This window comes from Gordonia sp. McavH-238-E (assembly GCF_022348225.1).
GTDB classification, from domain to species: Bacteria; Actinomycetota; Actinomycetes; order Mycobacteriales; family Mycobacteriaceae; genus Gordonia; species Gordonia terrae.
Genome location: NZ_JAKRFE010000008.1, coordinates 57,672 through 113,703 on the forward strand (window position 1 = coordinate 57,672; position 56,032 = coordinate 113,703).

Sequence of the window (56,032 nt, forward strand, 5' to 3'; positions counted from 1 at the left end):
CCGGGACGAGGACCTCTTCGAACTCCCGGAACACCCTGGTGGCGACGTATCCCGCCGCGACCAGGAGCAGCAACCGCCACGCCCATTCCGCCGCCGCCCGTACCTGGGGGTGCACCTTGGCCCGGTCGATGGACGCAAGGTCGCGGACATCGCGCGGCCGCTCGGCTCGTTCGGCTTCGGTCACGACAGTCACACTAGACAGTGCAGGTGGCCGACGGGGGTCGTCATCGACACCGGGCCCCCTACCCTAGGGTGGCACGTATGTCGTCGGAGGATGTTGGCTCGCCGGGGGGCGCGGCAGCCCCGGCCACCCGTCCTCGGTTCTGGTGGGTGCGCTGGGTCCTGCTCGCCGTCGTCCTCGTCATCCTCGCCGTCGAAGTCGTCCTCATCTGGCCCGAGCTCAAGGGCGCCTGGTTCCGCATCGGCGAGATCCAGTGGCACTGGGTGGCGGCCTGTCTGGTCGCCGCGATGCTGTCGATGGACAGCTTCGCGCAGGTCCAGCGCGCGCTCTTGCGGTCCGCGGGCCTGCGCGTCACGCAATGGAAGTCACTGTCGGTCATCCTGGCGGCCAACTCGCTGAGCCAGACGATGCCGGGCGGCCAGGTGCTCGCCCCGGCGTTCACCTACCGCGAGACCCGCAAGTGGGGTGCGACGCCGGTCATCGCGTCGTGGCAGGTCGTGATGTCGGGCCTGCTCGCCGGTATCGGTCTCGCCGTCCTCGGATTCGGCGGCGCCCTGCTGGCCGGCGCGAAGACCAGCCCGTTCTCGGTCGTCTTCTCCGTCGCCGGGTTCCTCGCGGTCGCGGTGGTGCTGCAGTATCTGGCCAGCCACCCGGAGTCGTTGAAGAGCACCGGGATTCGTGTCCTCGGCTGGGTGAATCAGCTCCGCAACAAGCCGGAGGACCACGGGACCGAGCGACTCTTCGAGACCCTCGAACAGCTCCGGGCGGTGCAACTCACCAAGCGCGACACCTCGGTGGCCTTCGGCTGGAGCCTGTTCAACTGGGTCGCCGATGTGGCCTGCCTGATGTTCGCCTGCTGGGCGGTCGACGCGCACCCGAGCATCTCGGGCCTGATGGTCGCCTACGCGGCGGGCAAGGCCGTCGGTTCGGCCATCCCCCTGCTGCCGGGCGGTATCGGTGTCGTCGACGCGGTGCTGGTGCCCGCACTCACCAGCGCCGGGATGCCCGCGGCCGACGCGATCACCGCGGTCCTCATCTACCGTCTGATCAGCTACGTCATCGTCTCGGCGATCGGCTGGGTGGTCATCGGCCTGATGTTCCGCAACCGCATCAAGCGCGACGACACGTTCATCGACGAGGTGGAGCGCGACGCCGAGGTACTCGAACGCGCGGCCGACGAGCCGTCGCCGACGATGCCCGACAGCCCCGCCCGTCCCGACCCCCCGCCTTCCGACGGCATCGGCCCCGACACCACGGGCAGGTCGCCCGCCGACGAGTCCGACGGCCGGTTTCCCGGGGACTCCGGCCGAACGTCCGACACCGATCCGCCGTCGGACCCGGTACGGTAGTCCACCATGCTGAGCTCGAAGACGGATCGGGGCTCCGACACGGCGGAGACGGGGACCTCGCCTGCGCGCGGAACGGCGACGGCTCCCGTCGCAGCCCTGTTCGACGCCGTGGCGATCGCGGTCTTCGTCCTGATCGGCCGGGCCAGCCACGAAGAGGGGTATGTGCTGACCTCGGTGCTGCACACGCTGTGGCCGTTCCTGGCGGGTTGCGCGGCCGGTTGGTCGATCACCTACGTCTATGCGCACGTGCGGTCGAGCGATTTCTTCGGGCACGACTACCGTCCGGACCGGGTCGTCCCGGTCGGCCTCGTCGTCTGGTTCTGCACGGTGACCGTCGCGATGATCCTGCGGTTCATCCTCAGCCAGGGGGTGGCGGTCAGTTTCGTGATCGTCGCGGCCGTGGTGCTCGCCGCCTTCCTGCTCGGCTGGCGAGCCGTCTTCGCCGTGCTGGGTCGGCGCGCCGCCGCCTGACCGACCCCTGACCTGGCGGGGAGCTACTTGATCGTGAAGTACTTCTGCGCGACCTGGAGCGCGGCGGTCCCCGACTTCGGTCCCTCGGTGTAGATCACGACGACCTGGCCGCCCTGCAGACCCACGAACCATCCCGGCCCCTCCGGACCGTTGGTGCCCACCAGGGCGCGCAGTCCCGGGGCCCGGGTCAGGTCACTGGCATCACCGGTGGCGGCCGTCGAGGTCATCGCCTGGAGAACCGGCCGGACGACGGCCGGGTCGAGGCCGCCGAGGTCGCCTCCGGAGACCTTCGTGGGCACGTTCTTCAGTACGAACGGCGGTACCGAGGACGTCTGGCCGGCGGCGCTGCGCGCCATGGCGACACCGAAGGCGGCCATGTTCGTCATCGACATCATGCTCTGACCGGGCCGGAAGTCGATGGTCGCGATACCGGGACGATCCGGGGTGGGAACGCTTGCGCCCGGCACCGTGAACTGGACGCCGAGTCCGAGCCGATCGAGGAGTTCGTCGCCGCGCTCGTGCTGCGGCCCCGCGGCTCGCCCGATCGCGTCGAAGACCGGGTTGAGCGTCGTACCGACCGGATACGGGCGGTCGATGTCGACACCGCTGTCGATCGCGTACGAGTTCTGCGCCATCCCGAGGATCGCGCCGGTCTGCGCGTCGAGGGTCAGGATGGTCGCCGGCTGGCCCACCTCGACGGCCGCATCGCCCAGGGTCAGCTGGATGCCCTGATCGACGGTCGTCGGCACGTCCGGCCCGGGCGGCCCCTGCTCGCCCGCCAGTTTGCGGGGTGCCGCCCCCGGACCCAGCATCTCGACCTGCCACCCGGCGGTGGCATCGCGGATGGCCTGCCAGTAGTTGGTCAGTCCGTACTCGAGGGGCGAGGAGAGCCGCCGGTCGGCCATCACGAGCTGGTCGGACCGATTGACCGTGACGCCGGGTACGCGCCGCGGGTCACCCGCGAGGACCTCCATGTCGGAGTCACGCAGTCCGACCGCGGTGATCGCCTTGCCGGGGGTCGCGTCGAGCTTCTCGCGGATCACCTGCCCGGTGATCATCGGGGCGATGGGTGCGATCACCCCGGCCAGCGCCCGCACCGAGGCGTTCAGATCGGCGGTGCGGGTGGGGTCGAGGACGATCTCGTTGACCGGCTGGGCGTACATGAAGACCTTGCCGGAACGGCTGCGCACGGTCGGCGCCGGCTTCGCATCGGTGCGGATCTCGCGGAGGGTGCCACCGGCGGTGAGTCCGGCATGCAGGATCGCGGGGTCCCAGGTGACCTTCCAGCCCGATGAGAGTTTGCGCGCGGTGCCGCCGCTGGTCGACTCGTACTCGCGGCCCTTGTCCCAGTTCCAGGTGGTGGTGACCGAGAACGTGGCCGTCCCGTCGCTGTATTCGACGGGGTTCTCGACGTCGACGTCGACCCGCTGAGCGGACATCTGTTTCAAAGTGGTGGTGAGACTGTCACCGGCCTGTCCCGGCGCGGTGGTGAACGTCGCGGCCCCGCCGGCGTCCTGACGGCTCAGTGCGGCGGCGAATGCATCGATGGCGGCAGCGGCACCCGTGTCCGACGAACCGGCGAATCCACAGGAACTCACCATGACCGCGCACGTGACCGCGGCGCAAGCGGCTGACGTCGCGCGCTTGACCCAGATCTTCATGACACCAATTTTCACTCGTGTAACACTCGAAATCGACGCCGCGAGCTTCCATTCGGGGATCAAGCCGGTCACGAACTCATCTCGTCGCCGGGACCTTTGACACTTCGCGAACGTGCGAGATCGTCGTCCGGCTTCGGCATCGACACCGCCGGACCCGGTCGTCCCCGACCGTCCTCAGCTTGCCGGACTGCGACAATGAATACATGGTTTTCACCGTGTTCCGCAGTGACGATCGTGCCGTCACCGCCACCGACTGGCTGACCTCGCGGCACTGCTTCTCGTTCGGCGACAACTACGACCCGTCGAACACCCATTTCGGCGCATTGCTGGCGGTCAACGACGAGGTCGTCGCGCCGGGCGCGGGCTTCGACCTGCACTCCCATCAGGAGAGCGAGATCGTGACCTGGGTGGTCTCGGGGACGCTGGTCCACCGCGACTCGGCGGGGCACTCCGGGGTCCTCTACCCCGGCCTGGTCCAACGGATGAGCGCGGGTACCGGGGTGGAGCACTCCGAGCGCAACGACGCCTGGCCCGATCTCGCCGGTTCCGGCAGCGAGCCCGTCCGGTACGTCCAGATGTGGTTGATGCCCGACCGCCACGGCCTCGCTCCCTCGTATGAGCAGGCCGACGTCCGCGAGCGTCTCGCCGCCGGTGGTCTCGTACCGATCGCGTCCGGCGACCCGGGCCGCAACCCGGCGATCTCCGTCGCCAACTCGGGCGCCACCCTGTACGCGGCTCGACTCCGGTCGGGCGAGACCGTCGAGGTGCCCGGTTGCCGGTTCACCCATCTGTTCGTCGTGGACGGACAGGTCGGCATCGACGAGATCGGTGTACTCGGTCCGGGTGACGCCGTGCGGGGCGCCGACGCGGAGCCGTTCTCGATCACCGCCGACACCGACGCCGAGGTGCTGATGTGGTCGATGGCTGCCGGGTTGGGCGGTGGCTAGCGCCGGCTGATCAGCTCGACCCGCCGCCGAGCCGGCGCGCCATCTGCGCGTACCCCTCCCACACCGAGTGATAGTGCGGCTGCCATCCACCGGCTGACCGAAACCGCTTGTTGGACACCCGGAGCGATCGGGTCAGCGACGTGGTGCGCTCGCCGAGCAGCAGTGCAGCACGACCGGGTCCGGTCACCACGGGATGCCTGCCGACCGCGCCGGCCAGGGCAGCCGTGTGGTTCCGCTTGGTGACCGGTAGATCGTCGACGATGTTGTAGGTGCCGGAATCGACGTGGAGCGCAGACACCACGGCTGCGGCCGCATCGGCGAGATGGATCGAGGAGACGTAGGCATCGGGCCGGCCCGCCGGAAGCCGACCCGACGCCGCGCGAGCGACATCAGTTGTTCGCTGTGAGCGGCGCCGGCACCGTAGAACAGTCCGAACCGGAGCACGACGCCGGAGCCACCGGAATCGGTGAAGCGATGGGCCGACGCCTCGGCGGCATGATTGCCGGTCGCGATCGGATAGTGATCGACGGGCGATTCCTCGTCGATCCACCGGTCCCCGGAACCGGTGTACACCATGACAACCGACTCCTGCAGCACTCGCGGCACGCCGGCGGCGATGGCCGCATCGACCACCGCTGCCGATCCCTCCCGTCGGATGCGGTGGCAGTCCGTCCAGGCCGACAGCCGGACGAACGACGCCGTACCCGGGAGCGCCGAAGCGAGATTGACCACCGCGGCGCAGTGGTCGAAGCTCTCGGCGAGGCCGTCACGATCGAACAACGACACCCGAACCGGGGTGGCGCCGTGAGCACGCAATGCGGACGCGGCGGCATCCGTTCGCACGAGGGCGCGCACGTCGTGTCCGGCGGCGATCATTGCGGGCGCCGCGTATCCCCCGATGGCCCCCGTACCGCCGGTCACGAATACCCGCATGCGCGAAAGTCTCCCGGATCAGGTTGCGCTTTGTCCCGGTTACCGGGACAAAACGCAACCTGACGGAGTTCCCCGGTCAGTCCCCCGACTGCGTCAGCGCATGTAGATCTTTTGCGGTGGGGGACTTCTCGACCGTCTCGGGGTCGGGATAGGTGTGCAACAACCGGTCCGCGGTGCCTGCCGTGGTGACCGCGAACCAGTAGTGTTCGTTGCGGTAGTGGTGGAAGCGATGATTCCGCCACAGCCGGCGATAGTAGGCGTGGCGCGGCCGGTAGTCGGAGTGGATCAGATAGTGCGTCCATTCATAGACCAGTCCGATCGCCGCGAGCGTCACCATGAACGTGAGACCCCGTTCTGCACTGGCGAATACGACGAGCCCCACCGCGACAGCCGCGAGGACGACCGTGACCAGCACCTGCCACGGAATGAACACCAGCGGGATGTTCCGGGGGTTCGCGTGATGTTCCCGATGCTTCCGCGCGACCAGGGGATCGATGGTGATGGGACCCCACCGCTTCGGCCGCCAGTGCAACACGAAGACGTGGATCAGCCATTCCGCCAGCGGGAAGGTCGCGATCATCACGACGGGGACCAGTAGGTCGGCAATACCCCAGCCGCTCAACCACAACCGCGCCGCGAGCGAGGTCAGGAAGAATGCGGCGATCATCCAGGGCGATGGGTGTCGCAGGAACTCGGCGAATGCGCCGCGCAGGGTCGTCGATTTGCGGGACCGCATGCGTCGTTCTTCGGCGGCGACCTGCCTGCGGGCGGTGGCGTCGATGTCGTCGGCAGACATCAGCTCTCCTCTCCGGGAACGGATTCGGCGTCTTCGAGCGCCCGGCAGAGGTCGAGTAGGGACGCCGTCGCGGGAGCGAGCAGTTCACGAGCGGCGGTCGCCGCGCGTTCGGGATCGTGTGTACCGACCGCATCGACGACCGCTCGATAGCCCTCGATGTTCCCCACCTCCGGCTCCAGCATCGATGCGAGCGCGGGAACCGCAGGCTCGTACGCGGCGCGGAGCGAGTTGTACATGAGACGGAAGGCGATGGAGTCGGCCGCGTCGACGACCGTGCTCCAGAATTCGAGTGCGACGACCTGTTGGGCGACCGGGTCCGGTTCGACGGCGAGGTCGGCGAGCACCGACGACAGCCTCTCGATGTGGTCGCTTGTCGCCCGCTTCGCGGCGAGACCCGCGACGTCCGGCCCCACCGCCGCGCGCGCCTCGACGATCGAGCGCGCAACGCTCGGCACAAGCGCACCGCCCCGGATGAGCAAGCGCGGCAACAGATCGAGACCGCCCGTGCGTGCGATGTCCTGGACCCGTGCGCCATCGCCCTGGCGGATGGAGACCAGGCCTGCGGCTGCCACCCGCTTCAACGCTTCCCGCACGGTGGGCCGCGACACACCGAGGATGCGCGCCAACTCGCGTTCGCTGGGCAGAGCCTCACCCGCCGGCAGATCACCGGACAGGACACCTTCGACGATCTGGTCGAAGACGATCTCGGGGGCGCTCTGCTGGGACACGGGCTCGAACGGCATGCGCCGACCGTAGACCGCCGCAGGCCTGGTGGTCAAGTGGTCAGACCAATGCCCTCGCGGGCATGGAATGATCGGCCGCCGCGCGGGTTGTACCGACCACGAGCGACACCACTGCGATCTCCTCGGACACCCTCGGCACCGACGACCTCGAGTTCCTGGCCCGCCCCCTCCTCGGCTTCTTCTCGACGGCCACCGGCCCGACTCCCCCGCAGCCCCGCCCCGTCTGGTTCGAGGCGACATCAGAGGGCGAGGTCCAGCTCTTCACCGGTCCCGATTCGCTCAAGGTCCGCCGACTCGCCTCCGACCCGCGCGCCTCGATCGTGGTCGCCACACCGGCCGACGAGCGCGAACGCTGGATCGCCATAGCCGGTCCGGCGCGGGTCGAGACCGACGGCGACGCCGCACGCGACCTCGCGACCCGACTCGCCGAGCGCTACTGGGACCTCGACGACCCCACCCGCGCCCAGGATCTCGCCGAGATCCTCGCCGATGACTGGGTGCGGATCGTCATCCGGCCGGACAAGATCCGGCGACTGAGCTTCTGACCCGCGGATCGGGCCCCGGCCTCAGCCCACCGGGCCGCGGTTCATCGCAGCTGATCGAGCAGCCGCAGCCACACCTCACTGATCGTCGGATACGACGGGACCGCGTGCCACAGCCGCGACAGCGGGACCTCACCGACGATCGCCACGGTCGCCGAATGCACGAGTTCCGCTGTCTGCGGCCCCACGAACGTCGCCCCCACGAGGACGTCGCGGCTCGCGTCGACGACGAGACGGGCGTGGCCCGAGTACTCCGGATCGGTCAGATACGACCCCGCGACCGAGATGTCCCCGTCGGCGACCCGCACGTCGACCCCGGCATCCTTCGCCTGTCTCTCGGTCAGGCCGACCGCTGCGATCTCCGGCCGGGTGAACACCACCTGCGGAACCGCGCCATGGTCCGAGGCCGCGGCGAACCGTGGGCCGTCGAGGCCGCGGCCCTCCGCGCGCGCGGCGATCACGTCGCCGGCCACCCGCGCCTGGTACTTGCCCATGTGCGTCAACGCATTACGGCCGTTCACATCTCCCACCGCGTAGAGCCACGGATGGTCCGCCACCGTCAGGTGGTCGTCGACGCGGAGCGGGCCGCCCGCCTCGAGACCCACCGACTCTAGACCCAGATCCCGCGTCGCGGGCGAGCGTCCCGCGGCCACCAGGATCTCGTCGACGACGATCCTGCCGGCCCCGTCCCCGGCCAGGTCGACGGTCGCGGGCCCGCCGTGGATGCGTCCGTAGCCCGTGTCGGCGACGTCGGGCCGATCGACGGACTGGATCGTCGTGCCGAACCGGATGTCGACGCCGCGACGGGTGAACGACTCCGCGATCAGCTGCGGGACGAACGACTCCATCTTGGGCAGCAGCCGGTCACCCCGGATGGCCATCACGACCTCACGCACCCCGAGATCGAGCAACCAGGTCACCGCCTCGCAGGCCACCACGCCGCCGCCGAGGACCAGGACGCGATCCGGTACGTCGACGAGATTCGTCGCGTCGCGGGACGTCCAGGGGAGCGCGTCCGCCAGACCCGGCGTCGGCGGGATCGACGCCGTGCTGCCGGTTGCGACGACCACTGCCTCGCGCGCCGTCAACACCGTGTCACCGACGGTCACCTGGCGCTCCCCCGTGATCCGCCCGTGTCCGCGGATCACGTCGATACCCGCACCTTCCGCCCACCGCACCTGACCGGAGTCGTCGTGCGTGTCACCGGGTCCCTCCCGGCGCCCGGTCACGGTGTCGCGCCACCCGAGGACGCCGGCGGCATCGGGCAGTTCCCCGCTCACACGTTCACGCGCGCCCGCCAGGGCACGAGCCTCCTCGAGCGCCGACCCCGGACCCAGCAGCGCCTTGCTCGGCATACACGCCCAGTACGAGCACTCACCGCCCATGAGTTCGTGCTCGATGACGACAGCGGTTCGATCACTGCCCCGGATCGCGTAGTCGGCGACGTTCTCGCCCACCGGACCGCCACCGATCACGACGACGTCGAAGGTTGACTCCATGGGTTCAGCGTAGGCGGATTCGTACCCGCGATCGCCGAGTCTGCGGAGACGACGCCGGCGGGTTTCGCCCACGGCGGAGGCGGCTGACGAATCGCCGATCCGGTGACAGGATGGAGCGCGTGACTGCATCGAATACTGACCTCAACTCCGGACTCGACCTCGAGTGGGTCGACGATTCCGTCCGCATCCAGGACGATCTGTTCGCCCATGTGAACGGTAAGTGGCTCGAGTCGCATGTCATCCCCGAGGACCGTTCGGTCGACGGCGCCTTCCACGTCCTCCGCGACAACTCCGAAGAGCACGTGCGCGACATCATCACCGAGTGCGCCGCGTCGAGCCCCGAGAGCGGCTCCGACGCGCAGAAGATCGGCGATCTGTACGCCTCGTTCATGGACACCGACCACATCGAGGCCCTCGGGATCGGCCCGATCACCGGCGAACTCGAGAAGATCGCCGCCATCGACTCCATCGAGGCACTCGCCCGGCGGATCGGCCGGCTCCAGCGGCACGGCACGGGTGGTCTGTTCGGCTACTACGTGGACACCGACGCGAAGCAGTCCGACCGTTACCTCGTGCACCTGACACAGTCCGGTCTCGGACTTCCCGACGAGTCCTATTACCGGGAGGACAAGCACGCCGAGACCAGGACGGCGTATGTCGCGCACGTCGAGCGCATGTTCGCGCTGGCCGGGTTCGACGACGCGGCCGCTCGGGCAGCAGTGATCCTCGACCTCGAGACAGCCATCGCCGGCCGGCACTGGGATGTGGTTCGACGCCGCGATGCCGAGCTGACCTACAACCTCATGTCGCTGAACGAATTGGCGTCCACCGCAGATGGATTCCCCTTCTCCGAGTGGTTCGGCGGGCTGGGCACCAGCGGCGATGCCACCTTTGCCGAGGTCGTCGTCGCGCAGCCGTCCTTCGTGTCGGGCGTCGGCGAGCTCGTCACCAGCCGCCCGCTGGACGAGTGGAAGACCTGGCTGACGTGGCGCCTGCTGCGCTCGGCGGCGCCGTACCTGTCGTCGCCGTTCGTCGACGAGAACTTCGACTTCTACGGCCGCACCCTCACCGGTGCGGAGACGAACCGGGACCGGTGGAAGCGCGGTGTCGGCTTCGTCGAGGGCGCGATGGGCTTTGCGGTCGGCAAACTCTATGTGGCCAAGCACTTCCCGCCCGAGGCCAAGGCTCGGATGGACGAACTGATCGCCAACCTGGTGGAGGCCTACCGCCGCAACATCTCCGACCTGCCGTGGATGACCCCGGAGACCCGGGAGAAGGCCCTCGTCAAACTCGGCAAGTTCAACCCGAAGATCGGCTACCCGGCCAAGTGGCGGGACTACAGCTCGCTCAGCGTGGACCGTGGTGACCTCATCGGGAACGTGGCGCGCGCCTCGTCGTTCGAGCAGGATCGCGAGTTCGCCAAGATCGGTTCGCCGGTCGACCGCGACGAATGGTTCATGACTCCGCAGACGGTCAACGCGTACTACAACCCCGGCATGAACGAGATCGTGTTCCCCGCCGCGATCCTCCAGCCGCCCTTCTTCGACCCCGACGCCGACGACGCGGTCAACTACGGGGGCATCGGTGCGGTCATCGGTCACGAGATCGGACACGGGTTCGACGATCAGGGCGCCAAGTACGACGGCGACGGCAACCTCGTCGACTGGTGGACCGACACCGACCGATCCGAGTTCTCCTCGCGGACACGTAAACTCATCGATCAGTACAGCGAGTTCACCCCTACCGGACTCGACCCCGAACACAAGGTCAACGGCGACTTCACCATCGGTGAGAACATCGGCGACCTCGGCGGGTTGTCGATCGCTCTCGTCGCGTACCAGATCGCGACCGAGGGCGCCGGGAGCGAAGCGAGCGGGCCCGATGGCTCCGGCGCCGGCTCCGAGCCACCGGTCATCGACGGCCTGACCGGGACGCAGCGCGTGTTCTACAGCTGGGCGCAGATCTGGCGGACCAAGACCCGCGACGCCGAGGCGATCCGACGCCTGTCCATCGACCCGCACTCGCCGCCGGAGTTCCGGTGCAACGGCGTCATCCGCAACATGGACGCGTTCCACGATGCCTTCGACGTCGAACCCGGAGACGCTCTGTATCTGGACCCGGCCGAGCGCGTGCGGATCTGGTGAGCGAGGTGCCCGGCGGCGCCGGTCCGCGCGAGGAGAAGCCGCCGGGTACCGCTGCGTCACTCGGTCTGGTCCGGGGACGCGACCTCACCATCGCCCTGCTGCGACCGATCGGCGCGGCCATCGTCCTTCTGGCGGGGTACTTCCTGCTACCCATCAACAAGGACAGTGACATCAACTCGCTCGGCCTGGTGGTCGGCGCCCTGCTGTTGATGTCGTTCTGTGTCTGGGAGGTTCGCCGGTTCAGTCACTCGGACCGGCCGGTCGCGACCGCCATGGAGATGCTCGTGGCATTGGCGAGCTTCTACATCGTCGCCTTTGCCACGACCTATTTCCTGTTCTCCGAGTACGACACCGGGAGTTTCAACGAGTCCCTGACCCGCATCGACGCCCTGTACTTCTGTCTCACGGTGTTCACCACGACGGGATTCGGGGACATCGCACCGGATTCGCAGGGGGCCCGGGTTGCGGTGTCGATCCAGATGGCGAGCACGCTGGTGCTGCTCGGGTTGGGACTGCGGTTCCTCAACCTGCTGATCAACGCGCGACGTCAGGCCACCGGACGGTGACCTGACGTCGCGCGTGAACCGAGGACGGGCCTCGAAGGCCGCTCGGCCTGGTGATCGATAAGACTCAGTAGTCGTCGTCGCCGTAGACGATCATGCCGCGGATGTTGTTGCCCGCCAGCATGTCGTCGTACGCCTCGTTGATCTGATCGAGACGGTAGGTCTTGGTCACCAGATCGTCGAGATTGAGCTTGCCGGCGCGGTATTCGTTGAGCAGCGCCGGAACCTGGGTGCGGGGGCTCGCTCCGCCGAAGATCGCACCCTGCACGCGCTTCTGCATGAGGGTGAGGTCGAAGAGGTTCATCTGGGCGTCCATCGACTGGAAGTTGCCCATACCGACCACGACGACCTGCCCGGCCTTACCTGTGAGGGCGAGGGCGGGAGCGATCATCGAACCGTCGATCTCGCCCACGGTGAGGATCGTGGTGTTGGCCATCTTGCCCCACGTGATGTCGCCGATCGCCTCGAGCGCGGCCTCCATCGACGGGAACGTGTGTGTCGCACCCAGCTTTTCGGCCATCTGCAACTTGAACGGCACCGGATCGACGGCGATGACGTTGCGTGCGCCGGCGGCGGCCGCACCCTGGATCGAGTTGATGCCGACACCACCGATGCCGACGACCACCACGGTGTCACCGGCGTGGGTGCCACCGATCTCGACGGCCGAACCCCAACCGGTAGCGACACCGCAACCGAGCAGCGCGGCCGCCTGCAGCGGGATGTCGTCTTCGATCTTGACCAGCGACGCCTGATTGACAGTGATGTAGGGCGCGAATGTCCCGAGCATGCACATCTGCACGAGGGGTACCCCGTCGTGCGTGTACGCGCGGTTGGTGTCGTCGGCGATGGACAGACCGGTCAGCAGGCGAGCACCCTCGTCGCAGATGTTCTGCTGACCGCGCGAGCACGGCTCGCATGTTCCGCAGGCCGGGATGAACGCGGTGACGACGTGGTCGCCCTCCTTGAGGCGGGTGACACCGGGACCCACCTTGGTCACGACTCCGGCGCCCTCGTGACCGCCGAGTACCGGCATCGGCGCCGGGCTGTCGCCGGTCCGCAGGTGGTGATCCGAGTGGCACAAACCCGAGCTGACGAGTTTGACCTGGACTTCGCCCGCCACCGGATCGCCGAGCTCGAACTCCTCGATCTTCCACTCTTCGCCCGGATTGCGCAGAACTGCACCTTTGGTCTTCATTCGTGCTCCTCGCTCGTGCTGCCCCGGCACCGGGGCGTCAGATATCGCCGTCTGCTTATGCGACGTAGGTCACATGGTGGTCCACCGCCGACACTCTCGCAGGCGTTTCACGCGATCCCTGGCACAGGATTGCGGTGACGTTCCAGGCCGGGTTCGGGCGGTCGTCGACCCAAGCTCCGGACAGTCTCGATTACGACCGCACACCCGACGAGCCAGGCCGCACGGTCGACGGCGTCGGCCGCCCAGCCGACGCCACCGGGTTCGACGATGACGGCATCGCCCACCGATCGGCGTCAGGCCGGAACCCAGTCCGCGACAACAGAGTTGGTCGATCTCGTATCTCCGGATCGAGGAAGGGGTTAGCGTCGGGGTACTCCACTTCCGAAGTGTCTGGCTGGTGATCTCATGACTCTCATCGAACACAAAGCGGAGGGCCGGGCCGACTTCTCGTCATTGCGACAGGGCGGTCTCAACTGGGACTCGTTTCCGTTGCGGCTCTTCGTGAAAGGCAATGCTCGGTTCTGGGATCCGATCGCCATCGACTTCTCGCAGGACGCACAGGACTGGGCCGAGCTCACCGACGAGCAGCGCCGGAGCGCCACCTACCTGGTGAGTCAGTTCATCGCCGGCGAGGAGGCGGTCACCCAGGACATCCAGCCGTTCATGAAGGCGATGGCGACCGAGGGCCGGTTCGGCGACGAGATGTACCTGTCGCAGTTCTGCTTCGAAGAGGCCAAGCACACCCAAGTGTTCCGGCGGTGGATGGACGCGGTCGGCCTCACCGGCGACCTCCAGAGCTTCGTCAGCGCGAATCCCTACTATCGCCAGCTGTTCTACGAAGAGCTGCCCGCGTCCCTGCACGTCCTCGACCACGACCCGTCGCCCCGGAACCAGATCCGCGCCAGCGTCACCTACAACCACGTGATCGAGGGCAGCCTGGCGCTGACCGGCTACCACGCGTGGCAGAAGGTGTGCACCAGGCACGGGATCTTCCCGGGGATGCAGAAGCTGATCCGGTTCATCGGCGACGACGAGCGGCGGCACATGGCGTGGGGAACCTTCACGTGTCGCCGGCACGTCGCGGCCGACGACTCGCTGTGGGACGCCGTCGGCGAACGCATGAACGAACTGCTGCCGCTCGCGCTGGGCATGATCGAGTGGGTCAACCAGCAGTTCGAGGTCCAACCCTTCGGCCTCGACAACGACGAGTTCCTCGCCTATGCGGCCGACCGCGCCCAGCGTCGGCTCTCGGCCATCGAGTCCGCCCGGGGACGCCCGGTCGCCGAGATCGACCTCGACTACTCCCCCGAGGTGCTGGAAGACCAGTTCGGCGAGGACGACGCCGTCCGCCTGCAGATGTGACGGGGCATCACCCCTCCGCTGGTTGACACCACTCACCGAGTGGCCTCGACGGACGCGGCGTCCTCGCTACGCTCGGTCGACGCTGCTCGACCAGCAGAATCCCCGTCCACCGAGCGAAGCGACGCCCCTCCGCTGGTTGAGCCGGCACCGAGCGCAGCGACGCCCCTCCGCTGGTTGAGCCGGCACCGAGCGCAGCCGCCGGGCCGAGCAAGCGACGAAGGAGCGCGTCGAGGTCGAGGCGCCGAGTCGAAGCCACTCGGCGACCCGAACAGCGGCCGCAACCGTCAGCACCGGTCGAGGTCGATGACGTCCCGGCTGCGCGATTCCACCAGCCGTCGGTCGTGGCTCACCAGCAGCAGGCCCGCCCCGTCGGCGACGAGGTCGTCGAGCAGCGACGTCACGGCCCGAGACGCGACCGGATCCAGCATCGCGGTCGGTTCGTCGCACAGCACGACCCGCGGCTGCTGCACCACGAGCCTGCCGAGGCACGCGCGCTGGAGTTGACCGTCGCTCACCTGTGACGGATAGCGATCCAGCAAGGCCGGATCGAGGCCGACGCGATCCGCGGCTCGTTCGACGTCACAGTCTCGTCTCGCGATCGTCGCGGGTTCGGCGACGATCCGGCGCAGCGTCCACCGTGGGTTGGCGACGAGGCGCGGATGCTGGGCGAGGAGGGCGATGTCGCCGGGGCGACGCCCGCCCGGCCACGCGACTCTTCCGGCAGCCGGCGCGGCGAACCCCGCGAGGACGCGCAGCAGCGTCGTCTTGCCGCTCCCCGACCGCCCGACCACTCCGGTGACCGTTCCGGCGCCGACACCGACGTCGAGGCCCTCGAACACGAGGGTGTCGCCGAAGCGGGCCGACAGGCCCGTGCCGACGAGCAGGTCACCGACGGTCACGGCACTCTTTCGAAGAACCCGGCGACATAGGCGTCGTCGGAGGCAACGATCTCATCGAGCCGACGATGATCGACGATCCGTCCCGCGCGCATGACCGCCACCGAATCGCACCCGCGCCGCATCGTCTCGACGTCGTGGGTGATCACGAGCACCGCCGCGCCGGCACTCGCGGCTTCGGCGAGGAGCTCCCAGATGTCGGCTGCGAGTTCGGCGTCGAGCGCCGAGGTCGGCTCGTCGGCGACGATCGTGTCCGGATCACCGGCCAGGGCTGCGGCGATCGCGGCGCGCTGCGCCATCCCGCCGGACAGCTCGTGCGGATACAACCGGAGTGCGGCGGGGTCGAGGTGCACGCGTCGGCACAGCTCGACGGCATCCCGGGACCCGTCGAGAATGCCGATCACCTCGTCCAGCTGCGCGCCGACACTGCGCACAGGCGTGAACGAGGTCGACGCCGACTGGGGAACGGAGCCGATGCGGCGCCCGCGGAGTCCTCGCCACCGGCGGTCCGCGCCGGCGAGTTCACGATCGGTGAACACCTCGCCGCCGATCCGCAGTCGACCCGTCGGCACGGACCCCGGCGGGAGCAGACCGGACAGGACCGACGCGACCATCGACTTACCGCAGCCGGACTCACCCACCAGTGCGGTCATCGACCCGGCCGGCAAGGGCAGCGTCACATCGTCGAGCACTCGGACTGCTGCCCGGTTCCACCGATTCCGGGCCACGATCTCCACTGTCACCCCGTCGAGCCCGGCGTTCATCGCCACACCTCACCGGCGGGCGGCGACGTGGCACGACGCAGCGACGACGCCGCGGCCGCACACGCGAGCGCGGTGACCATCAGGGCGACACCGGGCACGACCAGCGTCCACCACGCGCCGGTGAGGATGTCACCGCGCGCCTGCCCGAGCAGCGTGCCGAGACTCGCGGCGTCCGGGGAGAGCCCGACACCCAGGAACGACAGCGTCGTCTCGTGCCAGACCGCGTGCGGCAGCAACACGGTCATCGCCACCAGCACCTGCCCGCTCACTGCGGGCAGCAGATGGCGGACGGCGACGAAGGTGCGGGACGCACCGGCCAAGCGGGCGGATTCGACCCACCCCGACGACGTCGCCTCGAGTAGTTCGGCGCGCACCACCCGCGCGACGGACGGCCAGTGGGTCAGCGCGATCGACGCGATGATCGCGACCGGCTCACCGCGCCACATCGCGGCGATGACCACTCCGACGACGAGGTGCGGCAAGGCGTTGACCCCGTCGACGACGCGCATCACCACCGCGTCGAACCACCCGCCCATCGTCACCGCACCGATTCCGACGAGGACGCCGAGGGCCGTCGCCAGGACCGCGCACGCCGCGGCGATCAGCAGCGAGATCCGCAGTCCGGCAGCAGTTCTGACACCGAGGTCGTACCCCGAGTGGTCGGTCCCGAGTGCCGCCCCGGAACCCGGAGGCAGCAGTGAACGCGCGAAGTCGGCGGTCTGTTCGCCTGCGAGAACGGGCCACCCGACCGCCATGACGACCATGACCGTCAGCACGACCCACGGTGTGACGAGGGCGGCGCGGTGACCGATCGCGGCCCGACGGCTCACGACCCCGACGCCCGTCGTGTCACCGATGGTCGTCATGCGGTCAGTCCGATCCGCGGATCGATCCACACGGCCGCCGCATCGGACAGGGCCGACCCGAGCAGCACGAGTACGGCCGATCCGACCGCGAGCGCGGCCAGCAACGAGAAGTCCAGTGCCACGGCCGAATCCACGAGCGCTGCGGCGAGGCCGGGCCAGCCGAAGACGGTCTCGACGATGGCGGCGCCGGCGATGATCTCGGGCAGGCGGGTGCCGAGGAGCGCGAGGGTGGGCAGTACCGACACCGGCACCACGTGCCCGCGCACGAGCGCCCACCCGTCGACACCGCGGGTCCGGGCGGCCCGGACCGCATCGGAGGCGGTGGCGTCGACGACGGCCGCGCGCATGGTCAGCAGCAACCACGGGATCATCGACACGGTCAGGGCCAGGTACGGCAACACGGCGTGGGTGAGCAGACCGTCGAGGGAGTAGTCGTCGCCGGGGCGTCGAGCACCGGAGGTCGGAAACCACCCCAGCGTCACCGCGAAGATGCTGACCAGCACCAGTGACACCACGAAGGGCGGGGTCGCGGCCAGCATGGCCGCCAACGCCGTACACGCCCGGTCGACCAGCCCGCCCCGCCGCATACCGATGACGGCCCCTCCGACGACGGCGAGCAACGCAGCGGAGATCAATGCAGCCGTCGACATGCCGAGGGTGAACGGAAGACGTTGCGAGATCACTTCGTCGACCGCGCGGCCCTGGGTCGAGGACCAACCCAGATCACCGTGGAGCAGCGCACCCCACCAGTTCCACCAGGCGCTCAGCCAGTACTGGTCCACGTCATAGGCGGCCGCGGTCGCCGCCCGCTGGGCGGGGGTGGCCGACTGGTAGTTGTCACCGAGATGAGCGGTGAGCGGTTCGAACGGCGACGCGGCGGCGACGGCGAAGATCCCGAGCGACACCAGGATCGTCGTCGGGATCATCAGGAGGACGCGCCGGAGCAGGAGTCGTCCGGCTCGCCGCGTGCGCGAGTCCGGCCGCCTCGTGCGCCGGCGCCGCGGGTGCCGCCTGTCGGTCCGATCGTCGGCGTCGGTGCCGGCCGGCCGGATCGACCGCACCGACGAGGCGAGGGAGGTCATGAGATCGGTTGCCACGACGGCACGTTCCACCACGGGCCCCAGGTGACGCCGTGCGAATGCGGTTCGAGGATCGGGTCGTCGTGCCGCCAACCCTCGCCCCGAGAGGCGTAGGTGTGGTGCAGGAACGCCAGGAAGACGTACGACGGCGCAGCCGCGTAGATCTGCTGGATGCGCTGATACCGCTGGTCATTCGCCGGCCCGGGCGCGCTCGCACGTGCCTCGTCGAGAAGGGCGTCGAGCCCGGGGGCGGTGAGGTCGCCCGGGTTGGAGTACGGCGACGAGTTCGCGACGCGCGTGTGCAGGGTGTCGTAGACCTGCGAGTCGATGCTGTACGGCGTCGCGCCGCCACCCAGAAGCACCGCTGCCGAGGTCAATTCGGAATCGATCTCGTCCCAGCTGGTGCCGCGGGTGAGGACCTCCACACCGATCCGTTTCATCGACGCCGCGAACGCCACCGCCAGATCACGGCGAAGAGTGTCCTCGGCGTTGTAGAGGAGGGCGAACGACGCCCGGTCGGCCCCGCGGGCCCGGATACCGTCGGGAGCCGTCCGCCACCCGGCGGCGTCGAGTGTCGCCCGTGCACGATCGGCGTCGAAGCCGAACTGCGTCTGCTCGTCGTAGACGTCAGCCCCGTATACCGAGGCGATCGGCGTGCTGGCGGGTTCACCGTCGCCGGTCAGCACGTCGTCGACGACGGCCTGCCGGTCGATGCCGAGGTTCATCGCGAGGCGAGCGGCCGGGTCGGCGGTGAACGGGTTCGTGCTCGGCAGTGAGATGCCGCGCCAGTCAGCGGATTTCACCGACACCACGTCGATGCCGTCACGCCCGTCCAGGCTCTCGGCGAGCCTCGGTGGCAGGTTCGCGCCGTCGATCTCACCGGCCGCGATCCGTTGCGCGCGGGTGTTGTCGTCGGGAACGTGGGTGTAGACGATGCGTTGTACCGCCGGCTGGTTTCCCCAATAGTTCTCGCGCGCAACGAGAACGGCCTGGTCCGGCTCGAGCGAATCGAGCCGGTACGCCCCGGTGCCCACGGGCTCGGTGTTCAGGGCCCACTCCGCCGCCGGCGCATCCTCCACCCGCTCGGCGGGCACGACACCCACGAGCAGGTACGGCGACGGGTCCGCGTCGGTGTTCATCCGAACGGTCACCGCCCCGGGCCCGTCGGCCTCGACCGAGACGATCGGCTCGAAGTCGGTCGAGATCTGCGACGCGACCCGTGGATCGACGACGGCCCGGTAGGTCGCGACGACGTCGGCGGCGTCGAAGGCGGTGCCGTCGGAGAACGTGACGCCACTCTTGAGCGGCACCCGCCACGTCCGCGGCGCGACACGCTCGGGGCGGGACGCGGCGAGCGCCGGGACGAGGTCCGGAACGCGGTCGTCGCCGTCGGCGGCCGGGATGAGGAGGCCGTCGTAGATGGGCGAGACGCCGAGCCGTGCATAACCGAGCATCGGGTTGAAGTCACCGAGGTCCTGTCCCTCGCCGAGGACGATCTGATCGGTCGCCGTTGCCTGATCCGACACCGAGCAACCCGCGAGGGCGACCATCGCGAGAAGAACGGCGGCTCCGACCGTGGCGACTCCGCGAACAGCCGACGACGCTCCCTCAACACGTGTGTGCACAAACATATGTTCTCTCAGACACACATTTGCCGCCACCGGGGCCGTGAGGAACGATGAGCTGGTGTCCATCGACGAAGTGACGAGGAGGGGCCGGTGACCGACTTCGACCCACACTCATTTCACGCGGACACGTTCGACGCGGACTCCTGGGCCGCACGTTTCATGCTCCTGAGCGACCCCAACCGCCTCCGACTCGTCGCGGAGATGCATGCGCGGCCGGGTTCCACGGTCGCCGAACTGGCCACCCGTATCGGCATCACCGAGAACGCCGCCTCCCAGTCGATCCGCAAGCTGCGCGACCAGGGGTGGGTCCGTTCGGAGAAGGTCGGCCGGATGGTCCACTACGAGGTCGTCGGCGACGCGATAGTGCATCGCATCCTGCACGACATCATCGGTGTCGGGCACCTCACCTCCGCAGATCGGTCGGATCACGCCCACCCGGTGACAACGGATTAGAACACGTTCTAGTCTGGTCGACGTGGATGTCACCTTCGATGCGACCAAACGGGAACTGACGACCGATCAGGGCACACTGCGCTATCACGAGGCCGGCGACGCCGACGCACCGCCGCTGATCCTCTTGCACGGATCCGGGCCCGGCGTGACCGGCTGGCGCAACTACCGCGGGAACCTCGGGCGCTTCGCGCAGACACACCACTGCTTCGTCATCGAATTCCCCGGCTTCGGGGTGAGCGACGCCGTCGAGGGCCACCCGGTTCTCACGGCCGGCGGCTCGGTGCTCCGGTTCATGGATGCACTCGGCATCGACAAGGCCGCGATGATCGGCAATTCGATGGGTGGGGTCGTCGGCGTCAACCTGGCGATCAAGAAGCCCGAGCGCGTCGAGAAGCTCGTCACCATCGGCGGTATCGGCCCGAATGTGTTCAGCCCCAGCCCCAGTGAGGGCCTGCGCCTCCTCCAGGAGTTCACCGACGCCCCGGACAAGGACAAGCTGGTCCGCTGGCTCACGTCGATGGTCTTCGACCGCTCGCTGGTGACCGAGGAACTCATCGAGGAACGGTGGCAGGCCGCCATCAACCCAGACGCGCAGAAGACGGCGCAGATGATGTACGGCTCAGCGGCTTTCGAGATGCAGCAGCAATTCATGGCCGCGTCGGACAACCCGCCGTACTGGGCGTCGATGCACAAGGTCGCCTGCCCGACGCTGCTGACCTGGGGCCGCGACGATCGAGTCAGCCCACCCGACATGGCGATGGTCCCGATGCGCCTCATCCCCGACGCGGAGCTCCACATCTTCCCGAAGTGCGGGCACTGGGTGATGATCGAGGCCAAGGCCGCCTTCGAGGCGACGGTGGGGGCCTTCCTCGCGCGATGATCCACTAACCTCGCCACCATGGATGGTGTCGACGTCATCGTGTCCCACTGGGCCGTCGCCCGGCCCGAGCTCGACGTCTCGGCGCTCAAGGTGTTCGGCCGGCTCCACCGCAGCTTCCTCGTCTACAAGGCGCGTATCGCCTCGACCTTCGACGAGCACAACATCACCGACTCCGGCTTCGACGTCCTCGCGTGTCTGCGCCGAGCCGTCCCCGACCATCGCCTGACGGCAGGCGAACTCGCCGAGCAGACACTTGTCACCACCGGCGGTCTGTCCCTGCGCGTCAAACGCCTCGAGGACGCCGGGTTCGTCACGCGCACCCGAGATCGGGCCGACGCACGAGTGGTCTACGTCGAGCTGACCCCCGAGGGCGCGGCACTCGTCGACCGCATCGCCGACGAGCACTTCGCGAAGCTCCGCGTGATGCTCGCCGAACTCTCCGAGGACGAGGCAGCCGACCTCGCCCGGCTCCTGGGCGCGCTCGAGCACTCCGCTCGTTTCGCGGTGCTCGGCGATGGCCTCGATCCCGGCGAAGCGGACCCCATCGCCGCGGTCTGACGCTGCGATCGAAACTTTTTCCGCGACGGTCGTGATGGCCGACACACCGTGTGTGACCTGCATCTCTTCCATTTCGGACGCGTAAATCCCACGTAACGAGGTCCTGTAGTGGGGTTCTTCGAGGTTGACCTCTTAGCGCTAAGGCTTTACAACTGTCTTAGCGCAAAGATATTTGGTTCGGCCCTCGGCCATCACCTCCGAACGGATTCACATGACCCTCGTGACGAGCACCTCCACCCATCCCGGGATCGACGCCCGTGACCTCGACGACCGCATCTTCGTCGGCGGTCACTGGGAGGTCGGCGCCGGAGATCTGATCGAGTCCGTGAACCCGGCGACGGGTCGGGTCTTCGCGACCCTGCACGGGGCCACTCCCGCCGACGTCGACACCGCGGTCCGCACCGGGCTCCGCGCCGCCCACGAGAGCGGCTGGGCGAGTGCGCTTCCCCACGAGCGCGCGGCAGTCCTGCACCGGATCGGCGACGGTATCGACGCTGCGCGAGATCGCATCGCGCGGCTGCAGACCCTCGACACCGGCAAGACCCTCGGCGAGACATCGGCTTTGGCGGCGAGTGCGGCGAACACCTTCCGGTACATGGCGGCGGCGGCGGAGACCTCCGACGGCACGCTCACGACCCCGCGCGGCCCGTGGCTCACGATGTCCACGCACCGCCCGATGGGTGTCGTCGGTGCCATCACCCCGTGGAACTCGCCGATCGCCTCCGACGCGCAGAAGTTGGCCCCCGCGCTGGCCGCGGGCAACGCGGTGGTCAGCAAGCCGCCGGTGTGGGCGCCCTGGGTGACCTTGCTCCTGGCCCGCATCTGCGAAGAGGCCGGCCTGCCCCGCGGTGTCCTGTCCGTCCTCCCGGGCCCGGGCCGGACCGTCGGCGAGGCCCTGGTCCGCCACCCCGACGTCGCGAAGGTGACCTTCACCGGCGGGACGAGCACCGGGCGTCACCTCGGCCGGATCGCCGCCGACAAGCTCATGCCGATCACCCTGGAGCTGGGCGGCAAGTCACCGACCATCGTCTTCGCCGACGCCGACCTCGAACGCGCCGTACAGGGCGTGCTGTACGGGATCTTCTCCTCCAGCGGCCAGAGCTGCATCGCCGGATCACGAGTGTTCGTGCAGCGCAGCGTATTCGATGCTTTCACGGACGATCTGGTGGCACGCGCCGGCCGGTTGCGGATGGGTCCCGGCACCAACCCGGACACCGACGTCGCCCCGATGATCTCGGCCGCGCACCGCGACTCGGTGGCCGACACGGTAGCCCGAGCGGTGCCCGACGGTGCCCGAGTGCGGTGCGGTGGCGCGGTTCCCGTCGACGGTGCGCTGGCCGACGGCTGGTACTACCCGCCGACCGTACTGACCGGCGTCGCCAACACCGACCGGATCAGCCAGGAGGAGATCTTCGGGCCGGTCGCGGTGGTCATCCCGTTCGACGACGAGGCCGACGTCATCGCGCAGGCCAACGACACCGTCTACGGCCTGGCCTGCGGCGTGTGGACCGAGGACTACCGGCGTGCGCTGCGGATCGGTGACGCCGTGGACGCCGGAACCGTCTGGGTCAACACCTACAAGCAGTTCTCCATCTCGACCCCGTTCACCGGGCTCCGCGACAGCGGGCTGGGCACCGAGAAGGGCCGTGAGGCGATCCGCCAGTACTCCGACCAGAAGAGCATCTACCTCGACCGCAGCGACGAGCCGATCGCGTGGGGTCGCCATCCGTGACCGGCCGGACCGTGCACGCGCCCACTTCGACGAAAGGAACCACATCCATGACCGCAACTGCCGCAACCGACTTCGCCGCACAAGACCAGAGCACCGCGCACCCGTACAGTCCCGCATTCGCCGTCGCCGGTTTCGGCTTCGTCTCCGGCGCACTGTCGGTGGATGAGAACGGGGTGGCCGTACCGGGTGTCGACGCCGCCCTCGACGCGGCGATGGCCCGGCTCGGCGAGCGCCTGGCCACGATCGACATGAGGCTCGCCGATGTCGTCAAGACCACCTACTTCGTCACCGACGTCTCGCTGCGCGACGCCGCGAACCGGCACTACGAGAGCGTCTTCGCCACGCCTCGTCCGGCCCGCTCGTTCGTCGAGGTCGCCGCGCTGCCCTACGGCGCGACCGTCGAGATCGAAGCCATCGCCCACACGTCCTGACCGCACGCCCGCCACCCCACGAACCCGCCAGAACACCGAGAGGAACCGCCATCATGACCGCACCAGAGAAGACCAACGCCGATCTCGAGCAGCAGATCGACTCCTGCATCGCCAGCCGCGAGACCCGGCACGAGGACTGGGACACACTGGGTTTCCAGGCCGCCGCCGGCGGCGATCGCTTCAAGCGTGCCCAGATCCGCTACATCGGCTCGGGCGCCACCGGCAACCACGAGAACGACAGCCGGACTCTTCCGTCGGATCACTTCACGTTCTCCAACATGCGTCTGCCCGCCGGTGCCGTCGGTCCCGAGCACACCCACCACGACGTGGAAGAGGTGTTCTTCGTCCTCGAGGGCGAGCTCGAGGTCGCCGTCCATGACGTGGAGGACGGCACCAAGAAGGCCGTTCGTCGCCTCGGCTACCGCGACCTGATCCGGGTGCCCGCAGGCGTCCCCCGCAGCCTCGCCAACGTCGGCGACACCGACGCGCTGTTCTGCGTGATCATCGGCGCCGAGAAGCCGCAGCTGCCCACCTACCCGCCGAGCTCGGAGATGTTCGGCGTCACCCGCTGAACCTCGTTCCACCCGAACCGAACCCGAGAGGTGTCCACCATGTCCGCAGACACGACGAGAGTCCTTCGCGTGCACCAGAAGACCTGGGAGGCCGACGGCGTCACGAGCATCACCCTCGTGGATCCGTCCGGCGCCGAACTCCCGCGCTGGGAACCGGGATCGCATGTCGCGCTTCGTCTGCCGGACGGACTCGTTCGGGAGTACTCGCTGTGCTCGGCGCCGGAGGACTCGTCACGGTGGTCTGTGGCGGTCCTCCGGGCCGAGAAGTCGCGCGGCGGTAGCAGCTACGTGCACGATCGGCTGTCCATCGGCGCCGAGATCGAGGTCGACGGCCCGCGCAATGCCTTTTCGATCGACCCCGACGCCGCGCACCACATCCTGATCGCCGGCGGCGTCGGTATCACCCCCATCGTCGCGATGATGCGCCGGCTGGAGTCCGAGGGCCGATCGTGGCAGATGCTGTACGCGGGCCGGTCCCGACGGTCGATGGCCTTCGTCGACGAGGTGTCCGCGCACTCGACGTCCGTCATCCACGCCGACGACGAGCGAGGCGGGTTGCCCGATCTGTCGGCGCTGTTCGCGGGAGCGCCATCCGGGTCGGTGGCGTACTGCTGCGGCCCGGCCGCCCTCCTCGACGCCGTCGCCGGCGTCGTCCCGCCGGAGATCCCGCTGCGCAGCGAACGTTTCGCCGCACCCGTCGTGGAGGTGGACCCCGGCGGGGACACCGCATTCGACGTCGTCCTCGAACGGACCGGACAGCGCATCGCAGTACCGGCCGACATGTCCGTGCTCGACGCCCTGGCCGACGCCGGCGTCGACGTGCCCAGCTCCTGCACGGAGGGCATCTGCGGCACCTGCGAGATCGGGGTCGTCAAGGGCGATCTCGACCACCGCGACTTCGTCCTCACCGACACCGAACACGCGAGCGGTCAGACGATGCTTCCCTGCGTCTCGCGTTGCCGCTCAGCCGAACTCGTACTCGACCTCTAGGGGAACCCCGTGCTCTACTCCCAGCTTCCCGTACTCACCGAGCAACCGGTGTGCCGTCTGCGCAGCCTGCGCTCGGTCACGCTGAGCGTGCCCGATCCCCTGGCCTCCCGGGACTTCTATCACGAGGTGTGGGGACTGACCACCGTCGAGGAGGACGGTGACCGGTTCTGGCTGCGCGCCACCGGCACCGAACACCATGTCCTCGATCTCCGCCCCGGTGACGCGAATGCCCTGGGCGGCTTCAGCTTCGCACTGGGGACGCCGCGGGAGGTCGACGATGCCGCCCGGGCACTCGAGCGGATCGGCGTGCCGCTGCTCCGTGAACCCGGACCGCTCGACGACGCCGGGGGCGGATACGGCCTGACCCTCGTCGACCCGGAGGGGCGCACCGTCGAATTGTCGGCGGACGTGCACGCGGTGTCGTCGCAGGAACCCGCGGGTCGTCGTGCCATCCCTCGCAAGATCGCGCACGTCGTCCTGAACACCACCGACATCGAGCGGATCACGGCGTTCTACACCCAGGTCCTCGGGATGCGGGTGTCGGACTGGTCCGAGCGCCAGATGTCGTTCCTGCGCTGCAACTCCGAACATCACGTCATCGCGCTGAACCAGGCGCCCTGGCCGGCCCTGAACCACGTCGCCTACGAGATGACCTCCATCGACCACTTCATGCGCGGCATCGGCAACCTGCGCTCCCACGGGATCAGCCCGCAGTGGGGACCGGGCCGCCACGGTCCCGGCGACAACACCTTCTCGTACTTCACCGATCCGGCGGGTCTGGTCTGCGAGTACACCTCCGAGGTCGCCCAGATCGACGAAGACGCCTGGCTGTGCCGGACCTGGCGCCGCACACCCGAACTGTCCGATCAGTGGGGTACCGCGGGCCCGCCGACGACCACCGTCCGCTCGGCCATGGCCGGCATCCCCGACCACGGCGCGAGCTCCCTGGTGACCCCGCGCGACCCGGACTACTTCATCCATCTGCCCCAGACGGTGGGCGTGGCATGACCACCACCGTCACCGTGCTCGACCGCGTGCACGTCGTCGCGCACCCGTCGAGCCGCGAGATCCGGAGCCGGCACAGCGTGGTGCTGCTCCACGGGATCGGCGGCGGCGCCACGTCGTGTGGCCCTCTGGCCGCACGGCTGGCCGCCGCCGGTCTCGACTGCTGGTGCCCCGACGCCCCCGGTTACGGGCGTTCGGCCGATCCCCGGCCGGGCATCGGCCCCGTCGAGGAGATGGCCGAACTGATCGAAGCGCTCACCCCCGGACAGCCCGTTGTTCTCCTCGGCACGTCCTGGGGCGGTGTGATCGCCATGGATCTGGCGCTGCACCGGCCCGATCTCGTCGCCGCGCTCGTCATCGCCGACAGCACCCGCGGTTCCGGGGTCACCGCCGAGCGGGCCGCGGGCATGCTCGCCCGCATCCCCGACCTCGTCGACCGGGGTGCCGCCGCAGTCGCTGCCGACCGCGCCGACGCGCTCACGGCACCCGACTGCGACCCGGCGGTCACCGCCGAGGTCCGCGCCACCATGGCGGAGGTCCGCGAGCCCGGCTTCGCCGCCGCGGCCCGGTTTATGGCCACGACCGATCTCGGACCCGACCTCGCCCGACTCGCCCGCCCGGCCCTCGTTCTCGTCGGTGAGCGCGACACCATCACCGGCGTCGACGAATCACGACTCCTCGCCGACCAGATCCCCGGCGCGCAGCTGCGGATCGTCCCCGATGCCGGCCACGCCGCGATCCAGGAACAACCCGACGTCGTCGCCGGCCACGTCCTGGACTTCGTCGGGATGCTGTCATGAGCGCCGGGACGATGGTGGTGACCGGCGGCGGCCGCGGACTGGGCCGTGCCATCGCCGAACGTCTCGGCGCCGACGGGCACCGACTGGTGATCGCCGAACGGGATCCGGAGACCGCGTTCGCGGCCGAGGCCGCATTGCGCGACGCCGGTCACGACGCCCGCGCGATCGTCACCGACATCGCCGACGTCGACGCCGTCCGCGCACTCGCCGACCGTCTCGACGCTGACGGCGATCACGTGATCGGCCTCGTCAACAACGCGGCGATCGCCGACGGCGTGGGCGGCGCGACGTTCTTCGAGCTCGCCGACGACGAGTTCGGGCGGCTGACCGATGTCAACGTCCGCGGCACCTGGTCGGTCACGAAGTACCTGTGGCCGTTGCTGTCCCGCTCGCGGGGCGCCGTGGTCAACATCGCCTCCGATGTCGCGATGTACGGGTCGCCGCGACTCGTGCACTACGTGTCGTCCAAGGCGGCGGTCATCGGGATGACGCGCTCGATGGCCCGCGATGCCGGGCCGCACGGAGTTCGCGTGAATGCCGTTGCGCCGGGCCTGATCCGGGTCGAGGCCACCGAAGGCGTTCCCGAAGACCGGTACCGCACCTACGCCGCGGGGCGCGCACTCGACCGCGAACAGACGCCGCAGGACGTCGCCGGAGTGGTCCGCTTCCTACTGTCCGAGGACGCCGCCTTCGTCACCGGGCAGACCATCGTCGTCGACGGCGGATTCATCTTCCGCTGAGCGACGCATCCACTTCGACTCCAGCCCCCCATCCCCCCAGTCCGCAGCCCCCAGCCCCACCGCATACCAGCCCCGAGGAGTACCCATGGACCTGCAGCTCGCCGGTCGCCGAGTGTTGATCACCGGCGCGAGCTCCGGGATCGGCCTCGCCACCGCCCGGTTGCTCGCCGAGGAAGGCGCCCGCCTGGCGCTCTGTGCCCGTGACGAGGACCGTCTTCGTTCCGCGACAGCCGATCTCGCCGCGATCACCGACGTGGTCACCGCGTCATGCGATGTCACCAGCCGCGCGTCCGTCGATGCCTTCGTCGCCACCGCCGTCGACCGGCTCGGTGGTCTCGACGGCGTGGTCTGCAACGCGGGGCGGTCGCTCATGCGCACCCTCGACGAGACCACCGACGAGGAGATCCGCGACGAGTTCGACCTGAAGATCTTCGGTGCGCTGCACGTCATACGCGCCACCCGCGCCGCGCTCGCGGCGTCGGACCGCGGTGCCGTGGTGATCGTCAACGCCATCCTGTCCCGGCAACCCGAAACCCGCCTGGCCGTCACGTCGGCGGCCCGGGCGGGCCTGCTGAACCTGTCGAGCTCGCTCGCCGAGGAGCTCGCGACCGACGGGACACGGGTCAACTCGGTGCTGCTCGGCCTCATCGACACCGGACAGTGGCAGCGCCGGTTCGTCGAGAGCGGCGCCGACGACTTCGCGGCCTGGAGTGCCGAGATCGCCGACGACCGGGGAATCGCACTGGGCCGCTTCGGTTCCGCCGACGAACTCGCATTCCCCATCACCACCCTGCTCTCGCCGCGGAACAGCTACACGACCGGCGCCACGCTCGAGGTCGGCGGCGGGGTGCACCGCTATGTCTGACCCCGGCAGAGCCCGACCAACCCAGCCCAGCAACAGGAGAACCAGCCGATGACCGAACACACCGGAAGCCGCCGCCGACCGACCGGCGGTGACGTCCTCGTCGATGTGCTCCGCCGGCACGGCGTCACCACCGTCTTCGGGGTGATCAGTATCCACAACCTTCCGCTCGTCGAGGCCGTCGACCGCGACCTGACGTTCGTGGAGATGCGGCACGAGGCGGCCGCGGTCAACGCCGCCGACGGATTCGCCCGCGCGTCCGGCGGTCTCGGCGTTGCGCTGACCAGTACCGGTACCGGAGCAGGTAACGCTGCCGGTTCGATGGTGGAGGCCCTGACCGCGGGCAGTCGCGTCCTGCACATCACCGGCCAGATCGAGAGCGAGTTCCTCGCCCCCGGGCGTCCGGCCGCGAGTCGCGGTGTCATCCATGAGTTCCCGGGTCAGCCGCAGATGCTCGACGCGATCTCGGCGTACTCCACGACGATCACCGAGGCCAAGGACGTCGAGGCCGAACTCGAGTCCGCGATCGCGCATGTCCTCGCCGCACCCACGGGACCGGCCAGCGTCGAATGGCCCACGGACCTCCAGTATCTCGCCTCCCCGGACGCCCAGCGACCGGCGCCGTCGGTCACGGTGACGACGCCCGTCGCCGACGCGGAGTCCGTCGCCCGCGCCGCCGATCTGCTCCGCACCGCCGAGCGGCCCCTGTTGTGGCTGGGCGGCGGTGCGGCCGGCGCCGGTGAGCAGATCGCCGAGTTCGCTCGATTCCTCGGCGCGGGCATCGTCACCAGCAACTCCGGGCGCGGAATCGTCGCCGAGGACGTCCCCCTCGTCATCGGCAACTTCGCGACCACCCCCGCGGTGCGGGCACTGCTCGACGACGCCGACGTGCTCCTCGCCGTCGGTACCCACTTCCGATCGAACGAGACCGCGTCCTACTCACTCTCGCTGCCGGAGAACATCATCCAGATCGACGTCGAACCCACGACGATCGGGCGCGTCTACCCAGCCGCGGTCGGGCTCGTCGGAGACGCCGCACCGACGATCACTGCGCTGCTGGCCGAGCTGGACGCGGTCGCGACCGCCGACGAGTGGCCGCGCCGCGTAACCGCCGTGCGCGAGGAGGTCCGCGACGATCTCACGACCTACATCGGTGGCTATGCCGAGGTCTGCACGGCGATCCGCGATGCGCTACCGCGTCGCTCGGTGATCGCCCGCGACGTGACGATCCCGTCGAGCCAGTGGGGCAACCGCCTGCTGCCGATCTACGAGCGCGGCACCAACATCTTTCCCCTCGGCGGCGGGATCGGACAGGGACTCGCGATGGGGATCGGTGCGGCGCACGCCCGGCCCGACGCCCCGACCCTCGTCGTCGCCGGCGACGGTGGATTGTCGGTGCACCTCGGCGAGCTCGCCTCCCTGGCCGGCTCGGGTGCGCACGTCATCGTGCTGGTGTTCAACGACGGCGGGTACGGGGTACTGCGGAACATGCAGCAGAAGAACGGTTTCCGACGCTCCGGCGTCGACCTGCACACGCCGCGCTTCGACCTGCTCGCGGCAGCGATGGACATCCCCTACCGGCTCGTGCGCGGCCCGGGCGTCATCGCCGACGCCCTCGAGGCCGCGGTCAACCGCGGCGGCCCGTCGTTCATCGAGGTGGATGTCGAGGCGGTCGACCCCGCCCCCGGGCCGTTCGTCCCGCCGGTGCACGTCCCGTCTGAACTCGATTCCTCTGGGCTCGATTCCTCTGGGCTCGATTCCTCTGGGGCCCACTGATGACCGCCCCGGCCCTTTGGTGGGACCACGACATCGCGACGCGGGTGCGCTCGGGTGACCAGGCCCACGTCTTCGCCTCCGGCACCGACGTCGCCGACGCGATCGCCCTGGCCGTCGAGAACCCCGACCTCGTGCTGAGCCTGATCCTGGCCGAGCCCGCGCCGCTCACCGCAGAGACAACGAATCTGCTCCCGTCCGTTCGGGTTCCGACCCTGGTTCTCGCGTCGGCGCCGGACGCCGACACCGATCTCGATGCGGCGCAGACGCTCGCCGGCGACATCGACAACGGCGTCTTCGTCGTCCTCGACGGCGCGCCCGTCCCCGCGCACACCGAATGCCGGGAGTCCTTCGAGGAGTGGACCGTCTCGTTCGTCGCGATCGCCGAGGGCCTCGCCGCCCGTGACGGCCGCCTCCTCGCCCAGCCCACACCACTCATCGACGAAGGAGTACTCCGATGATGACTCGCCCAGCCCGCGAGCCCTACCTCGAGACACACCAGACCCATCCGGAGCCGCTGACACCGTATGAGCTCAAGCTCGCCGGGTCCGTCACCGAGATCTTCACCGCCGGGGCAACGACTCTCGATGAGGTCACCGACGGCCTGAACGCCCTCGGCCTCCACGGACCCGACGGTGGTCCGTGGACCGCCGAGACCTTCCGCGCCGAGATGCGCAGATTGGGGAAATGACATGACCACCACACAGCCCACCCCCGGCACCCGGTCCGCAACCCGCGAACGTCCCGCGCGACGCACACCGACCTACGCCCTCGGTACCCGTCGTCACCTCGACGCCGACGAGATCGCGGCGACGGGCCTCCGGGACCGCTGGTACCCGATCCTCCCGTCGCGCATGCTCGAGCCCGGCGCGATGGTCCCGGTCCGCCGACTCGAGGTCGACTGGGTGCTGTTCCGCGACGCCCAGGGTCGGGTCCGCATGCTGGAGGACCGGTGCCCGCACCGCAGCGCTCCGTTGTCGGTCGGCCAACACCTCGGCGACCGCATCGCCTGCGCGTACCACGGTGTCCAGGTCGACGGCGAGGGCACCGTCGTGTCGGTGCCAGGCATGCCGGGATGTGCCCTGGAGGGCCGGCGGGCGACGGTGTCGCTCGAGGTGGTCGAGGCGGCCGACACGATCTTCGCCTTCCTGCCGCTGACCGCGGATTCGGTGCCGACCCCGTTCGTGTTGCCCGACCGGCTGTCCGATCCCGAGGTGTCCTGGTTCGGGAACTTCGCCGAGTGGGCGGGCCCGTGGCGGTTCTACATGGACAACGTCCTCGATCCCATGCACGGCGCGTTTCTGCACCGCAACTCCCATTCGATGTTCGGTGGCGACACCTCGGCTCGGTTCCGCATCCGGGAGACCGACCGCGGCTTCTTCTTCGAGAAGACCGACCAGCGCGGCGTGAACTTCGACTGGGTGGAGTTCGTGCGCGGATCAATGGACTACGTCGACCTCGAGATCCCGTACGGCCCCGGCGCCGGCCCCGGCGGTGTGTTCGGGATCGTCGGGATGAGCACGCCCATCGACCGGTCGACGTCGGCCATCTTCCATTGGCGCACCCGGCGGGTGAGCGGATGGGAACGTGAGACCTGGCGGTTCCTCTACCGCACGACGCTGGAGGCCAAGCACTGGGAGGTCCTCGAACAGGACCGGCTGGTCCTCGAGGCGCTCGCCGGTGACGCCGATCGTGAGGAGCACCTGTACCAGCACGATCTGGGTGTCTCCCGGATTCGACGGATCTACCGCGCCGACGCCGTCGCGCAGGCCGAACAACTCGTCGCAGCGAACGCATGAGCACCGACGGGTCGATGCTGCTCACCGTGGTGCTGCGCCACGATCAGAGCCAGAACCTCGACCAGTTGCAGGGTCGGCTCGACGAGAACGACTGGTGGCACGGCTTTCCGCCCGAGGGATGCGAGGTCGTCTCCTGGGTCGTGGCCATGGGTATCGGTCAGATCGTCACCCTCCGCCTACCGGCGGACCGGCTGCCCGCGGTGAACGTCGAACTGGAACGCCGGGCGTGGGGCACCTTCGCCACCGACTTCTACCCGACGTACGACTTCCTGCCGGTCCGCGAACGACTGACGCGTGAGTCCGATGCGCGACGTTCGGCGGTGACCTCATGACCCGGGTCGGACACCCCGACGTCGCGGAGCCGCCCCGTCGGGACATGTTCAGCAACGCCCGCGTCGTCGGCGACCAGTTCTTCCTCTCGGGGATGCACGCCGGCGGGCCGGACGGTCCGGTGGGTGGCGACGACACCCACGCGCAGGCGGTCGAGACCTTCCGCCGCGTGCGCGCACTGACGGAGGCGTGCGGCGCTTCCGTCGACGACATCGTCGTGTTGCGCATCTACGTCACCGACATCGCCGACAAGGCAGCTGTCGGACGCGCCCGGAGCGCGGTTTTCTCCGGGGACTTCCCGTGTTCGACCCTCGTCGAGGTGTCGGCACTGGTCGAGCCTGGCCTCAGCGTCGAGGTCGAGGCACAGGGATTTCTCCCGAAGGCCGCGCCCGCGGCCGACTAGTATCACTCGAACCGGCGTCAGCCACGCCGACTACACCCCGAGGACGCCATCGTGAGCGGACCAACTCTCAACTCCAGCCCGAACAACTCAGCACCGGCCGTCGACAGACCCAACTGGCCGGTCCTGATCCTCGCCTTCATCGCCGTCGTGCTCGACGGCTACGACACCATCGCCCTCGGCCTCTCCGTGCCGGCGCTCAAGGAGGACTGGGGTGTCCCCGCCTCCCACTTCACCCCCGCCCTGTCGCTGACCAGCCTCGGTGTCGCCCTGGGTTACATCGCGGTCGGCCGGCTCACCGCACGGTTCGGCTGCCGCAAGGTCATCCTCGCCGCGGTCATCGTGTTTACGATCGGCAGTCTGCTGACGGCATGGGCCGGCAACATCGTCGAGCTGAGCGCGCTGCGCCTGATCACCGGCTTCGGTCTCGGCGCGGTCATGCCGGCGGCCGTGGCGCAGGCGACTGCACTCAACCCCGCCCGGCACCGGCAGTCGATCGCGGTGTTCGTCACGATGGGCATCTCGATGGGTGCGCTCATCGCCGGACTGCTGGGTACTCGGCTGGTGTCGGCATACGGTTGGCCGTCGGTGTTCGTCGCGGGCGCCATCGCCTCTGCGGCCCTGTTCCCCTTCCTGTGGGTGTGGCTGCCCGACGAGCGCACGCTGACCGGTGTGACCCCGGGCTCTGAGGCCCGCCACCACGCGGCCGTGGCACGGTTGTTCGACCCCGAGGTCCGCGGTCGGACCCTGCTGCTCTGGGGCTTCGCCTTCATGGTGTTCTCGGTCTTCTACATCTTCTCGTCCTGGCTGCCCACCCTCCTGACGAGTTACGGCTTCAGCACGGGTCTGGCACCACTCGGGTCGGCGGCACTGGGCGTCGGCAGCATCGTCGGTGCGGGTGTGCTGATCCTCGGCGCGACCCGGTACCGGATGAGCTCGATCCTCGCCGGCACCACGGTGGCGGCCATCGTGTTCCTGATCCTGTCCGCGTTCCTCGGCGCCGACAAGGCGTTGCTGCTCTTGGTGTTCGGCGGCGTCGGGCTCGGACTGCAGGCCGGCATGATCGGGCAGGCCGCCGTGGCGGTGTCGATCTACCCGCAGGCCACCGCCGCGACGGGAGTCGGTTGGGCCTCCTCGATGGGTCGCCTCGGCTCGGTGGTCGGCCCGATCGTCGGCGGCGCCCTGATCGGACTCGGTCTGTCGACGAGCGCCATCGTGCTGATCGCGTGCGCCCCGGTCGCGGTGGCGCTTGCACTCGTCCTGCTGCTCCGCCGCACGGAATCGAAGGTGCCCGAAGATGCCGCCGCGACGGGACGGCTCGACGGTCCGGAAGCCGGGGACCGCACGACGGTCGGCGGACCGGCGATGACCAGCCAGACGATGAACGGCCACGCGATCGGCAGGCAGGCCTGACGCGTCGAACCCATTCGACGAGCGGTGCACCGGGTATCACCCCGGTGCACCGCTCGTCGTCCCACCCACGTCGTGACGGACCGGTCGCCGAACGCGATCAGCACGCGCGCGACCACAGCAGATAACCGACCGCGAGCGCGAACACGCCGGGACCGAGACACACCAGGTGATCGCGGGTCACCGCCTCGTCGAGGTCGGCATCGGAGAGTCCGGCACGCACCGCGTTCTCACGCAGGATCAGACCGGAACGATCAGTGGGTATCGGGATCACGAACACTTGGACGTGTCGCGGCGCCCATCGGTTCCATCGGATTCGTGGCGGCCGATGATCCGTTGCACCCCAGCGTACGACGCCCCACCCAGGTGCCGAAGCCGAGGATGCGCGCCGAGTAAGTGCTCGGGCCCGCGACCGGTGCGTGCGCCGCCCCTCCGCTCCCTGAGGAGCGCCCGGAGCTTGCGGAGGGCGCGTCACGAAGGGTCTCCCACGCATCTCACCAGGACCCTTCGTGACGCTCGCAAGCTCGCTCCTCAGGGAGCGAGGCGATGCTCGATAATCCGTTGCGCCCCACAGCACGACGCTGGCATAGTTCCCGTTCGGCACGAGGACCAGCAGACCGGAGCGGGATACCGCGAAGTGTTTCTGCGCGTCGGAATCCTCGTCCGCCTTCAGATGGCAAGGGATACCTCCCGAGCAGGTTCGAGTCCTGACACGGCACTGCTCCCGGGAGCACGGGCCCGGTCGGTTCTGCGGTCGTCGTCCGGGTCGTGCGCGACCCCGCGTCGCACCCCATCGGCCGGCCCGCCCGCGAGCGGTGTCGCCATCCGAATCCCCACACCCGACAAGCATTGCGACGCAACGGAAAGGAGGATCGCCATGCTGTTCCACAATCGAATCACCGTCCCACCGGGCCACACCGTGCTGGCCTACCGGGGTACCGAGGTCCAGACGCTCCCCACCGGTCGTCACCGCGTGCGCAAGCCCGACGCCACGCTCAGCGTCGACCTGCGAGAGCGCCTGATCCAGGTCTCGCCGCAGGAGATCCTCACCGCCGACTCGATGGCCGTCCGTATCTCGATGACGTTGCGCGCCCGCGTGATCGACGCAGTCGCCTTCGTCGAACGAGCCTCCGATCCGATCGGCGCGGTCTACCTGGCCGCCCAGATCGCGCTGCGTGAGGTCTGCGCCGGCGTCGAGTCGGACGACCTCGTGCGTCGCGGCGACTCCGTCGACGTCGAGCCGATCCGCGTCGCAGCGGCCCGGGCCGCGGGCACCGTGGGCATGGACGTTCTCGAAGCGGTCGTCCGCGACGTCATCGTCCCGGCCGAGGTCCGCAGTGCCGCACTCGAGGTCATCACCGCCAAGACACGCGGTCTGGCCAAGCTCGAGGCGGCTCGCGCCGAGACCGCCGCGCTGCGCGCGCTGGCCAACGCGGGCCGGTTGCTCGACGCCCACCCGGCGCTGGCGCAGCTGCGCCTCGTCGAGTCGGTGCCATACGGCGCCCGCGTCGTGCTCAGCGTCGGGGGCGCCGAGGCGCCGCCGGACGACTGAGCTCCCGCGGCCTCGTTTCCGTCCCGCTTATCCGATCCAATCAGCGGGACGGAAACGGCGACGCGGGAGCGACATTGGTGGTCCGGAGAACACAAGAGCCCCGGCCGGAACGAATCCGGCCGGGGCCCTTGTTGTCTGCTGGTCACCCAGCGAAAGCCCTACTTCGCAGCGAGGTTCTCGTTGGTCAGCTTGGTGACACCCTGCTCGGCCTTCTCGACCAGCGAGGCCGGCGGCTCGAAGTGCTTGCCGTACTTGCCGGCGAGGTCCTTGGCGCGCGCGACGAAGCCGGGCACGCCACCCTCGTAGCCGTTGATGTACTGGATGACACCACCGGTCCACGCGGGGAAGCCGATGCCGAAGATCGAACCGATGTTGGCGTCCTCGACCGAGGTGAGCACACCTTCGTCGAAGCACTTGACGGTCTCGAGCGACTCGGCGAAGAGCATGCGCTCCTTCATGTCCTCGAGCGGGATCTCCGTGGTGCCCGACTTGAAGTGCTCACGCAGGCCCGGCCAGAGCTGGGTGCGCTTGCCGTTCTCGTCGTAGTCGTAGAAGCCCTTGCCGTCCTTCTTGGCAGTGCGACCGTTGTCGACCATCCAGTCGACGACGGCGTTCGAGCCGTGCTGCGGGAAGTCCTTGCCCTCGGCCTTGGCCGCTGCTTCGGTCTCCTTGCGGATCTTCTGCGGCAGGGTCAGGGTCAGCTCGTCCATGAGCTGCAGCGGCGCGGCCGGGTAGCCGGCCTGGGTGCCCGCGTGCTCGATGAACGCCGGCTCGACGCCCTCGCCGACGGCCGCGATGGCCTCGTTGACGAAGGTGCCGATGACGCGGCTGGTGAAGAAGCCACGGCTGTCGTTGACGACGATCGGGGTCTTGCGGATCGCCAGCGTGTAGTCGATGACCTTGGCCAGCACGGCATCCGAGGTCTTCTCACCCTTGATGATCTCGACCAGCGGCATCTTGTCGACCGGCGAGAAGAAGTGGATTCCGATGAAGTCCTCGGACCGCTTCACACCCTCGGCGAGGATGGTGATCGGCAGGGTCGAGGTGTTGGAACCCAGGACGGCATCGGGCTCGACGATGTCCTCGATCTCCTGGAACACCTTGTGCTTGACCTCGACCGACTCGAAGGCGGCCTCGATGACGAGGTCGACACCCTTGAAGTCGGCGGCGTCGACGGTCGGGTGGATGCGGGCGAGGAGTGCGTCGCTCTTCTCCTGGGTGGTCTTGCCCTTGGCGAGAGCCTTCTCCTCGAGCTTCTCCGAGTACCCCTTGCCGCGCTTGGCAGCGTCGAGGTCGATGTCCTTGAGGACGACCTCGATGCCGGCCTTCGCCGACACGTAAGCGATTGCCGCGCCCATCATTCCGGCGCCGATGACGCCGACCTTCTTGGCGGTGAACTTGTCGTAACCCTCGGGGCGCGAGCCGCCGCCGTTGATGTGCTGCAGGTCGAAGAAGAACGCCTTGATCATGTTCTGCGCGACCTGACCGGTGACCAGCGAGACGAAGTAGCGGGTCTCGATGATGTCCGCGGTGTCGACGTCGACGTAGGCACCCTCGACCGCGGCGGCCAGGATGGCACGCGGCGCAGGCATATTGGCGCCCTTGATCTGCTTGCGCAGCAGGGCCGGCAGCGCCGGGAGGTTGGCCGCGAACGCCGGGTTGGTGGGAGCACCGCCCGGGATCTTGTAACCCTTGACGTCGAACGGCTGCTGGGCCTCGGGGTTCTCCTTGATCCAGGCCTTGGCGGCGGGGATCAGTTCCTCGATCGAGCCGACGACCTCGTTGACCAGGCCGGTCTCCTTGGCCTTGGTCGGGTTGAAGCGCTGACCCTGGAGCAGAACACCCATGAGGGCGTTCTGGATACCGAGCAGACGGACGGTACGCACGACGCCACCGCCGCCGGGCAGCAGGCCGAGGGTGGCCTCGGGCAGACCGATCTGAACACCCTTGACGTCCGCGGCGATGCGGTAGTGGGTGTGCAGCGCGATCTCCAGGCCGCCACCGAGTGCGGCGCCGTTGATCGCGGCGACGACCGGCTTGCCCAGGGTCTCGAGCCGACGCAGCACCTTCTTCATGCCGTTGGTCGTCTCGGTGATCTGCGTGGCGATCTCCTCCTTGGAGACACCCGTGCGATCGCTGGTCATGTCCTTCAGATCGCCACCGGCGAAGAAGGTCTTCTTCGCAGAGGTGAGCACGACACCGGTGATGTCGTCCTTCTCGGCCTCCAGGCGGTCGACGGTCGCGGCCATCGACTCCTGGTAGAGCGCGTTCATCGTGTTGGCGCCCTGGTTGGGGTCGTCCATGGTCAGGATGACGACGCCGTCGGCGTCCTTCTCCCAATTGATCATGTTGTCACTCATGGTGATTCGCAGAGTTCTTTCTCGTGAAGTGGTGGTCGCTGCCCCCTGAGGAGCGAGCGAAGCGAGCCGTTCACTGCCCCCTGAGGAGCGAGCGAAGCGAGCCGTTGACTGCCCCCTGAGGAGCGAGCGAAGCGAGCCTCGAAGAGTCAGAGACGCTCGATGATGGTCGCGACGCCCATGCCGCCACCGATGCAGAGGGTGATCAGGCCGTAGCGGCCGCCGGTGCGCTCGAGCTCGTCGAGGCAGGTGCCGTAGATCATCGCGCCGGTTGCACCGAGCGGGTGACCCATGGCGATCGCGCCACCGTTCACGTTGACCTTCTCGTGCGGGATCTTCAGGTCCTTCATCCACTTCATGACGACGGAGGCGAAGGCCTCGTTCAGCTCGAACACGTCGATGTCGTCGACGGTCAGGCCGGCCTTCTTCAGCGCCAGCTCGGTGGCCGGGGTGGGGCCGGTGAGCATGATGGTGGGCTCGGAGCCGATCTCGGCGAAGGAGACGACGCGGGCACGCGGGGTGAGGCCGTTGCGCTTGCCTGCCTCTTCGCTGCCGATGAGCACGAGGCCCGATCCGTCGACGATGCCGGAGCTGTTACCACCGGTGTGGACGTGGTTGATCTTCTCGACGCTCGGGTACTTCTGCAGCGCGACGTCGTCGAAGCCGGCCATGTCGGCGAGGGCGGCGAAGGCGGCCTTCAGCTTGCCGAGGCTCTCGACGGTCGAGCCCGGGCGACGGTGCTCGTCGTGATCGAGGATCGTGACGCCGTTGATGTCCTTGACGGGCACCACGGACTTGGTGAAGTAGCCGCTGTTCCAGGCCTTTTCAGCGCGAGCCTGCGACTCGGCGGCGTAGGCGTCGACGTCCTCGCGCGAGAAGCCCTCGATGGTGGCGATCAGGTCGGCGCCGATGCCCTGCGGGACGATGTAGTGGTCGTATGCGGTGGCCGGATCGGTGAAGAGTGCGCCACCGTCGCTGCCCATCGGGACGCGCGACATCGACTCGACGCCACCGGCGAGAACCAGGTCGTCGAAGCCCGAGGCGACCTTGGCCGCGGCGAGGTTGGTGGCTTCCAGGCCCGAGGCGCAGAAGCGGTTGATCTGGGTGCCGGGGACGGTCTCGGGGAGACCGCTGTTGAGGGCGGCGGTGCGCGAGATGACCGCGCCCTGCTCGCCGACCGGGGAGACGACACCGAGGATGACGTCGTTGACGTCGGCCGGATCGAGGCCGCCGTGACGCGACAGGACCTCGTTGATGAGACCGGAGACCAGGTCGACCGGCTTCACGCTGTGCAGCGAACCGCCGCGCTGCTTGCCACGAGGCGTACGGATCGCCTCGTAGATGAATGCTTGATCAGGCACGAAAGTGTTCCTTTCACACGAACCACTGGTTGGTTACCCACCGAGGCTAACGCGGAATAACTTGTTTGGCTATACCCGGTGGTCAAGAGGTCTGGCGTTCTGTCGAATGTGCGCTATGGTCTGTTCACCATGCCTGACCGGAAACCCACCTCTCGCACCCGGGGCGCCGACCGCAAACGACAGCTCGTCGACTCCGCGGCCGCGCTCTTCCTGCAGCGTGGGTATGCGCAGGTCTCGCTTGCCGACATCGCGCGCTCGGCCGGCGTCACCGCGCCGTCGGTGTACCGGCACTTCGACGACAAGCAGTCCCTGCTGGCGGCCGCGGTCCTGGCCGGTGTCGACGACCTCGAGTCCTGCACCGATCGGGCGCTCGCCGACGGCATCGACGCGAACTCGCTGATCTCGACGGTCTGCGACCTGGCCGTGCAGCGACCCCAGGCGGCGTCGTTGTGGCGATGGACCAGCAACTACCTCACCACCGAGCAGAACAAACTGGTCGCGGTTCGTACTCGCGAGGTGATCGGCCACTGGGCGTCGGCGCTCGCGGCCCGTCGGACGGATCTCTCCGAGCGCGAGGCCGTGCAGTTGGCATGGGCCGTGTTGAGCGTGAGCGGCAGCCTCACTGTGCATCACACCCGCATGTCCGGCGCGCGTGCCCGCGACGAGATCGAGAAGCTCATCCGACGGATTCTCGCCCTGAGCCCCGCTGCGGCACCGCCCTTCGCGTCCTCGCCGACGGTCAAGCCCGTGCCGGGTTCGCGTCGCGACGAGATCCTCGACGCGGCAGCCGAACTGTTCGCCGACCGCGGGTACACCGACGTCGGCGTCGACGAGATCGGTGGAGCCGTCGGTATCGCGGGTCCCAGTGTCTACAAGCACTTCCCGTCGAAGCTCGCCATCCTCGTCGCGATCGGCCAGCGCAGCGGCGCCCGCCTGGAGGCCGGGGTGATGGCCGTGTACGGGGCGACGTCCGATCCTGCGAAACTCCTTGCCGGTCTGGTCGATTCCTACGTCGAGACCATCACGAGCACCCCGGATCTGTCGGTGAGCTTCAACAACTCCCCCGCGCTCGCCGGCCAGGCCAGCGCCACCGACCTCGTCGATGTCCAGCGCCGCTATGTGGCGCGCTGGGTGGATCTGCTCATGCAGGTCGACCCGGAGATCAAGCGCGATCAGGGTGCGGTCGCCGTGCACGCGGCACTCTCGATCGTCAACGACGCCGTGCGCATGCGACGCGGCTCGGAGAGTCCGCAGTTCGCCGCGCGGATGGCCTACCTCATGAAGGGCGTGCTCGCGCTCTGATCCGCGCCGACGGGTTTGCGCCGGTTCCTTTCCCACAAACTGAACTTACTTCACTTTAGTTTTACGGTCCACTCCGCCGTCGGGCGTTGACCCGGCGACTGACGCCTGGTGTACTGAACTGATATCAGTTTGTTGACCGATGCGATGGAGCCCTGATGAGCCACACAGACGACCTGTCGACGAAGCCGTGGCTCGTCGACAGCTCGGTCCCGGTGCTGCCCTCCGAGGAAGAGGAGGATCTGCGTGCGGCCATGCGCGATCTCCTCGGAACGGGCGACATCGACGAGGTGCGACGGGTTGCCGCCACCGCGCTCGGATACTCACCGGAGATGTGGTCCGCTCTGACCGGGTCGATGTCGGTGACAACCATGGCGGTACCGGAACCGGTCGGTCTCGGATACGGACTCGCCGAACTGTGCACGGTGATCGAGGAGTGCGGCCGGGCGCTGCGGCCCGAGCCGGTGGTCTTGTCGGCCGCGATCGGTGTCCACGCGCTACTCCTCGGATCCGGTGAGCAATCAGGCGAATTCCTCACCGGCGCTCTCGACGGCAGCCGGATCGTGACGACGACCTCGCTCACGCCGAAGTCCGACGACCTGACCGCCGCATCCAACGGTGAGCGGTGGCTCGTCACCGGGCGTGCACCGGCCGTCGCCTCCGGGGCCGCCGCCGACATCGTTCTCGTGACGGCCGAAACCGGCGCCGGCCGAATGCTCTTCGCGGTCCCCACCGACGACCACGTCGAGCGGACGTCGCTGGATTCCCTCGACCCGACCCGACCGATCACCGCTCTGCGCTTCGACGACGCATCGGCGATCGCGCTCACCGATCCCGACGAGACCCCCCGAGCCGTGGCGACCCTGCGCGACCGCGCCGTCATCGCCCTGGCGGCCGAGAACGTCGGGATCGCCGGCGCACTGGTGGACATGACGCTCGACCACACCAAGACCCGCAGGCAATTCGGGCGGCAGATCGCGTCCTTTCAGGCGATCAAGCACCGACTCGCGGACATGTACGTCGACCTCGAACGGGCACGGTCGGCCGCCCGATACGCCGCCGCCCTCCACGACATCGATCCGGCCCGGGCCGGACTCGCCGCGGCGGTTGCCGGGGCGGTCTGCGGAGACGTCGTCGTCCGCGCGTCCACGGAGGCGATCCAGTTGCACGGCGGCATCGGATTCACGTGGGAGCACGCCGCGCACAACCACTATCGGCGTGCGCTCACCAACGAGACATTGTTCGGCGACACCGCTGCTCACCGGCGGCGGATCGCGCAGATCCTCGCACTGCTCCCGTCCGCAGCTTGACCCGAGTTCAGCTCATTCGACGTATACTTCGGCAACGAACAGAAGGGGGTCACCATGCCAGTGGCTACGGAGGTGCGCGAGGACGGTCCCCGTTCCAAACGCGCGCGAATACTCACCGTCGCGATCGAGCAGTTCGGCAGAGTCGGCTACGAGCACACGAAATGGGCCTCGGTCGCCGGCGAGGTCGGCATCGGCCAGACGGCGCTGTATCACTACTTCGAGTCGAAGGCGCACTGCCTGCTGACCATCATGCGGCTCGAACTCACCGACTCGGTCGAGCGATTCCGCGTGGGCACCGCCGGAATCCCCGACCCCGCACAAGCTCTCCGATCGGCCATCGACGCCTCGCTGCGCGGCGAGCCGATCGACGCCCTGCAGCGTCGAATCCTGCAAAATCACATGGACATCCTGAGCACCCCGCGCCAATCGGACAAGGAAGAGGCCGAACGTCTCCGGTCGCGGGAACTCGTCGCCGAGATCGAGAAGAACTGGGCCGACCTGATCAAACGCGGCATGGACGAGGGCAGCTTCGTCCAGGGCGACCCGGTGGTCTATTCCCGTCTCGTCCTCGGCGCCCTGGTGAGTGTGTGGCGCTGGTATCGCCCCGGCGGTCCGCTGTCGCTCGACGACCTCATCCGCACGGTCTCCGACTCGGCGATCCGGATGGTGACCGCGCCCTAGCGGCTTCTCAGACCGTGAACCGACCACCGTTGCTCAGCAGCACGGCCCCCACGACGTTCGCCGCGCCCGGGGACGCGAGGTAAAGGATCGAGTCGGCGAGTTCCGCCGCGGTCGCGTATCCCCGAGCAGGTCCCGACGCCATCGCGGCTCGCAGGTGGGCCGGGGTGCGCGCGGCCATCCCCGTGTCGACCGGACCCGGCGCCACCGTGTTGACCCGAATCCCGAAGGGCAGGACCTCTTTGGCGACCGACTGGGTCAGTGCATGCACGGCTGCCTTCGACGCCGAGTAGTGCGGGTAGCCGATCAATGTGTCGAATGCCGACGACGAACCGACGGTGACGACGGATCCGCCGCCCCGGCCCCGCATACTCCGGACCGACTCGCGCAGAACGTGAAACGTGCCGTCGAGGTTCACCGCCATCACCCTCCGCCACGCCTCGTCCGACAGTCGCGAGAGAACGTCGACGGGATCCCCCGATTCGGCGGCCTCCTGTATCCACGCCTTGCTCACCGGATCGTCGACGCCGGCGGCATGCACCACGACGTCGACCCGCCCGGTGTCGGCGATCACGGTGTCGAACACATCGGCCACCTGTACCGGATCGGCGACGTCGACGGCCACCGGGACCGCACCGGTGACGGATTCGGCAATTGTCCGCGCGCCGGTCTCGTCGAGATCGAGGACGTATACCCGACTCGCGCCCCGCCGGCCCAGCGCGTGGGCCGTTGCCGCGCCGATCCCCGACCCGGCGCCCGTCACGACCGCGATGGCACCCTGAAACTGACCGTCCACCAGCATCTCTCCTGAATTCGGGGAATCAGATCTCACAACCGGCGCGATAGCCCTCGGCGATGGCATGCCCGATACGGCGAGGGGTCACGCAGTCGCCGATGAGGTCGATCGTCTCGTCGGCGGCGTGGACCCCCAGGTCGAGTACCGGTTGCCGCGGCCCGTGCCAGACGATCAGGGACTCGTCGAGAGCCGTGGCCTCGCCGCCGAAGACCGGTTGCAGCAGTGGCGATCTCCCATCTGATCCGGCTACGACGGCGTGCGCCACCCGCAGCCGAACTCCGGCGTCACCGAGCCTGCTGAGCAGGGGACCGACGCTCTCGGCGGGCACCCGGGAACACAGCGCGGTGAGCGGAGTGGCGAGTGTGACCTGCCATCCGCGCAAAGCCAGTGCCTCGGCGGCGTTGTACGCCGGCCAGAAGCCGTCGCCGTCGTCGACGACGACCGCCTCGCCCGCCGAGATCCCCGCCGGATCGCCGATGATGACCTCGTCGACGGTCGCGGTCGGGTGTCCGTCCAGCCATTCCGGTGCGGGCGCCGTCCGAGAACCGGTCGCCACCACGACATGGTCTGCGATGGAACGGATCTCGGCGAAGTCGTCGGCGTCGATACCGGCGGCGAGGTTGACCTCGACCTTGAGTCGGCGCATCTCGTTGCCCAGGTAGTCGATGACATCGATCAATGTGCTGCGGTGCGGCGCGGCTGCCGCGACGCGCACCGATCCGCCCAGTGCGGTGTCCTTGTCGAAGACAGAAACGCGGTGCCCCCGTTCTGCAGCGACGCGCGCCGCCTCCAGTCCAGCCGGGCCACCGCCGATGACGTAGACGTCCTTGGTCACCGGCGCCCTGACCCCCGCCTGCCGATGCCGGCCACGGCCGACCTCCGCGTTCACCGCACAGTGCAGGTGTGGATCGAACGCCCGGCAGTCCTGGTTGACTCCGAGGCACCCGCGGATCTCGAGCAGTCGGTTCTCGGCCGACTTGTTCGGCAGTTCCGGGTCGGCGATCAGCGCGCGAGCCATGCCGACCAGGTCGGCATGGCCGTGCTTGATGATGTGCTCGGCAGTGGCCGCATCGCGAATCCGCTGTCCCACCAGTGTCGTCAGCCCCGTCACCGCACGCACACGGGAGGCGGAGGGAACCGCCACGGCATCGGGCTGGGTGGAGTCCTTCACATACGCACCTCGCGTGCCGTGGGTGATGCTCAGGTAGTCGATGCCCAGCCCGGCGTAGAACTCGGCGATGGGCAGGCAGTCCTCGATCGTCATACCGCCGGGGATCTCTTCTTCCCCGCTGAGCCGGACGCCGAGGATCTTGCCCGCAGGCATGGCCGAGCGCATCGCCTCCACTATCATCCGTCCGAAGCGCATGCGGTTGTCGAATGATCCACCGAAGCAGTCGCTCCGACGGTTCGTCAGCGGAGACATGTACTGTGCGACCAGGTATCCGTGCGCGGCGTGGACCTCGAGGCCGTCCACCCCCGCGGCGATCAGGTTCTCCGTGGACACCCGCCAGCCCTCGACGATGTCCTCGATCTCGCCGATGGTGAGCTCATGCGGTGGGTAGGCGTCGCGGACCGTCTTGACGGGCGACGGCGCTACCGGGGGTGAGTCGGACTCACCACCGATGAACTCCCGCCCGAGGTGGACCAGCTGGGTGACCAGCCGAGAGCCGTGACGGTGTACCGCCTTGACCTTCTCTGCGGTCGCGGGGATGACGGCCTCCTGGTAGGCCTCCACCAGCTTTCGCGAGCGAAGCGTCGTGGTCGGATGGACGACGGTCGCCCCGCCGACGATCATCCCGACGCCGCCCGCGGCAAGCCGCTCGAAATGCTCGACGTCACCGTGGCCGGGAATCCCCTCCTGCACCAGGCTGGTGCCGGCGGGCAGCGCCACCAGGCGGTTCTTGAGTGTGGTGCCCCCCAGTGCGAGCGGACTGAACAGTTCCGGGAACGGGGTGGTCTGCGACGTCACGGCATGAACTGCTCGCGCCAGTCCTGCTGGAATCGCGAGACCGAGTCCGCCGTCAGGGTGTTGGTGTCGGGCAGCGGTATGTCCTGCGCCCGCGCGACCGCCCCGGGGATGTTCGGCAGAGCCGATCCATATCCCGTGGACAGCGCCGTCTGCCCCTTCTCGGTCACCAGAAAGTCGGCGAGAACCTGGGCGGCGTTCGGATGCGGCGCCGACGTGAGCACGTGGCTGTACCACGGGGTCCCCCAAGCCGGTTGCGGCAGAACCCAACCCACCGGAGCGCCGGCCGCCTGCTCCCGGACCAGTGGCTGCACCATCGGTGTCGCCGCGATCTCGCCGGAGTTCAGCGCCTGCGCGACACCGAGCGCACTCGGATAGACGCGCGGCTGCAGCGCCGCGAGGCGGCTGTTGAAGTCGGGAGACCAGTTCTCGTCGAAGAACCGGTACTCGTCGACCACGGCCGCGAATCCAGCCGGGTTGACGACCCCGATCTTCCCGCGCAGCGACTCCGTCAGCAGGTCGTCCGGTGTCCGCAGACCTCCCGGCAGTGCGGTGGTGTTCCACCCGAGGGCGAAGACAGCAGCGCTCACCAGGAAGAACCGATCGTCGAGGACACTGCGATCGCGTTCGTAGGCAGGAGCATCGAAGGCGGGGCCCACGACCGGCATCGAGTACGTGCCCGATTCGGCGGCGGTGGTGATCCAGGCCGGATCGGACGTCATGTGCACGTCCGCCGTGCCCTTGCCCGTCCGGTTCTCGGTCTCCACGCGAGGATTGATCTCGACGTCGGTCCCTCGGACGAAATCCAGTGTGATGCCCGGGTATTCGGCCTCGAAGGCGGTCTTCAGTTTCGCAAGGTTGTCGGGGTGTTGCGTCGAGTAGAGGAAGACGCTGCCCTCGTCCTCGGCGGCCGCAACCACCTCGGACCAGTCACCCTCGACCGGGCCGGTGGGGGCCGACGACGAGCCACACGCGGCGATCGCCATCGATACGACGGCCGCCATCGTCGTTCCGACCAGTGTCTTCACGCGCATGTCCAACCACCGTCCACGAACAATTCGGTCCCGGTCACGTAGCGGGCATCGTCCCCGGCGAGGAATGCCACTGCGGCAGCGACATCCGCAGCCTCACCCAGTCGCCCCATCGGAGTGTTCGCCACCATCGCCGCGTACCTCTCCGTGCCCTCGTACCTTTGCCGGAGCTGCTCGGTGCCGATGAACCCCGGGTGCACGGAGTTGACGCGAACGCCCCGCTTCGCCCAGTGGAGCGCGGCGTTCTTCGTCATGGTCGCCACCGCACCCTTTGCGGCCGCATAGGCCACGCTGTTTCCCAGTCCGCCAACGCTTCCGAGGATGGAGCAGAGGTTGACGATCGACCCACCGCCGGAACTCTCGATCAGTGCACCAGCGTGCTTCATACCGAGCCATGTGCCGGTCTGACTGATGTCGACAACCCGCCGGTAGTTGTCGAGTGTCTCGTCGACGACGCTACCGAGACTGCCGATGGCCCCGTTGTTCACGAGGATGTCGAGGGTGCCGAAGCGTTCACCCGCCTCGGCCACCACTCTCTCCCAACCGGATTCGTCGGCGATGTCCAGGTCGGCGATCGCGTGCCGGTCCGGGTCGCCGAGGCCGTCCCTCAGTTCGTCCCCGGGTGTACCGGGAACGTCGGTGATCATCACCGCGGCCCCCTCGTCGGCGAGTCGGCGGACGATCTCGACGCCGATCCCGCCCGAGGCGCCGGTCACCAGCGCCACCTTGCCCGCCAGGCGTGATGTGCCCACGCTCATCTGGATGTGTCTCCGTTCCTAGAGATTGCTCAGGACGTTGCGGCCGCCGACGACCATCGCGGCACCGACCCCGACCGTGGTCACCGCGGTCATCAGCAGAGCCATCGCGGCGACCTGCGGGTACGAGCCGTTCTGCCACATGTCGTAGAGCAGCGTGCCCATCACCTGCGTCGTCGACGCCCGCACCAGCAAGGAGGCGGCGAACTCGTGGGTCAACAGAATGAACATCAGCGCGACCGCCGAGAGGATCGCAGGGCGCATGAGCGGCAACATGATCCGGAGGTTCGTCACCATCGGTGACGCACCGCTCGTGGCCGATGCTTCGGTGTAGGCATTGCCCAGTGAGAGCATCGCGGTCATCTGCATGCGGGTGGCGAACGGCAACATGAGCACCACATAGACCAGGACGATCACGGTACGGGTGCCGTACAGGATCAGCGGCGGTTCGGTGTAGGTCAACAGGAATCCGACGCCGAAGATGACGGCGGGGATACCCAACGGCAGCGCGGTGATCAGGTCACCGGTCAGGGACAGGACCCGGAAGCGCCTGCCCCGCACCAGGAGGTTGGCCATGATGTAACCGATCGGCACACAGATCAGCACCGCGCCGAACGAGGTCACCACGCTGGTCACCACGGATTCGATCACCGCCGTGGTGGCGAAGAGCTCGCGGAAGTTGTCCAGTGTGAACAGACTCCATGACAACGCGCCCGACCAGTAGGGGGTCAGCGACACGATGATGAGTCCGACCAGCGGGATCACCAGGGCGACCAGGGCGTAGATCACCAGTGTCGCCGTCGCCCAGCGCGCACGGCCGCCACTCGGCGCGAAGGCCTTGCCCCCGTGGGTCACGAAACGGTTCTGGTTGCCCAGCAACAGCTTCTGGATGAGGACGACCGCGATCCCGAGGATCACCAGCGGAGAGCCGGCCGCGGCGGCGGCAGCGAAGTCCGACGGGGATTCCGACACACGCCGGTACATGTCGGTCGTCAGGACGTTGACGCCGGTGTTCTGGCCGAGCAACAGCGGGCCGGTGAACTGGCCCAGCCCGAGCAGCAGAGCGATCCCGCCGCCGTAGATGAGGGACGGGCGGAGCAGCGGCAACACGACCCGGAAGAAGACACCGATCGTCGACGATCCGCTGACCTGCGCCGCCTCGAGGTGCTCGGAACTGATGTTCTGCATCCCCGCGCTGACGAAGAGGTAGACGAAGGAGGTCAAGCCGAAGCCGGTGAGGATGATGATCCACGGCACGGTGTAGACGTCGATCGGACCGCTGTCGCTCCCACTCCACCATGGCAGCTTGCGCAACAGGACGTTGAGATACCCGGGGCCCGGTGACAGCAGGAACGCCCAGCCGACGATGTTGGCCACCGCGGGCATGACGATCGGCAGGATGGGCACGATCTTCAGGAACCCCATCCGGGCCGGCAACCGGCTGGCCGCGAAGGCCAGCAGGGTCCCGAGCACCATGGCGATCACGAGCGAACCGATCGCCAGCGCGATCGTGGTCCGGATCGTCTCACCGATGTCGAATCGCCCGTATTGGCTCTGATACCCCTGTGCACCGTTCTCGAAGGCGAGTGCCTGCAGCCTGATCATCGGCAGCACGACGAGGTAGGCGAGCAGCGCGAGGAGCGCCAGGTAGCCGATCCGCGCGCGCCAGTGGGCGGGAATCGTGAACGAACGCATCGACTCCGACGCCATCGGCCCGGCCGGGACGGTCGCGGTCATGATGGCGACCCCGCGCGTTCTGCCTCGATCACCGGCGCGTCGTTCCGCCCGGTGGCACGCGTCTTGGCCGAGTTCGACACCCGGTCGACGGTCGCGCCGGCCTCGTCGGCGAACACCCGCAGCGCCGACGGCGCGAAACTCACGATCATCTTCTCACCCGGTCGGCTCTTCTTCAGGGTGCTGCCGTGTTCACCGGCCGGTGTGCGCAACATGAGCGTGTCCTCACCGCTGCGAACGGTCACGTCGTAGTAGCGACCGCCGTATTCGTGGTCGACGAGTTCGGTGTGCAACACCACGTTTCCGGAGGGGACCTCGTTCTCGCCGACATGCAGCAGCAGATCGTCAGGCCGCAGGCGGGCCACCGCTTCGGTCCCGCGGTCGGGTACGCCCCGGACGACGGCGCGCGACAGATCGACGGCGTCGCCCTTCGTCGTCTCCCAGCCACGCTGCCCACGACGCAGTTCGATGCGGTTCGACATGCCGATGAACGCCGCCACGTACTCCGACACCGGGAACTCGAAGACCTGGTCGGGTTCGTCGTACTGTTCGATCCTGCCCGCCTTCATGATCGCGATCCGGTCACCGAGGGCGAACGCCTCGGACTGATCGTGGGTGACGAAGACCGCCGTGAAGCCCAGTTGCCGGTGCAGTTGATGGATCTGCGAGCGCACTTGATCACGAAGCCGCGCATCGAGATTGGACAGCGGCTCGTCGAACAGCACCAGGTCGGGCCGAGAGACCAGACCGCGGGCGACGGCGACTCGTTGCTGCTGTCCGCCGGAGAGCTGCGACGGGTAGCGATCGAGGAGACCCTCACAGTCGACCATGCGAGCCGCCTCGTCGACCGAGCCGTCCCGCAACGCGTCACGCATCTTGCGGACCTTCAGCGGGTAGCCGATGTTCTTGCGTACGGTCATGTGCGGCCAGAGGGCGTACGACTGGAAGACCATCCCGATGTTGCGCTTGTGCGCAGGAACATTCAGTTTGCGCTCGGCATCGAAGACCACCTGGTCCTTGAAGCTGATGGTACCGCCCTGCGGCGTCTCCAGGCCGGCCAGACAACGCAGCGTCGTGGTCTTGCCGCACCCGCTCGGTCCGAGCAGGACCAGGAACTCGCCGTCCTCGATGGGCAGATCCAGATCGTCCACGACGGTGTTGTCACCGTATTTCTTGACCAGTCCGGATACCGCGAAATGTGATGTCACGTCAGACTCTCCGCATTCTTCTTCGGGGTGCGGACGCCGGCCCCGGTGCCGCCGTCCACGAGCAGGTCCACGCCGGTGATGTAGCTGCTGCGCGGATCAGCCAGGAACCGGATCACCTCGGCGACCTCGGTGGGCGATCCGCGTCGTTGCATCGGGATGCTGCGCACGTAGCTGTCCACGTCGTCGGACGCGAAGTCCGGCACCGCGGTGATCTCGGTCTCGATGCTGCCGGGGCACACGTCGTTCACGCGGATTCCTTTGTCGGCGAGTTCGATCGCCGCGACCCGGGTCAGCGCCCGCACACCGAACTTCGACGCTCCATAGGCGCCGAGTTCCGCGGTGGCGAGCACGCCGCGCAGCGAGGAGATGTTCACCACCGCGCCGCCGGGCCGCATGTGTCGGGCCGCGGCGCGCACGCCGAGGAACGTCCCGACCAGATTGAGTTCGAGCATGTGCCGGAAGCCGTCGAGTGTGGTCTCGGCGAGCGGTGCCTTGATGGCTGCGCCCGCCGAGTTGACGAGGATCTGCAACGGCGCCCCGTCGGCCGCCATATCGGCCACGACGGCTTCCCAGGCGTCCTCGTCGCGGACGTCGAGCACCCGGAAGCGTTCGGCGGCACCGTACTCCGCGGCCGATGCGACCCCGGTCACCGAGTCGATGTCCGTCGGGTAGACGCGGGCCCCGTGCTGGGCGAGCAGCGCCGCCGTCGCCGCGCCGATACCCTTCGCGGCACCGGTGACGAGGACACCCGCGCCGTGGAAGTCGTCGGCCGAGGTCACGGCTGGAACTCCTTGGCCCAGTCCTGTGAGTACTCACGGACCTTGTCCGGAGTGAGGTCGGCCGTCTGGGGCAGCGCGATGTCCTGGGCGCGGGCGACGGCGCCGGGGATGTCGGGGAGCACGGCGGCGTACCCGGAGTTGAGCGCCACCTGTCCCTCTCGACTGATCATGAAGTCGACGAGCACCTGCGCCGCGTTGGGGTGCGGTGCGACCGACAGCGCCTGGGTGTACCACGGTGTGCCCCAGGGCGTTTCCGGGAGACTCCAGTTGACGGGGGCCCCGGCCTCGACCTCGGTGACGAGGGGTTGCACGGACGGTGTCACCGAGATCTCACCCGAGGTGAGTGCCTGCGCCACGCCCAGCGCGCTCGGGTACACCCGCGGCTGGAGTTCGGCGATCTGCTGCCAGTAGTCCTCGCCGTAGGTCCTCGCGTAGTAGCGGTACATGTCGACATACGACGCGATTCCGGTCGGGTTGACGACGCCGATCTTGCCCCGGTACGCGGGATCGATGATGTCCTGCGGTGACTTCAGACCACCGGGGACGGCATTCGTGTTCCACCCCAGGCCGAACACGGCGGCGCTGGTGAGTGCGAACTTGTCGGCGATCACGCTCTTGTCGCGGTCGTAGTCGGGCGCGTCGAGGGCCGGACCCACGAGATCGGTGGAGTAGGTACCCGATTCGGCGGCGGTGTCGATCCACGCCGCGTCGGTGAGCATGTGAACGTCGGCGATGCCCTTACCGGTCTTGTTCTCCGTCTCGACCTTCGGGTTGATGTCCGGGTCGGTACCGCGGACGAACTCGAGGGTGATCTCGGGGTACTTCTGCGTGAAGGCGGTCTTGAGCGCTTCGAGGTTCGCCGGCTTCTGGCTCGAGTACAGCATGACGCTGCCCTCTTCCTTGGCCGCCGCGACGACGTCCTCCCAGGTTCCGTCGACGGGTCCACTCGAGCCGGAGCCACCCCCACCACAGGCCGCGAGCACGGTGGCCGCCGCCGCGGCGATGGCCACCGCCGTCATTCTCTTCAGGCTCTTCATCTCTCACATACCTTTCGTGCGGCCGTCGGCCGTGGAATCGGTGGTGGCTCGCCGACCGGCGATCTGGTTCAGCAGATCGGCGAGCTGTTCGGGGATCGACACCATCGGCATGTGCCCGGAGTCGAGGTGCGCGACGTCGCCGCCGACAAGGGCGGCCGATCGTTCTTGGAGATCAGGTGTGTAGCAGTGGTCGTCGGTCAGGCGGATGTAGGTGCGGGCGACCGGCGCGGTCAGGCCACCGAGGTCGACGGGCTCCTCGAGCAGCGCCGCCGAGTCGTCGACGACCTGCTCGGCGGTCCACGCCGTCTGGGACGCATCCATGTCGTTGCAGAGCATCGCCTCCACCGCGGCCCGGTCCTGGTGATAGATGCCGTCACCGATGGATGCCCGAACCGCTTCTCGGACGCCCGGATCGATCTGATCGAGAACGCGGGTGCCATCCGGCGGAACGACGGCCGAGAGGAAGACGACCGCTCGCAGCCGTGGCGCGAGGACCGGCATGACCCTGGGCACCGACACACCGGCGAACGAATGCGCGACGAGGACGATCTCGTCGTCGAGCCCGGCGGTGTCGACGTCGTCCAGGATGGCCTGGGCGCAGTCGCCGAGGGTCACCCCGCGCAGGTCGATGTCAGCTCGCCGGCCGCGGCCGGGGAGATCGACGGCGACCGCCGGTCCGTCGAGTAACGGGACGAGGCGGTCCCAGCACGAACTCCCCATCCCCGCTCCATGAACCAGGACGACACTCATGTGAACCCCTCCGGGACCGGACTGAACTGATCTCAGTTCTGCAATTTAGTGAGATATGCAAGTGATGTCAATCACTAACTTGTTCGAGTCTGTGACCAGGACACACCCGCCGAGAACGCGAGGTGCCCCGCGCCCACACGACGGCGGACACGGGGCACTTCGACGGACAACTCAGCCGAACGAGACCTCGGGAGTACGCGCGATGAGCAACCGACGCACCGAGCCGGCGGCGTCGACCTGTGCGATGGCGGAGAACGATGCCTCGAAGGCGCCATTCCTCGTCGTGCGGCCGAGCACCATCTCGTGACCGGCCTCGGTCACGCCGACATCGATGTGGTGGACCAGCGTGCTCTTCTCCCGCTGTGCGAGGTAGCCGACGAGGCCGGCCCGGTCCCCGACGAATTCGGCGGACTCCCCGCCCCCCTTGGAGAACTGCACGGACATCACGAAGTCGTCGGCGATCATGCCGAGCACGCGGTCCGGGTCATCGGAATCCATGTACTCGAACCAGCGGGCGAGAGTCGGGGTCGGGGCGGTGGTCATCGTTCCTCCTGCTCATCGGGAATCAGGGCAAAGTCCGGACTGAAGGTCACCTGATAGCGGGCGACGAGTCCGTCGCCGTCCAGATGCATGACACCCACGAAGAAACCCGTTGTGAGGCTGCCGTTCTCGGTCACCTTGCCCTGGGCGAACTCGAGATCGCGGTCACCCGCGGTCCGCTGCACGACGTGCTTGCGGTTGACCGGTGGCCGATTGCGCAGATACTCGAGCATGCGGTCGCGGCCACGGCCGCGGTTCTCGCCACCGGGCAGGACCATCGTGAACTCGACGTCGGCGGCGAGCAGGGCCATCGCATCCTCCAGCCGCCCGCTGTCGACCGTGGCGTAGTACTTTTCGATCACAGTCATAAAGTGAACTTAGTTCAGTAGGCTTTCCGGTGTCGAGTGTTGACTTCCACCCTGCTCGGCCGTTACAACTGAAGTGAATCCAGTTCAACTTGCTCGTCCGTCAAGGAGAAACTCAATGATCGACACCGACCACATCATCCTCGAGAAGGACGGTCCCGTCGCCCGCGTGTGGCTGAACCGCCCGCACAAGAAGAACGCCGTCACCCCGGAGCTGCTGCACCGTCTCGACGAGATCATCGTCGAGGTCGACAACGACCCTGATCTGCTCGTACTCGTCCTGCGCGGCAAGGGAAACCAGTTCTGCTCCGGATTCGACCTCGACATCCTGCTCAGCGACTTCGTCGGCACCACCAACGCCATGGACGTCGCCGTGCTCTCGGCCAAGGTGTGCGACCGCCTGTACTCGATGAACACCCCGTCGGTCGCGGTCCTCGAGGACTACGTCACCGCCGGCGGTTTCGAGCTGATGATCTCGTGCGACTTCGCCATCGCCGCCGACGACGCCCGGATCGGCGACTTCCACATCCGCCGTGCGCTGTTCGGCGGCGCAGGCCCGATCTACCGCCTCCCCCGCATGATCGGCATCCGTAAGACCAAGGAGCTCATGCTGACCGGCAAGCTGCTGTCGGGCAAAGAGGCGACCGACTGGAACCTGATCAACGCCTCGGCGCCGGCTGCCGAGCTCGACCAGCTCGAGGCCGACTTCATCGCGCCACTCATCGACAAGAGCCCGTTCGCGATGAAGCTCACCAAGATGACCATCGACCGTGGTCTCGACGCCGACATCCAGTCGCTCATGGTCATGGAGCACCTCGCGGTCGGCAACGCGCTGCAGTCCGAGGACGCCAAGGAAGGCGTCAACGCGTTCCTGAACAAGCGTGAGCCGAAGTGGGTCGGTCGCTGACCGGTTCGGCCGACTGATTTCTCGAGACGGAATGGATGGGAGGGACATGACGGAGAACGATCGCGTACTCATGGGTTCCGAGTGCAGTAACTGCGGCACAGTCGGTTTCCCGGCCACCGCGCACTGCGCGCGGTGCGCGACCGCGACGGCGGCGCCCCGGGCACTGAGTACCCAGGGCACGGTGTGGACCTACACGGTCCAGCGGTTCGCACCGAAGTCGCCTCCGTATGTCCCCCCACCCGAGGGCTTCTCGCCCTTCGCGATGGGTTATGTCGAACTGCCCGAGGGCATTCGCGTCGCGGGCATCCTCGACTGTGAGACCTTCGACGGGCTCATGGGTGCCCCTGCCGTTCTCATCGCCACCGAACCCGTACCCCGTTTCGCCGTTCACCCGGACGAATCGGCTGACGCGACGATCCAGGAAGGGGAGACCCGATGAGCGACGTGAACATCATCGGCGCCGGGCTGTCGAAGTTCGGACGCCAGCCCGGGACGAGTGGCCGGCAGATGGCCGTCACCGCCATCGGAACCGCCCTCGACGACGCCGGGATCTCCTGGCCCGACGTCCAGGTCGCCTTCGGCGGCAGCGACGGAGCCGGTTTGGCCGACACCCTCGTCGCCGAACTCGGTTTCACGGGAATTCCGTTCACCAACGTCAAGAACGGTTGCGCCACCGGCGGGAGCGCCTTGGTGTCTGCCGTGAACGCGATCCGGTCCGGCGCGGCCGACATCGCACTGGCGGTCGGCTTCGACAAACACCCACGCGGCGCGTTCGATCCGATGCCCGCGGAATGGGGCCTCGACGACGGCTACGGCGACGCGGGCCTGATGGTCACCACGCAGTTCTTCGGCTCGAAGATCGCACGCTACATGGGCGTGCACGGCATCACCCCGCCCACGCTGGCGAAGGTCGCCGAAAAGGCCTACCGCAACGGCGCACTCAACCCCAACGCGTGGCGGCGGGAGCCGATGACCGCCGACGAGATCGCCGGTGCCGCGATGGTCAACGATCCACTCACGCGGTACATGTTCTGCTCCCCGGGTGAGGGTGGCGCGGCGGTCGTCGTCGCGAGCGCCGAGGCCACCCGCCGCCTGGGCGCCCGTGGCGTGCAGGTCCGCGCGATCAGCCATCGGACACGACGCTTCGGATCGTTCGAGGTCTTCAGCCCGGCCGTGCAGGGCACCGGTGAACCGGTCAGCGTCACCGCCGATGCCGCGACCGCCGCCTTCGAACAGGCCGGCATCGCTCCCGG

The 56,032-nt window shown here is 68.3% G+C and carries 57 protein-coding genes and 1 pseudogene (2 of these 58 only partly in view); 32 read left to right on the top strand and 26 right to left on the bottom strand.

Going from position 1 to position 56,032, the window contains the following annotated elements; genetic code table 11:
* Positions 1-184, bottom strand: the beginning of a protein-coding gene (locus tag MHN80_RS13535; protein ID WP_239402261.1) for an AI-2E family transporter. 1,151 nt of this gene lie to the left of the window's left edge; the window shows 184 of its 1,335 coding nt (coding positions 1-184); its start codon is at positions 182-184; its stop codon lies off the left edge, out of view.
* Between the two features lie 77 nt (positions 185-261).
* On the opposite strand from MHN80_RS13535, the gene MHN80_RS13540 reads away from it, so the two are divergent.
* Together MHN80_RS13540 and MHN80_RS13545 are read left to right on the top strand one after the other, a co-directional pair.
* Complete coding sequence (locus MHN80_RS13540; RefSeq protein ID WP_239402263.1) at positions 262-1,530, top strand: YbhN family protein; 1,269 nt, start codon at positions 262-264, stop codon at positions 1,528-1,530.
* Positions 1,531-1,536: 6 nt separating this feature from the next.
* Positions 1,537-2,001: a DUF3054 domain-containing protein gene (locus MHN80_RS13545; RefSeq protein ID WP_004023770.1), complete on the top strand. Its 465-nt coding sequence runs from the start codon at positions 1,537-1,539 to the stop codon at positions 1,999-2,001.
* A gap of 23 nt (positions 2,002-2,024) precedes the next feature.
* Here MHN80_RS13545 and MHN80_RS13550 read toward each other — a convergent pair whose 3' ends face one another.
* On the bottom strand, positions 2,025-3,662 hold the full coding sequence (locus MHN80_RS13550) for an NTF2-like N-terminal transpeptidase domain-containing protein (protein ID WP_239402264.1): 1,638 nt from the start codon (positions 3,660-3,662) through the stop codon (positions 2,025-2,027).
* A 203-nt stretch (positions 3,663-3,865) separates the two neighbouring features.
* Here MHN80_RS13550 and MHN80_RS13555 point away from each other — a divergent pair, with 203 nt between their 5' ends.
* Positions 3,866-4,609: a pirin-like bicupin family protein gene (locus MHN80_RS13555; RefSeq protein WP_239402265.1), complete on the top strand. Its 744-nt coding sequence runs from the start codon at positions 3,866-3,868 to the stop codon at positions 4,607-4,609.
* A gap of 10 nt (positions 4,610-4,619) precedes the next feature.
* Here MHN80_RS13555 and MHN80_RS13560 read toward each other — a convergent pair.
* The 3 genes and pseudogenes from MHN80_RS13560 to MHN80_RS13570 form a co-directional block, all read right to left on the bottom strand.
* Positions 4,620-5,542, bottom strand: a pseudogene (locus MHN80_RS13560) (NAD-dependent epimerase/dehydratase family protein).
* Positions 5,543-5,618: 76 nt separating this feature from the next.
* On the bottom strand, positions 5,619-6,338 hold the full coding sequence (locus MHN80_RS13565) for a sterol desaturase family protein (RefSeq protein ID WP_137809612.1): 720 nt from the start codon (positions 6,336-6,338) through the stop codon (positions 5,619-5,621).
* Entirely contained in the window at positions 6,338-7,081 is a 744-nt protein-coding gene (locus MHN80_RS13570) for a FadR/GntR family transcriptional regulator (RefSeq protein WP_137809611.1), read from the bottom strand. Before MHN80_RS13570 ends, MHN80_RS13565 begins: the two co-directional genes overlap by 1 nt.
* Positions 7,082-7,197: 116 nt before the next feature.
* Here MHN80_RS13570 and MHN80_RS13575 point away from each other — a divergent pair, with 116 nt between their 5' ends.
* Positions 7,198-7,626, top strand: a complete 429-nt coding sequence (locus tag MHN80_RS13575) for a pyridoxamine 5'-phosphate oxidase family protein (protein ID WP_239402475.1) — start codon at positions 7,198-7,200, stop codon at positions 7,624-7,626.
* A gap of 41 nt (positions 7,627-7,667) precedes the next feature.
* On the opposite strand, the gene MHN80_RS13580 is transcribed toward MHN80_RS13575, so the two are convergent.
* Positions 7,668-9,122 carry an NAD(P)/FAD-dependent oxidoreductase gene (locus tag MHN80_RS13580; protein WP_239402267.1) on the bottom strand — a complete coding sequence of 485 codons (1,455 nt, stop codon included), beginning with the start codon at positions 9,120-9,122 and terminating at the stop codon, positions 7,668-7,670.
* A 110-nt stretch (positions 9,123-9,232) separates the two neighbouring features.
* Here MHN80_RS13580 and MHN80_RS13585 point away from each other — a divergent pair, with 110 nt between their 5' ends.
* Positions 9,233-11,266 (top strand): M13 family metallopeptidase, encoded by a 2,034-nt coding sequence (locus MHN80_RS13585; RefSeq protein WP_239402269.1) that lies wholly within the window; start codon positions 9,233-9,235, stop codon positions 11,264-11,266.
* Positions 11,263-11,832, top strand: a complete 570-nt coding sequence (locus tag MHN80_RS13590) for a potassium channel family protein (protein WP_101820747.1) — start codon at positions 11,263-11,265, stop codon at positions 11,830-11,832. Before MHN80_RS13585 ends, MHN80_RS13590 begins: the two co-directional genes overlap by 4 nt.
* 64 nt (positions 11,833-11,896) lie before the next feature.
* On the opposite strand, the gene MHN80_RS13595 is transcribed toward MHN80_RS13590, so the two are convergent.
* Positions 11,897-13,024, bottom strand: coding sequence for an NDMA-dependent alcohol dehydrogenase (locus MHN80_RS13595; RefSeq protein WP_101820746.1), 1,128 nt, complete (start codon positions 13,022-13,024; stop codon positions 11,897-11,899).
* 405 nt (positions 13,025-13,429) lie between these two features.
* Between MHN80_RS13595 and MHN80_RS13600 the strand changes: the two genes are divergently transcribed.
* Positions 13,430-14,386: a R2-like ligand-binding oxidase gene (locus MHN80_RS13600; protein ID WP_101820745.1), complete on the top strand. Its 957-nt coding sequence runs from the start codon at positions 13,430-13,432 to the stop codon at positions 14,384-14,386.
* Positions 14,387-14,670: 284 nt separating this feature from the next.
* Here the strand turns inward: MHN80_RS13600 and MHN80_RS13605 are convergent, their stop codons facing one another.
* From MHN80_RS13605 to MHN80_RS13625, 5 genes are read right to left on the bottom strand one after another with little or no spacing between them, the layout of a single operon-like run.
* A complete protein-coding gene (locus MHN80_RS13605; RefSeq protein WP_239402271.1) occupies positions 14,671-15,285 on the bottom strand; it encodes an ABC transporter ATP-binding protein in 615 nt (204 codons plus the stop codon).
* Positions 15,282-16,046 (bottom strand): ATP-binding cassette domain-containing protein, encoded by a 765-nt coding sequence (locus tag MHN80_RS13610; RefSeq protein WP_239402273.1) that lies wholly within the window; start codon positions 16,044-16,046, stop codon positions 15,282-15,284. The genes MHN80_RS13605 and MHN80_RS13610 overlap by 4 nt, the downstream gene beginning before the upstream one ends.
* A complete protein-coding gene (locus tag MHN80_RS13615) occupies positions 16,043-16,912 on the bottom strand; it encodes an ABC transporter permease (protein WP_239402275.1) in 870 nt (289 codons plus the stop codon). Before MHN80_RS13615 ends, MHN80_RS13610 begins: the two co-directional genes overlap by 4 nt.
* A complete protein-coding gene (locus MHN80_RS13620; protein ID WP_239402277.1) occupies positions 16,909-18,009 on the bottom strand; it encodes an ABC transporter permease in 1,101 nt (366 codons plus the stop codon). The genes MHN80_RS13615 and MHN80_RS13620 overlap by 4 nt, the downstream gene beginning before the upstream one ends.
* Positions 17,991-19,622, bottom strand: a complete 1,632-nt coding sequence (locus tag MHN80_RS13625; RefSeq protein ID WP_239402279.1) for an ABC transporter substrate-binding protein — start codon at positions 19,620-19,622, stop codon at positions 17,991-17,993. Before MHN80_RS13625 ends, MHN80_RS13620 begins: the two co-directional genes overlap by 19 nt.
* A 156-nt stretch (positions 19,623-19,778) precedes the next feature.
* On the opposite strand from MHN80_RS13625, the gene MHN80_RS13630 reads away from it, so the two are divergent.
* The 18 genes from MHN80_RS13630 to MHN80_RS13715 all read left to right on the top strand — a co-directional run bounded on the left by MHN80_RS13630 (position 19,779) and on the right by MHN80_RS13715 (position 34,357).
* Positions 19,779-20,072 (top strand): helix-turn-helix domain-containing protein, encoded by a 294-nt coding sequence (locus MHN80_RS13630; RefSeq protein WP_051987019.1) that lies wholly within the window; start codon positions 19,779-19,781, stop codon positions 20,070-20,072.
* A gap of 22 nt (positions 20,073-20,094) precedes the next feature.
* Positions 20,095-20,952, top strand: coding sequence for an alpha/beta fold hydrolase (locus tag MHN80_RS13635; RefSeq protein ID WP_239402280.1), 858 nt, complete (start codon positions 20,095-20,097; stop codon positions 20,950-20,952).
* A gap of 18 nt (positions 20,953-20,970) precedes the next feature.
* A complete protein-coding gene (locus MHN80_RS13640) occupies positions 20,971-21,510 on the top strand; it encodes a MarR family winged helix-turn-helix transcriptional regulator (RefSeq protein WP_239402282.1) in 540 nt (179 codons plus the stop codon).
* Positions 21,511-21,721: 211 nt separating this feature from the next.
* Positions 21,722-23,242, top strand: a complete 1,521-nt coding sequence (locus MHN80_RS13645) for an aldehyde dehydrogenase (RefSeq protein ID WP_239402284.1) — start codon at positions 21,722-21,724, stop codon at positions 23,240-23,242.
* Positions 23,243-23,289: 47 nt separating this feature from the next.
* Complete coding sequence (locus MHN80_RS13650) at positions 23,290-23,673, top strand: RidA family protein (protein ID WP_239402286.1); 384 nt, start codon at positions 23,290-23,292, stop codon at positions 23,671-23,673.
* Positions 23,674-23,726: 53 nt separating this feature from the next.
* Positions 23,727-24,245 carry a cupin domain-containing protein gene (locus MHN80_RS13655; protein ID WP_239402288.1) on the top strand — a complete coding sequence of 173 codons (519 nt, stop codon included), beginning with the start codon at positions 23,727-23,729 and terminating at the stop codon, positions 24,243-24,245.
* A 39-nt stretch (positions 24,246-24,284) separates the two neighbouring features.
* Positions 24,285-25,235: a PDR/VanB family oxidoreductase gene (locus tag MHN80_RS13660; RefSeq protein ID WP_239402289.1), complete on the top strand. Its 951-nt coding sequence runs from the start codon at positions 24,285-24,287 to the stop codon at positions 25,233-25,235.
* Between the two features lie 9 nt (positions 25,236-25,244).
* Positions 25,245-26,243 (top strand): VOC family protein, encoded by a 999-nt coding sequence (locus MHN80_RS13665; RefSeq protein ID WP_239402291.1) that lies wholly within the window; start codon positions 25,245-25,247, stop codon positions 26,241-26,243.
* Positions 26,240-27,040 carry an alpha/beta fold hydrolase gene (locus MHN80_RS13670; protein WP_239402293.1) on the top strand — a complete coding sequence of 267 codons (801 nt, stop codon included), beginning with the start codon at positions 26,240-26,242 and terminating at the stop codon, positions 27,038-27,040. Before MHN80_RS13665 ends, MHN80_RS13670 begins: the two co-directional genes overlap by 4 nt.
* A complete protein-coding gene (locus MHN80_RS13675; protein ID WP_239402294.1) occupies positions 27,037-27,780 on the top strand; it encodes an SDR family oxidoreductase in 744 nt (247 codons plus the stop codon). The genes MHN80_RS13670 and MHN80_RS13675 overlap by 4 nt, the downstream gene beginning before the upstream one ends.
* Before the next feature lie 85 nt (positions 27,781-27,865).
* The gene (locus tag MHN80_RS13680; protein WP_004018947.1) at positions 27,866-28,645 is read left to right on the top strand and encodes an SDR family oxidoreductase; all 780 of its coding nucleotides are present in this window, start codon (positions 27,866-27,868) and stop codon (positions 28,643-28,645) included.
* Between the two features lie 48 nt (positions 28,646-28,693).
* Complete coding sequence (locus MHN80_RS13685) at positions 28,694-30,418, top strand: thiamine pyrophosphate-binding protein (protein ID WP_239402296.1); 1,725 nt, start codon at positions 28,694-28,696, stop codon at positions 30,416-30,418.
* Positions 30,418-30,876, top strand: coding sequence for an alpha/beta fold hydrolase (locus tag MHN80_RS13690; RefSeq protein ID WP_239402297.1), 459 nt, complete (start codon positions 30,418-30,420; stop codon positions 30,874-30,876). Before MHN80_RS13685 ends, MHN80_RS13690 begins: the two co-directional genes overlap by 1 nt.
* Positions 30,873-31,106: a recombinase-like helix-turn-helix domain-containing protein gene (locus MHN80_RS13695; RefSeq protein WP_004018951.1), complete on the top strand. Its 234-nt coding sequence runs from the start codon at positions 30,873-30,875 to the stop codon at positions 31,104-31,106. The genes MHN80_RS13690 and MHN80_RS13695 overlap by 4 nt, the downstream gene beginning before the upstream one ends.
* A 1-nt stretch (position 31,107) precedes the next feature.
* Positions 31,108-32,214 carry a Rieske 2Fe-2S domain-containing protein gene (locus MHN80_RS13700; RefSeq protein ID WP_239402299.1) on the top strand — a complete coding sequence of 369 codons (1,107 nt, stop codon included), beginning with the start codon at positions 31,108-31,110 and terminating at the stop codon, positions 32,212-32,214.
* Positions 32,211-32,546: a hypothetical protein gene (locus MHN80_RS13705; RefSeq protein ID WP_004018953.1), complete on the top strand. Its 336-nt coding sequence runs from the start codon at positions 32,211-32,213 to the stop codon at positions 32,544-32,546. Before MHN80_RS13700 ends, MHN80_RS13705 begins: the two co-directional genes overlap by 4 nt.
* Positions 32,543-32,947, top strand: a complete 405-nt coding sequence (locus MHN80_RS13710; RefSeq protein WP_064570455.1) for a RidA family protein — start codon at positions 32,543-32,545, stop codon at positions 32,945-32,947. Before MHN80_RS13705 ends, MHN80_RS13710 begins: the two co-directional genes overlap by 4 nt.
* A 51-nt stretch (positions 32,948-32,998) precedes the next feature.
* Positions 32,999-34,357, top strand: a complete 1,359-nt coding sequence (locus MHN80_RS13715; protein ID WP_239402301.1) for an MFS transporter — start codon at positions 32,999-33,001, stop codon at positions 34,355-34,357.
* 97 nt (positions 34,358-34,454) lie between these two features.
* On the opposite strand, the gene MHN80_RS13720 is transcribed toward MHN80_RS13715, so the two are convergent.
* Positions 34,455-34,628, bottom strand: a complete 174-nt coding sequence (locus MHN80_RS13720; protein ID WP_167550902.1) for a hypothetical protein — start codon at positions 34,626-34,628, stop codon at positions 34,455-34,457.
* Positions 34,629-35,231: 603 nt separating this feature from the next.
* Here MHN80_RS13720 and MHN80_RS13725 point away from each other — a divergent pair.
* Positions 35,232-35,906, top strand: a complete 675-nt coding sequence (locus MHN80_RS13725; RefSeq protein ID WP_239402302.1) for a slipin family protein — start codon at positions 35,232-35,234, stop codon at positions 35,904-35,906.
* Positions 35,907-36,064: 158 nt separating this feature from the next.
* Here the strand turns inward: MHN80_RS13725 and MHN80_RS13730 are convergent, their stop codons facing one another.
* Together MHN80_RS13730 and MHN80_RS13735 are read right to left on the bottom strand one after the other, a co-directional pair.
* Positions 36,065-38,266, bottom strand: coding sequence for a 3-hydroxyacyl-CoA dehydrogenase NAD-binding domain-containing protein (locus MHN80_RS13730; RefSeq protein ID WP_064570457.1), 2,202 nt, complete (start codon positions 38,264-38,266; stop codon positions 36,065-36,067).
* 146 nt (positions 38,267-38,412) lie between these two features.
* Positions 38,413-39,624 carry an acetyl-CoA C-acetyltransferase gene (locus tag MHN80_RS13735; RefSeq protein ID WP_004018964.1) on the bottom strand — a complete coding sequence of 404 codons (1,212 nt, stop codon included), beginning with the start codon at positions 39,622-39,624 and terminating at the stop codon, positions 38,413-38,415.
* A gap of 129 nt (positions 39,625-39,753) precedes the next feature.
* Between MHN80_RS13735 and MHN80_RS13740 the strand changes: the two genes are divergently transcribed.
* From MHN80_RS13740 to MHN80_RS13750, 3 genes are all read left to right on the top strand, one after another.
* Entirely contained in the window at positions 39,754-40,926 is a 1,173-nt protein-coding gene (locus tag MHN80_RS13740) for a TetR/AcrR family transcriptional regulator (RefSeq protein WP_239402304.1), read from the top strand.
* Positions 40,927-41,081: 155 nt separating this feature from the next.
* On the top strand, positions 41,082-42,233 hold the full coding sequence (locus tag MHN80_RS13745; RefSeq protein ID WP_239402305.1) for an acyl-CoA dehydrogenase family protein: 1,152 nt from the start codon (positions 41,082-41,084) through the stop codon (positions 42,231-42,233).
* Positions 42,234-42,287: 54 nt separating this feature from the next.
* Entirely contained in the window at positions 42,288-42,914 is a 627-nt protein-coding gene (locus MHN80_RS13750) for a TetR/AcrR family transcriptional regulator (RefSeq protein ID WP_064570458.1), read from the top strand.
* Positions 42,915-42,921: 7 nt separating this feature from the next.
* Here the strand turns inward: MHN80_RS13750 and MHN80_RS13755 are convergent, their stop codons facing one another.
* The 11 genes from MHN80_RS13755 to MHN80_RS13805 all read right to left on the bottom strand — a co-directional run bounded on the left by MHN80_RS13755 (position 42,922) and on the right by MHN80_RS13805 (position 53,875).
* Complete coding sequence (locus tag MHN80_RS13755; RefSeq protein ID WP_308219779.1) at positions 42,922-43,713, bottom strand: SDR family NAD(P)-dependent oxidoreductase; 792 nt, start codon at positions 43,711-43,713, stop codon at positions 42,922-42,924.
* 19 nt (positions 43,714-43,732) lie between these two features.
* Complete coding sequence (locus MHN80_RS13760) at positions 43,733-45,676, bottom strand: FAD-dependent oxidoreductase (RefSeq protein ID WP_239402307.1); 1,944 nt, start codon at positions 45,674-45,676, stop codon at positions 43,733-43,735.
* Positions 45,673-46,707 carry an ABC transporter substrate-binding protein gene (locus MHN80_RS13765; RefSeq protein WP_064570460.1) on the bottom strand — a complete coding sequence of 345 codons (1,035 nt, stop codon included), beginning with the start codon at positions 46,705-46,707 and terminating at the stop codon, positions 45,673-45,675. Before MHN80_RS13765 ends, MHN80_RS13760 begins: the two co-directional genes overlap by 4 nt.
* Complete coding sequence (locus MHN80_RS13770; RefSeq protein WP_239402309.1) at positions 46,698-47,462, bottom strand: SDR family NAD(P)-dependent oxidoreductase; 765 nt, start codon at positions 47,460-47,462, stop codon at positions 46,698-46,700. Before MHN80_RS13770 ends, MHN80_RS13765 begins: the two co-directional genes overlap by 10 nt.
* A gap of 18 nt (positions 47,463-47,480) precedes the next feature.
* Positions 47,481-49,154 carry an iron ABC transporter permease gene (locus tag MHN80_RS13775; protein ID WP_156524263.1) on the bottom strand — a complete coding sequence of 558 codons (1,674 nt, stop codon included), beginning with the start codon at positions 49,152-49,154 and terminating at the stop codon, positions 47,481-47,483.
* Between the two features lie 38 nt (positions 49,155-49,192).
* The gene (locus MHN80_RS13780) at positions 49,193-50,401 is read right to left on the bottom strand and encodes an ABC transporter ATP-binding protein (RefSeq protein WP_239402311.1); all 1,209 of its coding nucleotides are present in this window, start codon (positions 50,399-50,401) and stop codon (positions 49,193-49,195) included.
* On the bottom strand, positions 50,398-51,180 hold the full coding sequence (locus tag MHN80_RS13785; RefSeq protein WP_239402312.1) for an SDR family NAD(P)-dependent oxidoreductase: 783 nt from the start codon (positions 51,178-51,180) through the stop codon (positions 50,398-50,400). The genes MHN80_RS13780 and MHN80_RS13785 overlap by 4 nt, the downstream gene beginning before the upstream one ends.
* Positions 51,177-52,217, bottom strand: a complete 1,041-nt coding sequence (locus MHN80_RS13790; protein ID WP_064570464.1) for an ABC transporter substrate-binding protein — start codon at positions 52,215-52,217, stop codon at positions 51,177-51,179. Before MHN80_RS13790 ends, MHN80_RS13785 begins: the two co-directional genes overlap by 4 nt.
* A 3-nt stretch (positions 52,218-52,220) precedes the next feature.
* Positions 52,221-52,967, bottom strand: coding sequence for an alpha/beta fold hydrolase (locus MHN80_RS13795; RefSeq protein ID WP_064570465.1), 747 nt, complete (start codon positions 52,965-52,967; stop codon positions 52,221-52,223).
* Between the two features lie 171 nt (positions 52,968-53,138).
* The gene (locus MHN80_RS13800) at positions 53,139-53,510 is read right to left on the bottom strand and encodes a hypothetical protein (RefSeq protein WP_239402314.1); all 372 of its coding nucleotides are present in this window, start codon (positions 53,508-53,510) and stop codon (positions 53,139-53,141) included.
* Entirely contained in the window at positions 53,507-53,875 is a 369-nt protein-coding gene (locus MHN80_RS13805; protein WP_064570467.1) for a nuclear transport factor 2 family protein, read from the bottom strand. The genes MHN80_RS13800 and MHN80_RS13805 overlap by 4 nt, the downstream gene beginning before the upstream one ends.
* Positions 53,876-53,990: 115 nt before the next feature.
* Here MHN80_RS13805 and MHN80_RS13810 point away from each other — a divergent pair, with 115 nt between their 5' ends.
* The 3 genes in view from MHN80_RS13810 to MHN80_RS13820 are tightly spaced (at most 46 nt apart) and all read left to right on the top strand, a layout consistent with a single transcriptional unit that may run on beyond the window.
* Positions 53,991-54,779 (top strand): enoyl-CoA hydratase/isomerase family protein, encoded by a 789-nt coding sequence (locus MHN80_RS13810; protein WP_064570468.1) that lies wholly within the window; start codon positions 53,991-53,993, stop codon positions 54,777-54,779.
* Between the two features lie 46 nt (positions 54,780-54,825).
* Positions 54,826-55,218: a Zn-ribbon domain-containing OB-fold protein gene (locus tag MHN80_RS13815; protein WP_239402315.1), complete on the top strand. Its 393-nt coding sequence runs from the start codon at positions 54,826-54,828 to the stop codon at positions 55,216-55,218.
* Positions 55,215-56,032 carry the 5' portion of a thiolase family protein gene (locus tag MHN80_RS13820; protein WP_239402317.1) on the top strand. The gene runs 331 nt beyond the window's last position, so the window shows 818 of its 1,149 coding nt (coding positions 1-818); the start codon lies at positions 55,215-55,217; the stop codon falls past the right edge of the window. Before MHN80_RS13815 ends, MHN80_RS13820 begins: the two co-directional genes overlap by 4 nt.

Bases quoted from the DNA above. Each gene is read 5' to 3' on its own strand.
- MHN80_RS13670 (WP_239402293.1), top strand. From the start codon at position 26,240: ATGACCACCACCGTCACCGTGCTCGACCGCGTGCACGTCGTCGCGCAC.
- MHN80_RS13650 (WP_239402286.1), top strand. From the start codon at position 23,290: ATGACCGCAACTGCCGCAACCGACTTCGCCGCACAAGACCAGAGCACC.
- MHN80_RS13685 (WP_239402296.1), top strand. From the start codon at position 28,694: ATGACCGAACACACCGGAAGCCGCCGCCGACCGACCGGCGGTGACGTC.
- MHN80_RS13750 (WP_064570458.1), top strand. From the start codon at position 42,288: ATGCCAGTGGCTACGGAGGTGCGCGAGGACGGTCCCCGTTCCAAACGC.
- MHN80_RS13755 (WP_308219779.1), bottom strand. From the start codon at position 43,713: ATGCTGGTGGACGGTCAGTTTCAGGGTGCCATCGCGGTCGTGACGGGC.
- MHN80_RS13630 (WP_051987019.1), top strand. From the start codon at position 19,779: ATGCTCCTGAGCGACCCCAACCGCCTCCGACTCGTCGCGGAGATGCAT.
- MHN80_RS13615 (WP_239402275.1), bottom strand. From the start codon at position 16,912: ATGACGACCATCGGTGACACGACGGGCGTCGGGGTCGTGAGCCGTCGG.
- MHN80_RS13610 (WP_239402273.1), bottom strand. From the start codon at position 16,046: ATGAACGCCGGGCTCGACGGGGTGACAGTGGAGATCGTGGCCCGGAAT.
- MHN80_RS13775 (WP_156524263.1), bottom strand. From the start codon at position 49,154: ATGCGTTCGTTCACGATTCCCGCCCACTGGCGCGCGCGGATCGGCTAC.
- MHN80_RS13765 (WP_064570460.1), bottom strand. From the start codon at position 46,707: ATGCGCGTGAAGACACTGGTCGGAACGACGATGGCGGCCGTCGTATCG.
- MHN80_RS13580 (WP_239402267.1), bottom strand. From the start codon at position 9,122: ATGGAGTCAACCTTCGACGTCGTCGTGATCGGTGGCGGTCCGGTGGGC.
- MHN80_RS13540 (WP_239402263.1), top strand. From the start codon at position 262: ATGTCGTCGGAGGATGTTGGCTCGCCGGGGGGCGCGGCAGCCCCGGCC.
- MHN80_RS13795 (WP_064570465.1), bottom strand. From the start codon at position 52,967: ATGAGTGTCGTCCTGGTTCATGGAGCGGGGATGGGGAGTTCGTGCTGG.
- MHN80_RS13745 (WP_239402305.1), top strand. From the start codon at position 41,082: ATGAGCCACACAGACGACCTGTCGACGAAGCCGTGGCTCGTCGACAGC.
- MHN80_RS13645 (WP_239402284.1), top strand. From the start codon at position 21,722: ATGACCCTCGTGACGAGCACCTCCACCCATCCCGGGATCGACGCCCGT.
- MHN80_RS13675 (WP_239402294.1), top strand. From the start codon at position 27,037: ATGAGCGCCGGGACGATGGTGGTGACCGGCGGCGGCCGCGGACTGGGC.
- MHN80_RS13815 (WP_239402315.1), top strand. From the start codon at position 54,826: ATGACGGAGAACGATCGCGTACTCATGGGTTCCGAGTGCAGTAACTGC.
- MHN80_RS13705 (WP_004018953.1), top strand. From the start codon at position 32,211: ATGAGCACCGACGGGTCGATGCTGCTCACCGTGGTGCTGCGCCACGAT.
- MHN80_RS13740 (WP_239402304.1), top strand. From the start codon at position 39,754: ATGCCTGACCGGAAACCCACCTCTCGCACCCGGGGCGCCGACCGCAAA.
- MHN80_RS13810 (WP_064570468.1), top strand. From the start codon at position 53,991: ATGATCGACACCGACCACATCATCCTCGAGAAGGACGGTCCCGTCGCC.
- MHN80_RS13655 (WP_239402288.1), top strand. From the start codon at position 23,727: ATGACCGCACCAGAGAAGACCAACGCCGATCTCGAGCAGCAGATCGAC.
- MHN80_RS13695 (WP_004018951.1), top strand. From the start codon at position 30,873: ATGATGACTCGCCCAGCCCGCGAGCCCTACCTCGAGACACACCAGACC.
- MHN80_RS13600 (WP_101820745.1), top strand. From the start codon at position 13,430: ATGACTCTCATCGAACACAAAGCGGAGGGCCGGGCCGACTTCTCGTCA.
- MHN80_RS13690 (WP_239402297.1), top strand. From the start codon at position 30,418: ATGACCGCCCCGGCCCTTTGGTGGGACCACGACATCGCGACGCGGGTG.
- MHN80_RS13570 (WP_137809611.1), bottom strand. From the start codon at position 7,081: ATGCCGTTCGAGCCCGTGTCCCAGCAGAGCGCCCCCGAGATCGTCTTC.
- MHN80_RS13730 (WP_064570457.1), bottom strand. From the start codon at position 38,266: ATGAGTGACAACATGATCAATTGGGAGAAGGACGCCGACGGCGTCGTC.
- MHN80_RS13565 (WP_137809612.1), bottom strand. From the start codon at position 6,338: ATGTCTGCCGACGACATCGACGCCACCGCCCGCAGGCAGGTCGCCGCC.
- MHN80_RS13680 (WP_004018947.1), top strand. From the start codon at position 27,866: ATGGACCTGCAGCTCGCCGGTCGCCGAGTGTTGATCACCGGCGCGAGC.
- MHN80_RS13800 (WP_239402314.1), bottom strand. From the start codon at position 53,510: ATGACCACCGCCCCGACCCCGACTCTCGCCCGCTGGTTCGAGTACATG.
- MHN80_RS13595 (WP_101820746.1), bottom strand. From the start codon at position 13,024: ATGAAGACCAAAGGTGCAGTTCTGCGCAATCCGGGCGAAGAGTGGAAG.
- MHN80_RS13660 (WP_239402289.1), top strand. From the start codon at position 24,285: ATGTCCGCAGACACGACGAGAGTCCTTCGCGTGCACCAGAAGACCTGG.
- MHN80_RS13700 (WP_239402299.1), top strand. From the start codon at position 31,108: ATGACCACCACACAGCCCACCCCCGGCACCCGGTCCGCAACCCGCGAA.
- MHN80_RS13770 (WP_239402309.1), bottom strand. From the start codon at position 47,462: ATGAGCGTGGGCACATCACGCCTGGCGGGCAAGGTGGCGCTGGTGACC.
- MHN80_RS13710 (WP_064570455.1), top strand. From the start codon at position 32,543: ATGACCCGGGTCGGACACCCCGACGTCGCGGAGCCGCCCCGTCGGGAC.
- MHN80_RS13805 (WP_064570467.1), bottom strand. From the start codon at position 53,875: ATGACTGTGATCGAAAAGTACTACGCCACGGTCGACAGCGGGCGGCTG.
- MHN80_RS13545 (WP_004023770.1), top strand. From the start codon at position 1,537: ATGCTGAGCTCGAAGACGGATCGGGGCTCCGACACGGCGGAGACGGGG.
- MHN80_RS13640 (WP_239402282.1), top strand. From the start codon at position 20,971: ATGGATGGTGTCGACGTCATCGTGTCCCACTGGGCCGTCGCCCGGCCC.
- MHN80_RS13625 (WP_239402279.1), bottom strand. From the start codon at position 19,622: ATGTTTGTGCACACACGTGTTGAGGGAGCGTCGTCGGCTGTTCGCGGA.
- MHN80_RS13790 (WP_064570464.1), bottom strand. From the start codon at position 52,217: ATGAAGAGCCTGAAGAGAATGACGGCGGTGGCCATCGCCGCGGCGGCG.
- MHN80_RS13725 (WP_239402302.1), top strand. From the start codon at position 35,232: ATGCTGTTCCACAATCGAATCACCGTCCCACCGGGCCACACCGTGCTG.
- MHN80_RS13555 (WP_239402265.1), top strand. From the start codon at position 3,866: ATGGTTTTCACCGTGTTCCGCAGTGACGATCGTGCCGTCACCGCCACC.
- MHN80_RS13550 (WP_239402264.1), bottom strand. From the start codon at position 3,662: ATGAAGATCTGGGTCAAGCGCGCGACGTCAGCCGCTTGCGCCGCGGTC.
- MHN80_RS13585 (WP_239402269.1), top strand. From the start codon at position 9,233: ATGGAGCGCGTGACTGCATCGAATACTGACCTCAACTCCGGACTCGAC.